Here is a 57,671-nt window from a genome sequence, read left to right as displayed (position 1 = left end):
TCTAATATCCGCTCGTTGCCTTAAATAACCGACACCCACCTCTAGAACCCAACTAGGATCCCGGGAAGTGCAGGGAGAAGTTTTATCCGAGTAGGCTAGGCGGGCGTAAATCTAAAAAGGTAACGCCTTTTTAGATTTTGGGCAGGAGGAAAAACTTTTCTCCCGCGCACTAAGACGATTTCAGATTAGGGTCGCGGCCGGTAAAAGATACGAGAGGGACACGCAATCCGCCACTACCTTTTTTAGTCGGAAACAGAGCTTTTTAGCCTCCGGTATCAACTTCCTATCCTCGCTGAAGCGAGGAAAGCGGGGCCCCGGAGTGTTTTTACCGAGCCAGACCCGGATTTTGCAATCGGATTTAACCTGTCACCCGAGGCGGGTGCTGTTTTGCTTGGCACCAATGTCGTAAATAGCGATGCGCGCCGGATGCGCTTTTGCCCCTTGGCGCTCACCCTCGGCAGGCTCTAACATCACCATGCGCGAGCCGACCGGAACCCCCAGGAACTGCGGGGTAGTCTGCACAGTGGAGGGAGTAGAAACCATTTTGCCGCTGGGCCACGAACTGGACACCTTTGACCATTTACCTTGCTCGAAGGTGGCGGCAGTCAAATGCACCCCGGGGAAATCATCTGGCTCCAGATTCGATCCTTTGCCTTGATACAGCATTATTACCTGTTTCGTTTTCGGGGCAGGCAGCGCAGGATCGATAGTTACCTGCGGCTGGGTACCAGGGGATCCGCTAATCTTTAACCCTTTAGGTAATTTGTCAAAAGATTTATCTATTTTCTTGACCTGTTTTAGCGCCGAAACATTACTTAAATCCATGGCACTAATCAAGTCGATCACAAACACCATAGTGGAGTTGGGGGGAATACGTTTCGCGGCTTCACCTTGGAATCCCAGTCGCGGGGGAACTGTGATCTGTATCCGGGAACCGAGCTTCTTGCCGATTAAAGCCTGTTTCCAGCCAGGGATAACCTCACTCATCGCGTATCCTTGGGCGGAGTCACCGACTCGGAAGGTACTCATCACGGTCTTGCCGTCCCACAGGTTACCTAAAGTATCCATGAGTACTTGGTCTTTAGCGGTGACGCTCCGCCCCTCTCCCTCGTATAGTACCCGTACCTGTAAACTGGCTGGTGCTTTCCCCGAACCGGCTTCCATCTGGGGAGCTTGTCCTAACTCCCCCGTTACGGCTGGGAATTTCCCTTTTACCTGGGGAGCCGAGGCGTCGGAAGCGGTAGCTGAGCATCCAGAAAGTAGGGATAGCCCTAAGACAGCGACCAACGCCAGGACTATTATCCGAGCTAACCGCATCCGCATCGGTATGGAGGAAACGCTACTATCGTGCATGGCTCACCTATCCAGTTTTTAGAGGGTGCCCACGATATCCATTACAAACGCTACCGCCTGGCCGTTTTGCATCGAACTTAAAGCTAGACGGGAGCCGACGTTTTTACCAGTTAATTCCTTGTCCAGACCTAACTCTGCCAGAGTTTTTTCGCCCTGCAGCGGCATCGGGGTTTTGCTATCCCAGGTGGATACAGTCTTTCCTTGCTGGTCTAACCAACTTTGATGCACAATTACCACGTCATCGGCTTTTAGCGGGGTTCCGGTTCCGGTAGCAAGCACGCTCACGGCACGGTCTTTGGCGAGCTGATCAGCGTTAACTTTCAATGCTGGTTTCTTCCCCAATTTCCCGTTAACTTCTAGGCCGGTGAGATTCTTTCCGGTCGGTTTGGCGTGCTCCAGCTGCTCTTCGCCTTTCTTCATCTGAGAGGCAGAGAAACATTTCAGAGTATCCACCACGAATACCAGGGTAGATCCAGCGGGAATATCGCCAGTTGCCTGATCCCCGTAACCCAATTCAGGAGGAATCACCAGTAGGGTACGCGATCCCGGTTTGGCTTCTTTAAGTCCCTGTCCCCAGCCGGGAACTACCTGTTTTAACGAGAAAACAGCAGGATTTCCCCGGTCGAAACTGGAATCAAATTTCTTCCCGTCCCACAACTGGCCGTGATAGTTAACCTTCAGCACTGCGTCTGCCCCGCAGGCCTCGCCCTCACCAGCTTTAACGGTGCCAACTTTCAAATCTTTAGGCGCGGTTCCCTCTCCCGCACTAACGGTGGGGGCTTTCCCGTATTCGCCCTCAACTTTTACTCCGAAATCTGAGAAGGAACCGTCGCTACTACAGGCGGTGAGACCCGCACCTAATAACCCACCTAACAGGGCGATAGCAGCAACAGAAGAAGAAAGTCTACGTTTCACAGCCTGATCCTAACTGTTTTTAGTGGAACGATTGGCCGCAGGCGCAAGAACCTACCGCGTTCGGATTATCAATCGTGAAGCCTTGGCGTTCAATCGTGTCGGAAAAATCAATCGAGGCTCCCTCCAGGTAGGGATTGGACATTTTATCTACCACTACCTCTACCCCGGGAGCGAACTCGACCACTGCGTCGCCGTCTAGGAGACGTTCATCGAAATAAAGCTGATAGATCAGTCCCGAGCATCCTCCCGGCTGCACCGCTATCCTCAGACGCAAGTCATCGCGGCCTTCCTGGTCTAGCAGTGATTTCACTTTTTCAGTGGCGGCATCGGTCAAAGTTACTTTGTGGGTAGCTGTCTGTTCAGCCTGTTGTTCACTCATATCTGTTCCTCAAAATTTCCTAGATGAACTAAGTTAGTCCTTAGCCTAGTCCAAGGTAGCCCTAGTGGCTATTGCGACCAGGTACGCGCTAAGCGAAGTCCGGCCGCCTCCATACCGGCAATATCGGTAGGGAATTGGTAGACACCATCTATTCCCCGCTCCGCAACCTCGCCTCTACTAAGATTATTTTCACTGGTAACCACCACTATCGGCACCCCGAAACGGTTAGCGAGATCGCATAAATGTTCCAACGGGGAGGAGGAAAGATTCCAGGGGGATAGCTCTTCAGTATTCGCCACTAGCAAATCTGTGGTTTCTAATACTTGCGGCAGCCTGGTTTGTTCATCCAGGAAGTCTGCTGCAAAGTCCAGACGGGCGCCCAGCCTACCTAATAATTCCCCCAATCCCCAAGCGCATCCTCCTGCGGGCAGAGTCCCTATTTGGGTACCCGGGGCAGATTTAATGCCCGATAAATCAGTGATTCCAAGGTAACGACGGCGACCGTATTTTTCGGCTTCTTTAAGCACGCCCTCCCAGTTTTCTTTAGTTTGTTGCGCGATCTTCGGGCTAATTTTGGCGATCTGAGCTAGCACCCCGGAAGCTGATAGTAACGGTTTCTGGCTGCCGGTGACTACTAGCGTCCCGGCCAGGTCACGCCCTAAAGATTCCCAAACCTGTGGACCCATTTGCCCCGCGCCGTAAGCGGCCGCCACTCCCGCTAAGAATTGGCGAGGAAACTCCGGTAAAACCTCTAGATCCCGGGTAGGCAGCGCCCCCGGTGGCGAATATTCACTTTGCAGGTTTTGTGTCCCGCCGACAGCTGGCAGATAGAGGCCTTTACCCGCTTTAAGCAGCTCCGGTAGACGCTTTCCTGCCTTAACCGGATCGCTGGTTGCCGAGAATAAATCCTCTAGCGGATAGCTAGCGGCCACTTCCGGATACGCCCACGAATAGGGGACAACCTGCAGCTGGTCGCGGCTTTGATGCTTTAACCATCCGGTCTTAAAGGCTTGCCCCCCTTCGCGGGCGCTGGTCGGCGGCGTGCTGGCTGTTGCCAGAAGTATCTGCACTTAAATCTTTCCGCCTAAACGAGCCAGGAACAGCGCCTCGGCGGTAATAGCATTTTTCAGGTCGCCTAAATCCTGGGATTCATTTTCTGAATGCGCGTTAGTGGCGGGGTCTTCCACCCCGGTGATTAAGATGTCGGCCTGCGGGAAAACCTGTGCCAGGTCAGCGGTCATCGGGATCGCTCCCCCGCACCCAATATCTACCGCGTCCTTATCCCAAGCGGCAGATAGAGCCCATTTCATATCTTTTTCGGCCACCGATGATTGGGCTTGATAAGACGGACCGCATTCAAGAATCTCGGTTTCTACTTCCGCTCCGAAGGGGACATTTTCTTTCAGAAATCTGCTTAATGCTTGGGCGCATTCGGCGCTATCGGTTCCCGGAGCAGTGCGTAAGGAAAGCCGCAAACAGGTTTCCGGCACCAGAGCATTAGCGCTTTCGGCGCGGGAACGCTGATCCCAACCGATAACGCAAAGTGCCGGTTGGTTCCAAAGACGCGCGGCCACATCCCCCTTTCCAGCCAGCTTATAGCTATCTACTACCCCGGCATCCGCTTTGAAAAGATCTTCCGGATAATGAACATCAGCACTGGTAGAGCCGCCTAGCCCGGGTACTGCCAAACTGCCGTCTAGATTAAAGCATTTCGCGAGTAAAAGGCTGGCAACCGTGACTGCATCTAACACCGGGCCTCCAAAAGCTCCCGAATGGAGGGCAGTTTCCATTACTTTAACTTTCACATCCATACTGGCAACTCCGCGCAATGTTGCGGTCAGAGCCGGTTCCCCCACCCGCCAGTTATCGGAGTCGCAAACAATAATGGCGTCAGCAGCTAAGTCTTCCCGATATTTTTCAATAAAATTCCGGAACGAGGGCGAGCCGATTTCTTCCTCGCCCTCAATAAAGCAAGTTACGTTAACCGGGCAGTTATCCGCCAAAGCTAGGAGCGTGCCGTAATGCACCATGACTCCCGCCCCATCATCTGAGGTACCGCGCCCATACAGGCGACCATTCTTTTCGGTAGCCACAAAGGGCTCGGTATTCCAGCGCTCGACCGGGCCGGCCGGTTGTACATCATGGTGAGCATAAAGCAAGACTGTTTTAGCTTGCGGATCTACTATTTTGCGGGCAATAACTGCCGGCATTCCTTCCTCGCCAGTGGGGGTGGGCGCGGTTTTTACTTCCGTTTCCATCCCCAGGTTTGAAAATAACTGCGCCAGGTGACCGGCAGATTTTTCTACTTCCGCGCAGGATGTAGAAGAAACTGACGGAATCGCTACCAGTTTGCTTAGCTCGTTTTTAACTTCATCAAAAATACGGTTAGTAGCCGCTTTATATTCCGAAATATCACTCATGCTTGCCAGGTTACCCCGATACGCCCGCCTTAGGGAAAGGATAGTCGCTACCGGCAAACTAGCCCCGTACGCTAGGACAGATTTCCCCTGCCCGTCCTCGGCCGATAACCTGGACAGGTGAAACTTTTTGGACGTAACAAAGATGAAGAGATTGAGGCTCCGCTCAATAAGGGAGAGGGCAAAGGCCGTCCTACCCCAAAACGTAAAGATGCGGAGGCAAAGAATCGCCGACCCCTGATTGTAGACAAGAAAGAAGCCCGCAAGCGTCGCCGCGAGCAGCGCGATAAGCTCTACAAGAAACAGCAGGCCGCCTTGGATGGCAAGGGAGATGAACGTTACCTTCCCTATAATGACCAAGGCCCGGTGCGCCGTTATATTCGCGATTTTGTAGATTCCCGTTTTGCTATCGGCGAGCTATTCATGCCGATAGTGCTAGCCTTCCTAATCCTTTCGATCGCGTTTTCTCGCAACCAACAGTTGAACGCGATTTTGCTCTTTTCGATGTGGGCCTTACTGCTATTGGCGATTATCGAAGCCGTGATCACCACCATGATTATTAATCGGGCACTCCTTGGGGTTACCGAGGGGGATAAACGGGTAAAGAAAGGAAACGGGCGTTATATTCTGATGCGCCTGGCAAGTCCGCGCAGAATGCGCCGGCCGCGCCCTTCTGGCCCGCGCGGTCCGCGTCCCGATATTAGTGAATACGCTGGTGATATTCGCGCCTATATGCGTTCTCGTATCTAACGGGTTTTCCGCAGCGGCAGCGCGGGAAGCTCTCCAGAAAGCTGTTTATTAAGCTTGCCAGCAAAGGAGGGTCCTTGATAGATCATGGCGGTAAACGCCTCTAGTAAGTCAGCTCCCGCGTCCAGGAACTGACGGGCACTGGCCTCGTCCTCAATTCCACCGCACCCGATAATCAGGTAGTTATCTCCCAGTTCCTGGCGCAATAAACGCACCACTTCCAGGGCACGTTCTTTTAAGGGTGGGCCTGAGAGCCCGCCCTCCCCAAAGTCGTGATTGATAGTGGTGTTAGTGGCAATCACGCCCGCCAGTCCCACTTCTTTAACGATTTTCGCTAGTTCTTTTAACTGATCATCCCCTAAATCAGGAGCCAGCTTTACCAGCACCGGAACTTCTCTGCCAGCACTTTGCCGTCCCGCAGCAATTACAGCTTGCCCGATCTGCCGTAGCTGCTCGCTGGCCTGCAGGCTACGAAGCCCCGGCGTATTGGGAGAAGAAACGTTAATCACTAGATAGTCCGCATATTTTGCCAGTTGCCGCGCACTGAAACGGTAATCTTCGGCTGCATCAGTCAGATCGGTAGTCTTATTCTTCCCTAGATTTACCCCCAAAATGAGGGATCTACCTGCCGCGCTACTTCTGAGCTTCTGCAGGCGATGCGCCGTTTCCCGGGCGCCCTGATTATTGAAACCCATCCGGTTCCGCACTGCCCGCAGCGGTAATATCCTCCACAGGCGCGGCTTATCGTTTCCGGGTTGGGGACGCGGAGTTACTGTCCCTACCTCAACGAATGCGAATCCGAACGCTCCAAACTGCAGCGGAGCTAAGGCATCTTTGTCCATTCCCGCTGCTAGCCCCAAATATCCGGGAACGGGTCTGGCTAGGGATTTCAATCCCCGCTCATCGCCTACCCAACCGCCTTTCAAGGTTCCTACTGATCCGGAGAAAAATATCCTGATCAACCCGGTTAGACCGGGAACCCGAGAGATGAGATACAGGGCTTTCATTGTGGCGTTATGACATTTTTCGGCATCGAAGCGCGTAATCAAGTGTTTGTATAAAAATCGGTACAGCACGCTTTCAATTGTACTGAAAAGCTGACGCCTCTACTTTCGGGTAGCCGGGCTAGTTGCTTTCCCTTTGCTTACTTTGACGGTTTTGAGGACTAGTCCCACCACAGGCACCAGCCAGGATGAGCCCACCGTGGATCCGCGCTATAGAGTTCATCGGGAGCACAAGCTTTCCCTAAAGCTAGTTTTTTCTGGTAGGTTTGCCAGATTTTTCGCTTCTGCTGGCAAGCCGGCTCGCTCGCTCCTTCGGCTAAAGCTTCAACTACAAACATGGTGTCGACACTAACGCGCTCGTCCCAGCGAGAAGAGCCGATCATATATCCTGAAAGATAAACCCGCCCCGGATTGGCAATGCAGGCATTCAAGAAAGCTAGCAAAGTAGGGGCATCGTTTTGCCTATCGGCTAACGCGACTCGAGGAAGTGCTGATCGTAACTTACTTGCGCCCTCGGCATCTAAACCGTGAAAACGCTGGTAGTCTCCGATTCCCTGCCCGGTAGCTAAATAGTTTTTTAGGATTTCTGGAATCTTGGTTTCAGCTAACCAACCGAGTGGGCCGTAGAGGCCGGAGGGCAGATCGGGGTCGTCATCCAACATGTCTAGGAGAATCTTGTCACCGTCCTCTCCCAAGAATTCCGGGGTAGACAGGGCGAAAAAATCGGATCCTTTCAAGCGTTCCCCCAGAACCGTTTTTTCGGATTTTCGGGTCGGTGACGAGGTGGTGGTCATGGTTACTCCTTGCTAGTTGGTTACTGAAAACAACTTTGGCGCGAACCTTAATACGGATGTAAATAAGACATAACCAGACCAGGAAAACTTATCGGGCTGACAAAATGTGGAAATCTTTCTGACGGATTCAAGGCTCTAAACTAGTAGCGTGTTGATTCCGCTTGCAGATTTATCAGATCCTCGGATACGTGATTTTACCCAGTTGAAAGATGTGAACCTGCGCAAGAGTTTAGAGGCCAAACACGGCCTGTATTTAGCAGAAAGCTTCTCAGTGATTTCCCGGGCGCTTGCTGCCGGACATCGGCCTCGCTCGGTACTAATCGGTGAGCAGTGGTTGGATCGCTTGCAGGAGACCTTGGGAGATCGCGCTAGCGACATCCCTATTTTTGTGGCTGAAGATAAGCAGATAGTCCGCCTTACTGGCTTCAGTATGCATCGCGGTGCTATTGCCGCCATGGAGCGTCCTGCTCTACCGGAGCTGGGAACGGTATTGGAGGGGGCGCGAGCTGTGTTGATCTTGGAAAATCTGGTAGACCATACTAATGTCGGCGCCGCGATTCGCTCGGCCGCCGCGATGGGGTTTGACGCTATTTTGACCAGTCCTCATTGCGCTGACCCGCTCTATCGGAGAGCAGTGAGGGTTTCCATGGGAACTGTGTTTTCGCTACCTTGGACCCGGATTGATGAATGGCCCGATACTTCTGCCCTGAAACAACGCGGATTTACTATAGCGGGACTAGCGTTATCTGACCAGGCGATTTCCCTGCCCGATTTTTGCGCTTCCTTGCAGGGTGAGGTCGCGCAAGGACTGAAACCGAAAGTAGCGTTAGTACTGGGTACGGAGGGGCCGGGCATGAGCACGCCGGCGCTGAACCAGTGTGACCAGCTAGTGAAAATTCCGCTTAGTCATGGAGTAGATTCTTTGAATGTGGCCGCCGCGGGGGCGGTTGCTTGTTACGCAGTCAGCCAGGCATTAGCGGCAATACCTGATAGGGCTACTTCTCCCAGCAGCGTTAGCTAATTCGCTGCCTGCACATTCCGATGTCCGCGGGGAAGCCCACCGGGTAAACCGCCGGTCTATCAGCAAATATCTTTATCCCAATAGCCGGCGGGTATGCCATAAAAATCCGTATTTGTAGCACCAGTTTTGAAACGCCGCGGTGCTCAGAAAATGAATGGGGGCGCAGGTGAGCTAGCCTCACCTGCGCCCCCATGGGGACCAAACCCCAAGTGAAATGGTGTTTACTATCCTTCGCTGGCCTGCCCGGCCTCCGCGGTCTCTTTCACTTCCTTTTCTACAAAGTCAGCTTCGGTAAGACCCGGATGGGGGTGAAAGTTAGTTTCCGAGTAGTTTTCTCCTTTTTGAAAAGGCGGATCCATACGGCGTAGTGCCACCACGGATCCCACTAGGCCACCCCAGATAACCAAGATGGCGACCAGCATCATCAGTATTGCTTCCCCGGTCATAGCTAGTCTTCCTCCTTGTTCCAATCCACATTTTCTAAATCAAATGAAGGCGATATCTCGGCGCTCTTATGCCACTTCAAACGAGGCATTATCAGTGAGAACACCAAGAGAATCCCCAGCATTCCCCAACCGAAGGTATTAGTCCACCAGCGCGGATAATCACCATAACCGTGGGAAATCAGATCTATCAGATTAGGTACCAGCATAAAGACCAATAGCACCGGGATTACGAACCCGATGAGTCCCTCCCACCATTTACCGGCTTTCACCGCGGAGGTAACGTTCAGGTGAATCCGCAGGGTTCGCAGCGAAGGAGTAATTACCGTGACGATCACGCAGAGCGAGAGCGCCGCCCCCACCACTCCGATGGTGTTGATGTAGTTATCAACCGTATCCAAGGCAGCGAGCCCGGTGGTAGTTCCAAAGAAGAACACCGAAACCACCGCCAGGACAACCCCGATAATCAACGAGGCTCGTTTTGAAGTCCACCCAATCTTGTCTTGGAATGCCCCGGCTACCACCTGTACTAGGGAAACCATCGAGGTAATCCCGGCCAGCACTAGCGAGGCAAAGAAAAGTGCCCCAAAGATACCGCCTCCAGGCATTTCGTTGATGATTTGCGGGAAAGTAATAAAGGACAGCGATACTCCGGAAATATTTTCCAGTTTGTCTACTGAAGTTCCCTGTAGATGCGCCATATATCCCAAGGTGGCGAACACTCCAATCCCGGCCAGTACCTCAAAAGAGGAGTTAGCGAAACCGGCAACTAGACCGGTGCCGGTAAGGTTGGAGCGTTTCTTCAGGTAAGAGGCATAGGTCATCATAATCCCGAACCCTACTGACAGAGAGTAGAAAATTTGGGCAACTGCGGCAATCCACACTTTCCCATTCCACAGAGAGCTCCAATCGGGAGTAAAGAATTTATTCAAACCGTCGGTTGCCCCCGGTAAGGTTAGCGCTTTGATGACCATGGCTATAAACAGCACCACCAGTAGAGGAATACAGATTTTGGTGATCCATTCGATACCGCGGGAAACCCCAAGAGCTATCAGGATAATGGCGACCACCCAAACCAAAATCAAAGGCAAGGCAATGCCCCATACGGGAGTGATCGAAATAGAAGTGGTGTCTTGCGCCTGCAAAAACTTGTCTGAAAAGAATCCCGCCGGATCATTTCCCCAAGCGCGAGTAAAGGAAAACACGGTATAGCGCAGCGCCCAGGCAATAATAGCCGCATAGTAGACGACGATAAAGAAACATACACCGACTTGCCACCAACCTACTGCTTCGGTGCGCCGGTTAACCCGGGCTAGCGCCAGTGGCGGGGAACCGCGAAACTTATGTCCGATGGCGTAATCCAGCATTAACATCGGCAGCCCGATAGCCACTAGGGCGATCAGATAGGGAACTATGAACGCACCGCCGCCATTTTGATAGGCAACACCGGGGAAACGCCAAATATTTCCCAACCCGATCGCAGAACCAATCGCCGCAATCAGGAATCCGTATTGTGTCCCCCATGACTGTCGGCTGGTCTTATTAGACGCAGTAGGCTGCGAAACCTTTTCAGACATCTCAACTCCTTATAGATGGGACAAAACAATTGTTTAATCGCAATTGCTTAGAGCCAAAGTAATCCCATCTGCCACCTGTCGGACGAAAACATTCACATCGTGAGACTATCTATAGATGCGAAGCCACGATAAAATTATTTTTCTCCCGCTAACCGCGCAGGTCAACGGGAGAAAAACCGGAATACTATGCGATATTTAGGCAGTTACTGCGGCATGACGTCTCGGGGGCTGCTCGCCTTGCCCCTCATCAGAATCTGTTTTCTTTTCCCAGGTGGGATTACTCGCCCCTAACTGTTCTAAACTAACGCTCTTGGCAGCGCCAGCACTAGGAATCGTCATCACTGCTGCCTCGGAAGCAGGGGTAACCGTGCCGGAGGTGGCTGCTGCTCGAGCTTGCCCATTGACGCCCTGTTCGTCCTTATTGTTTACCTTTTTGGCGGTAGCTGTCTTTGAGGGAGCTTTGGCTGCCGGATTCTCATCTGCGGACAAGTCCTTTTTATCGCGCTCTCTAGGAGCTTTCACCGCGTCCTGCTGGTTTGAAGGTTCTTTAGCTTCGCTTTCACCTAGATTCTGAGAATCACCCTTGTGAGCTGGGGAAGCTGTCTGTTCTTCCTTTTCCGAGCGCTCTATACCTGGTTGCTCCTGGTGAGCCTTACTGGCAGCCGCCGCTACTTTAGCCATAGAGGCGCGGTTCTTCGAATCTGTTTTTGACCGTTTCTCGTCCTTGCGCTCGCGTTTCTGCCCCTGAGCACGCAGATTCTCATCGCTATTTGCCCCGTTTTCTACCGGGTGACTGTGCACAATAAACCCGCGGCCTTCACAATGCTCACAAGGAGTCGAAAAGGCTTCTACCAGTCCTTCTCCTACCCGTTTGCGGGTCATTTGCACCAACCCCAGGGAAGTAACTTCAGTAACCTGGTGACGAGTGCGATCTCGCCCCAGACATTCCACTAGGCGGCGCAGCACCAGATCCCGGTTAGATTCCAGCACCATATCCACAAAGTCAATAACTACGATTCCCCCGATATCGCGCAATCGCAGCTGCCGCACGATTTCCTCAGCAGATTCTAAGTTATTGCGGGTAACGGTCTCCTCTAAAGTCCCCCCAGAACCAGTGTATTTACCGGTGTTAACGTCAATAACCGTCATTGCTTCAGTACGGTCAATAATCAGGTAACCCCCCGAAGGCAGCCAGACTTTACGATCCATACCCTTCGCGAGTTGTTCATCAACGCGGTGAGCCGCGAAAATATCGTCCGCACCCACCCATTGCTCAACGCGATCCCGCAGATCAGGCGCGAACTCTTTCACATAGGAATCAACCTGACCAAAGGTTTCCTTGCCCTGCACAATCAGTTTTTGGAAATCTTCATTGAAAACGTCACGCACTACCCGCAAAGCTAGTTCAGGTTCACCGTGCAGCAGGTAAGGAGCCGATTTTGAGGACGCCGCGTTCTTTTCGATTTTCTCCCACTGTTTCTGCAGGCGCTGCACGTCTTGACGGAGTTGCTCCTCAGTAGCCCCCTCAGCGGCCGTGCGGATAATTACCCCGAAATCTTTGGGGACAATCACCTTCAACAACTTTTTCAGGCGGCGGCGTTCACCCTCGGGGAGTTTACGGGAAATACCGGTCATCGATCCGCCCGGCACCAACACCAGAAAACGACCCGGCAAGGTCACCTGGGAAGTAAGTCGCGCCCCCTTGTGTCCGATCGGATCCTTAGTTACCTGCACGGTAATCGAATCACCGGATTTCAAAGCCTCCTCGATCCGCCGGGGTCGGCCTTTCATTCCCGCAACGTCCCAATTGACCTCCCCGGCATAGAGCACCGCATTACGCCCGCGCCCCAAATCAACGAAGGCCGCCTCCATAGAGGGCAACACGTTTTGCACCTTGCCCCGGTAAACCGACCCCACCATAGTGGTTTGAGTATGCCGAGAAACATAGTGTTCCACCAGCACGTTATCTTCAAGCACGGCTATTTGATTTAGCCCATCCTTAGAGCGGATCAGCATAGTGCGATCAACTGCTTCTCGCCGCGCCAAATACTCCGACTCGGTAATTACTTTGGGCCGCCGTCCTTCTTTGCGTCCCTCCCGGCGCCGCTGTTTCTTGGCCTCTAAACGAGTGGAACCTTTAACCTGTTCGATCTGATCACTAGCCTCTGCTGCCCCGCGGTTACGGCGCCGCCGGCGACGACGGCTGCTACCGTTATCTTCCTCGTCTGTCCCGGCGTGGTTGGTATTGGAGCTAGCTTTCTCCTCCTCCCTCTGCTTCAACTCGGCCTGAGCGGTGCGATTATCTTTGCCTTTGTCTGAGGACGGGGTTTCACTGTCGGGATTGTCGCTCTTACGAGATTTTTTCGTCCCGCGCGCCTTTTTGTCAGCCTTTGAGTTGTTAGACTGAGCGTTTTTCTCCCCTTGGTTATCGGTCTTTTTCTTGCTCTGTCGTTTCGGCTTAGCATCCTTTTCTAGATCCGCTTCTTCTGAGACGCTCGGCTCAAAAGTGGGAGCGGCCGCGAACATGGGAGCGCCAAAAGCCGGAGCCGCGGCAAGCTGAGCGGGAGCTGGCGGAGCGGACTCAATCTTCTTGGGGGCGGAAAAAGTAGGCCCGGAAAAAAGAGCAGCTCCACTATTTTGAAAAGATTCTGTTTCGTTATTATTGGGGTTTTTCACCACTGATCTCACCTGGACGCGCTCGCATCAACGAATCCTCTTTATTACGCCGTCCTCTAGGACGGAAGCCCTTGTTTACGCGAAGATATTCACCCCACGCCAGAGAGTTTTCCTAGGAAAATAGTCCCTCTGGGGTGACTCCCCTCGTGATGCGCCGACAGAAATCAACCAAGATCATTATTCCATATTTCTTAATTCTGTCGTAAAACTGAGCCAATTCTTAGAAAATCCTGGGAAATACTTAGCGACCGCCTGAAAAACAAGCTAATCTAAGTGACAACGTTGTCACTATGGGCTTTGGTATAAGCAAGCTCATATCGGGCAACGACTTCTAAACCGACTAGAAACGGAAAGGCGAGCAGAATGACTATTGCTTCAACAGCATTAGATGCCACTATGTTGGCGCGATGGCAGTTCGGTATTACTACCGTCTACCATTTCATCCTGGTTCCGTTCACCATCGGCATGTCCCTCCTTGTTGCCATTATGCAAACAAAATGGCACAAAACCGGTGAGGAATATTGGCTGAAGGCGACACGGTTCTTTGGGAAACTGTTCCTAATTAACTTTGCACTCGGTGTGGCTACCGGTATCGTGCAAGAATTCCAGTTCGGTATGAACTGGTCTGAGTACTCCCGCTTCGTGGGCGACATCTTCGGTGCGCCGCTAGCGTGTGAGGCTCTTATCTCTTTCTTTATGGAGTCCACCTTCCTGGGATTGTGGATCTTCGGTTGGGGTCGACTATCAAAGAAAGCCCACCTCACCTGTGCCTGGCTAGTGTTCGTAGGGGTAAACACTTCTGCCCTATGGATTATCGGGGCAAACTCCTGGATGCAGCATCCGGTAGGCGCAACTTTCGATCCGGAAACCGGTCGTGCACAGCTGGACGGCCTATCCGGATTCTTCCAGGTATTGCTTAACCCGGTACTATGGGCGGCCTACACTCACGTTCTGACTACCTCCTGGTTGCTGGTCGGTACCTTCGTTGCCGGCATTGCTATCTGGTGGATGGTTCGCTCGGCCAATGCCGGCGCTGAAACCGAGGCTCGTGATATTTGGCGTCCGATTGCTCGCTTCGGCATGGTCGTCATGATCGTTGGCGGGCTGTTAACTGCAGTCACCGGACACATTCAAGGCCAGCTCGTTGCCAAGGATCAGCCTGCAAAGATGGCTGCCGCCGAGGCTCTATGTGAGACTCCGAATGCCGGGCAGGGCGCGCCCTTCACAATTGCTGCTTTTGGGCCACTGGATGCCACCTGTAAGGACATCACCAAGATTGGTGAAGTTCCCGGAGTCTACTCCTTCATGGCTACCAATAGCTTTACCGGAAAGGTAGAGGGTCTGGACACCTTGAACCAGAAGTACGGATCCATGTTCTCTGAGATCCTCAGCCAGCGCGGATACGATATGCAGTCGCAACCGGTTGACTTCAGCCCGAACATTATCTTCAGCTTCTGGAGCTTCCGTTTGATGATGCTATTCGGCATCTTCTCGGCGATCCTGGCAATCTGGGGTCTAATCGCCACCAAGGGCGGCAAGATTTCCAAGTCCACCGGATTGGGCAAGTTTGCTATCTGGTGTTTGCCGATGCCTTATCTAGCCACCACCTTCGGCTGGCTATTTACCGAATGGGGTCGTCAGCCCTTTATCGTGCATCCAGTCGATATGGAAATCGATGGATCCTCGGTATTTATGCTTACCGAACATGGGCTCTCGTTCGCAGTTCCCGCATGGCAGGTACTGGTTACCCTGCTGGGCTTCACGCTTATCTACCTGGCACTAGGCATCGTCTGGTTCCTGTTGATTAAGCGTTACGTTAAGGAAGGTGTCCACGTCACTGCCAATGAAAAAGCAGTACATGGCGAGGACGCCGGCAAGAACCTCAGCTTCGCTTACTAAGTCAGATAGGAGATCAAAGAGATGACTATTCTTCAAGTTATTTGGTTCATCCTGATCGCCGTCCTATGGACTGGCTATCTGGTATTGGAAGGGTTTGGCGTAGGCGCCGGTATGGTAATGCCGATGGTTGCCAAGACCGACCGGGAACGCACTCAAGTACAGAAAACCTTCGGCCCAGTTTGGGATGGTAACGAGGTTTGGTTGTTGACCGCTGGAGGCGCGACTTTCGCGGCGTTCCCGGAATGGTACGCCACCATGTTCTCTGGCATGTACCTGGCTCTGTTCCTCATCCTGTTCTGCTTGATCGTCCGTATTTGTGCGATTGAGTGGCGCACTAAGGTGTCTTCGGCTGCCTGGCGTGGCCGCTGGGATAGCTGGCAGTCCATAGTGGCCTGGCTAGTTCCGATTCTGTTCGGGGTGGCATTTGCCAACCTGGTGCAGGGGATGAATATTGCGGTCACCCAGTTCAACACCCCGGGTGAAGCCGTGGCGGGAGCTACTGACCTCAGCAAGCACGTACATAACTTCACTTCCCAGGGCGCTCCCCTCGGTAGCGTATTCCTTTCGCTGCTCACCCCCTACACCATTGCGGGTGGGGTCATGCTAGCGTTGGTCTTCGCCACTCAGGGCTTGGCTTTCTTGGCGCTGCGCACTACCGGTGAAGTTCAGAATCGCGCTAAGAACCTGCTCGGAAAGTTCGCGATCGCGGACACCGCGCTGGTAGCGATTGCCGCGCTTTGGGGACAGTTCCTATACGCCTCCCAGGCGATGGCTTGGATCCCGTTAATCATTGCGGCTCTGGCTTTCATCGTCACCGTTCTAATGGCGCTTCGTGGCTCCGAATGGGGTACTTTGCTCGCCCACTCCGTCGGGATCGCGGGAGCGGTAGCGTGGATCTTTACCGCGATGGCGCCCAATGCGATGAAGTCTTCCATTAAGCCGGAGTTCTCTCTGACTATTTGGGATGCTTCCTCCTCGCAGTCCACTTTGGCTATCATGCTCGTGATTGCACTGGTGGTTGTGCCCATCGTTTTGGGTTACACCTACTGGAGCTACACTCGGATGCCGCTGAAAGTGACCCTTGAGGATCTCGATGAAAACCCGGGCTTACCTTGGGACAAGATTCGTCAGGGTGCTTCTTTCCTCGCGGAAAGCTAAGCAAATAATCGGCACTTGACAGATAACTTCCTGCCAACTGTCGATTAATCAAAACTGAATAAATAGTGCTGGTCTTGGCTAAATAGCCAAGACCAGCACTATTTTTACTCCCGCGACTATTGACCTCATAGAAGGCTGGGCGGAAAGTGGTCGGAACGAGGGTATGAGGGCTAGATTTTTCCTCCCGCCCAAGAATTCAGAAAACGTAGCGACGTTTTCTGAATTCTTATGCCCACCGCACCCACTCGGATAAAACCTAGCCCCCCCCAACCCCGGGGTAACCGGGCTGGGGTAGAAAAAGATGCGAGAGGGGGCTTGAGCCGAGCGAAGCAAGGCTCACCGGGGTCCCCCGAGTACTTTTTCTACCCCAGTCCCCGCGCGTAAGCAACGACTACTCGATGAACTAGGTTTAGAGTTTTCAGGTTCGTGTGGGAAAATAGTCCCATTAATTGCATGGAGGATACTTGCTTTGAAACCACTTGATCCGAAACTGCTGAAATATGCCCGGTCGGCGCGTCTAGCTATCGCCATCACCGCAGTCACCGGCATTATCCAAGCAGGACTAGTTATCGCCCAATGCTTCCTAATTTCTGCCTTAATTTCTCCGGTAATATCTTTACGCCAGTCTTGGGATCAGGTTGCTCACTTCGCTTTTTGGCTGGCGATTGTTTCCCTGGCACGGGTAGGACTCACCTATTTTCGCTCCAATCATCAACATAGAGCTGCTAAGAAAGCGATTCGCGAACTGCGATCTCAAGTACTTGCCCACTGCCTGAAACTGGGACCGCGTTGGCTGGCACGTAAAGGTACCGACACGGTAACGCTAGCTACCCGCGGCCTAGAAAAACTGGGGCCATATTTTGTCGACTATATTCCGCAATTGATTTTGGCGGTTACGGTCACTCCCCTGGTTTTAGTGGTGATGGCGGTGATGGATTTTTGGTCAGCACTGGTGGCAATGATTACTATCCCTTTGATACCGGTGTTTATGGTGATCATCGGGCTGATGACGCAGACTGCTTCTGATCGCCGTCTGGCAACTATGCAACATTTAGGGCGGCAGCTCCTGGATCTGATTGCCGGCCTTGCCACTTTGAAGAGTCTGGGCAGGCACCGCGGACCAGAAAAACAGATTTCCTCCATTGGCAAAACCTATACCCAAACTACGATGGCAACTCTACGCATCGCGTTCTTGTCAGGAGCAGTGCTGGAGTTTATTTCTATCCTTTCAGTAGCAATTGTGGCAGTTACCGTAGGACTGCGGATGGTAAGTGGCGGTCTTGACCTTTACACCGGATTAATCGCGATTATGTTGGCTCCCGAGGTATATGCGCCGGTACGCGAAGTTGGTAAATTCTTCCACGCTTCAGCTGATGGGCTGGCAGCTTCCCAATCGGCTTTTGAAATTTTGGAAACTCCCCCGGCTACTGGGGGTGACCAGCCGGCTCCTAACTTAAAAGAAACTACTATTACCTTGAGTGATCTGGGGATGCGAGCGCGGGGTGCCTGGGCACCTAATGCCGTGAACTTGGTGATTGAACCGGCTACCATCACCGCCTTGGTGGGTAAATCCGGGGAAGGTAAAACCACTACCGTGATGGCGTTATTAAAACAGCTCTCTACCGATCGCGGCCAGATTACCTTGACCACTTCTTCAGGTAAAACCATGGATCTAGCTGAAGTCTCTGCGGATTCTTGGTGGGAGCAAACTTCTTGGCTTCCCCAGATGCCGCTGCTATTGCCAGGTACTCTGGCTCAAAACGTTGCGGAGAGCCCCGCCCACCTGAAGGAACTGTTCCCAAATGGGGAACCAGGTGAACAGGTGCGCCGCGCCGCTAGTCTTGCCGGCTTTGCAGAGGTAGTAGCAAAACTACCTGCAGGCTGGAACACGTTCTTGCGCGCGGGCGGGGAAGGCCTTTCGGTAGGACAACGTCAGCGCCTAGCTTTGGTGCGCGCCTTGCTGTCCACCAAGCAGTTAATCGCCCTCGATGAGCCTTCTGCCCACTTAGATGCCCACTTGGTTGCCCAGGTGGCACAAGTAGTAGAGCAGTTAAAAGATGCGGGTAAAACCGTGGTTTTAATTGCCCACCGCAAAGAATTAGCCCAGATAGCAGACCAGGTAGTACGGATATCCTCGGCGGCCTTTACCGCTGCGGAGGTGGACAAGTATCGGGATAGCGAGCCGCAGGCAGCGCGTGCCAGTGAAGCGGAGATTCCTGAATTCTTAGGATCGACCCGGGGGTTGGAATAAATGAAGACTTGGTTTATTACTACCGAAGAACGCCAAGCACTCAAACGGGCAATAAAACTACTGGAACTTAAACCGGGAACTTTGTTCCTCGCCTGTTTTTTGGGTGCCGCAGGACTGGGTGCCTCGATCGCCCTGGGCGCTACCGCCGCCTGGTTGATTGCGCGTGCCTCGCAGATGCCTCCCGTCCTCTACCTAGAGGTAGCAGTAGTATCGGTGCGTTTCTTTGGGATTTCTAAAGCAGTCTTCCGCTATTTAGAGCGCCTGGCCTCCCACCAGTTGGGGGTCTCGGGGATGACGACTTTGCGCACTAATCTATATAAGACCCTGTCACACTCTGACACTGCCCGGATCGCAAGTTTACGGCGCGGAGATATTCTTGACCGGATGGGAACCGATGTTGATAATATCGGCGATTTCGTGGTCAAAAGTTTACTGCCTGCAATGGTAGCCACTATCGTGGGGATAATTACGGTAGTGGGGATTTCTCTAGTGGATTGGCGTGCCGGCCTATTTTTGGCTCTGGGGCTGTTGCTTTCGGGAGTGGTCGGCCCGTTATTTACTATTCGTTCTACCCGGATTGCCCAGCGCCGAGAAACTGAAAGCCGCTCCCGTATCTCCGAAGTGGCAATGACTGTTGTTGATGGTGCCGCTCAAATCACGGTTGATGGGCAAACCCAGCAGGTACTTTCGGGATTATCCGAGCTTGAAGATCAGCTTTATGACGCTAAAGACGCTACCGCGAAACCAGCAGCTTGGGCGGCAGCTATAGATGTGTTTGGGATGCTCATGGCAGTGATCATGGCCGCCTATTTCGGGATTTTTGCGGTCAATCAGCAAGCGATCCCCGAAGTAATGTTGGCGGTGCTGGCGCTTACTCCCCTTTCTGCTTTCGAGGGAACCGCCCAGTTAGGACCGGCTGCTCAGCAGCTAGTTATCTCTGCAACTTCGGCGGTGAGAATCATGAATATGCTGCCGGCGGAAGCAGAAATAAAGGCGGAACGAGAGGAAGAAGAAAATGCTAATACCACCCGCGATCCCAGTGCAGCGAGCATTTTAGAGGCTAAGGATCTTGCTATCGGCTGGCCGGGCGGCCCGGTGGTGGCTACTGATATCAATCTGCGTTTGGCTCCCGGGGATCACTTGGCAATTGTCGGCCAGTCGGGCATTGGGAAAACTACTTTGCTTTATACCCTGGCTGGCCTGCTGAAACCAGTTTCTGGCACCGTAAAAATTGATGGGGCTGATGTTTTCTCGCTGCCACGTCTGCAAGCTGCCGCAAGTTTCGTGATCACCCCTGAGGATGCCCATATTTTCGAGACCACCATTTTGGAGAATCTGCGGGTAGCCAATGGGGAGCTTACTCCTGCCGAGGCCGAAGAATTGTTGAAAGAAGCAGGTTTGGCGGAATGGCTAGCTTCTCTACCGGCGGGTATAGAAACCGAGTTAGGATCCGGAGCCACTACCATTTCAGGTGGAGAACGCCGCCGTATTCTCTTGGCTCGCGCTTTGGCAGCGAAAGCACCGCTATTGGCGCTTGATGAGCCCGGAGAACACTTGGATCCCGAAACCGCTGATGCGCTGCTGCGAGATTTACTTACTGCCGGTAGTAAGGAGCATAAACGCGGAGTCATCCTGGTAACCCATAGGCTAACCCCGCTCGACCAAGCGGATCAGGTTTTTATCATGGACAAGCCACATGGGCGTCTAGAGGAACCGGCAACTTTCGTAGCTCAGGGAACGCACCGGGAGCTGGCTGAAAACCACCCCGGATATGCTTGGAGCCTACGTCAGGAGCAAGTAGATGTCTTCTAAGCAGTCTTCTTTCCCGGTTCCCCCCTTAGAGACGGAAGCAAGGGAGACACTTTCGTCTTCACAGCCAGATTCTTCTACTGGAAAAAACCTTGATCTGGCACATCGCTCTCCCCTACCGGAAGATAGCACCCGTCTAATTTCCTCCGTGCTGCAATTGATGGGCAACCTGGAGCAAGACAAAGTCTTGCAGTCTTTTGTAGACCAAGCTTGTGAAGTCACTTCCTCTCCCTACGGAGCATTGTCGATTCTGGATTCTCGAGGCGAAACTAGTGATTTCTATACCCATGGGGTCAGTAAGCAGCAGCGAAAATCTCTTGGCGATCCTCCGGTAGGTCGCGGGATCATCGGGGATATTCCTCTGGATAACGGCATTATTTCCAATGATTTACACTCCAATCCCCATTTTACTGGTTACCCGCCCAAGCACCCGGAGATGACCAATTTTTTGGGAGTACCTCTGCGGATCCATGAACAGGTATATGGACGCCTATATTTATGTAACCGTCCGGGCGGCTATAGCCAGCAGGACTTAGCTTATGTGTCGGGATTAGCGATCTTAGCAGCGGTAGCAGTAGAGAATTCGCGTCTCTATGAAGTCTCGCGATCCCGCGAACGCTGGACCCGGGTTTCTCAGCAGCTCACCACGATCCTATTAGAGGGAACCGAGGAAGAGGACGCACTCCAGTTCATTGCGAAATCTGTCCGGGAAGTTGCGGAAGCCGATACCGCGTTACTGATACTCCCTTCAGTGGGAGATTCCTGGGTGTGCGAAATCGCGTCTGGATATGGATCTGCAGACCTAATTGGGGTCACTTTCCCCCCGCATGGGCGTGCTCGCACGGTACTAGCAGAGGGTCAAGGTTTGATTGTCGATTCCTTGGCGCGAGCCACCACTCTACGGGTCAAGGAGTTATCTCGTTTTGGGGCAGCGCTATATGCTCCCCTCCTGGCGGGTTCCCATGCGATTGGCGTTTTGTTGCTGCTGCGTCTGCCGGATAAACCTGAGTTCGATCCGGCGGTATTAGAAATGGCGGAGCAGGTTGCGACGCAGGCAGCTCTAGCTTTGGAGATCGCGGGCGCCAAGCACGCTGCCAATATTGCCACTTTGTTAGATGAACGCGCCAAGATTGGTGAAGATCTTCATGACCTGGCAATTCAACAGCTTTTTGCAACTGGGATGCAACTGGAACGGATCCGAGCAGACTTAGCTAGCGGAGCTGATCTGGATGCGGCGCGCGCTGAATCTTTGATGCAAGATGCTTTAGCTAGCGTTGACGACTCGGTTAGACAGATCCGCGCAATTGTCCACAACCTGAGAGAACCTGATGCGGCAGTTGATTTAGTGGAGCGGTTGCGCCGCGAAGCATCCTTGGCTCGTCGCCTGTTGGGGTTCGCGCCCTCTTTCGTTTTAGATATTGATGGCGAGATTCTCTCTGCCTCTGATCCTTCTCATGAAGAACTCTTGATTGCAGAGGCCGACCAGCGAGTGGGACACGATATTTCTGATGACGTGGTGGCGGTGGTTCGCGAAACTTTATCTAATACCGCCCGCCATGCGGGCGCGTCCTCGGCGCAAGTAGTGGTGAGCATTAATGGTATGGGCACCAACGGTTCTGTACGAGTGGTGGTGACCGATGATGGACACGGCCTAGATCCGGCAGTTACCAGACGCTCTGGCCTTGATAACTTGAAAAGTCGTGCCCGCCGCCATGGGGGCATCTGTTTTACCCAGCCGGCGTCTCCACATGGCTTACAGGTAGTCTGGGAAGTGCCCCTAGGTTAGGGACACTTCCCGCAAGCTGACTGCTTCTAGAGTCCTACGGTCTTAGCGACTTCTGAGAGTTTTTCGGCGCTGCGGGTCAGCGCATCGCGTTCGTCGAGGGTGATGGGCGGATCCAGTACGCGCCCTACCCCGGAACGCCCCACCAGAGTGGGAGCTGCCATACATACTCCAGAAATCCCATTCCAGTTGTCAAGCAGTGACGATACCGTCAGTACCCGATCCTCATCGCGCATAACTGCAGAAATAATATTGGTGACTGCCAGACCAATCGCGAAGTTAGTTACCCCTTTACCATCGATAATCCGATAGGCCGATTCCACGACGTCTTTGGAGATCCGTTTACGCAACTTATCATCGAAAATTCCGCCGTTGATTGTGGCTCCCCAACGCGACAGCGGCACGTTACCAATCTCGGCGCTAGACCACAAAGGTACCTCTGAGTCACCATGTTCACCGGCGATATAGGCGTGTATATTTTGAACCGCCACTCCCGTTTCTTGGGAGATCAGGTAGCGCATCCGGGAGGTATCGAGCACGGTGCCGGAACCAAATACCTGGTGCGAGGGTAAACCGCTCATCTTTAAGGCCATATAGGTGGCGATGTCTACCGGGTTGGAAACCAGAATATAGATGGCATCGGGTGCCACGTTTAACACTTTCGGCAGGATCGAGTGCATGATGTTTGCCATCGCTTGCACCATATCCAGGCGGGATTGCCCGGGTTTTTGCTGGGGACCGGCAGTAATCACGATGACATCGGAGTCGCGGAGTACTTCCACGTCATCGGATCCGGAGATTGAAGCTGCGGGGGTAAATTGAATCCCGTGGGCAAGGTCTAGTGCCTCCGCCTCTACTTTGGCTTTATTAATATCAAAGAGCGCGATTTCGCGCGCCGCGCCCTTGATTTGGCAGGCGTAAGCCAGTGCGGTTCCTACGAATCCGGCACCTACAATCCCGACTTTCGAGCGGCGAGTAAGCATCGACGCGGGATAGAGGGAATTGGCACGTTCTTTGGACATTTTTTCTCCTTGGGGCGAATTAACTCTCACCTCTTATTTTATCTTCGATCCACCGCTACCGTCGCCATACAACGTCCTGGTAGCGAGGTGATATTGCATTCATTTCTCTCGCCAGGCATTTCCTAGATAGTTTAACTATTCCTTTTCTGTCAGGCGTTTTAGCGCTCCGATAACTGTCTGGTGATCAGTGGTTCGCCAAAACGCAGGCAAAGATTTGAGTAGATAGCCCGCATAGCGGGCAGTAGTTAGACGCTGATCGAGCACGGCAACCACGCCTTTATCGGTGCTAGTGCGAATTAGTCTGCCTGCTCCTTGCGCCAATAGTAAAGCTGCGTGCGAGAGGGATACCTCTGCAAATCCGCTGCGTCCAGCGGCCTCAGCCGCCCGAGTGCGGGCAGAAATATAGGGGTCATTGGGGCGAGGGAAGGGAATTCGATCAATGAGGACGAGTCGGCATTTATCGCCAGGTAAATCTACTCCCTGCCACAGGGAAAGGGTACCGAAAAGACAGGATTTTTTACTGGCTGCAAAGTCGGATATTAGCTGATTTATCGGCGCTTCTCCCTGCAGAAAAACTTGTAAATCACTTTCTTGGGCGAAATACTCCGCCGCTTGCTCGGCAGCTTTAAGTGAAGAAAAGAGCCCCAAAACCCCACCACCGGTGGCTTCAGCCAGTTCTAGGGCTCTTTCCAGTGCGTCTTCGCCGATCCCGGAGCGCCCTGGTCGCGGCAGATCTGAGGCCACATATAGAATTCCTTGCTGGCGATAGTTAAAGGGACTTCCCAGGTCGCTTCCTTGCCAAACGTTCTGGTCTCGCAACCCTAGACGCGCCGCGATTGCCTCGAAAGATCCCCCTAGTTGCATGGTGGCTGAGGTGAGCACACATGAATGTCCCTTAAATAGGTGGGCATAAAGATCCCCGCCCACATCCAACGGTCCGCTATAAAGGCGGCGACTTCCAGATTTTTCTTCCGTAACCCAGGCGGCCGATTTTTCCGGGTCAAAGGCGGCAATAATCTCGCAAGCATCTAAGGCTTCTTCAATCTGCGCGAGGACGATGCGCTGTTTTACTCGTTTTTCATCTTCCTCGGCGCTGCTGGTTACTTCCGCGGAAATATCGGATAGCTCTATTTGCAGAGCGGTCAAGGTAGTTTCTAGTTCCTTTGGTAATTCGCTTAGTTCGCCCTCGTCAAGTCCCTCTATGATTTTCGTAAAATCGTGTGTCACCTGTTCCAGAGCAGTTACCGGCAGCTGGAAATGTTTACTGACTCCGCGCGCTACTTTTTCTATGGTGCTACCCGCGAGGCTTACGCAGGCTTGGGAGCGGGCGCGGGAGGGAAGCTCGTGGGCTTCATCTACAATCAAGAGGTCGAACTCTGGCAGTAGCTCCGCGCGGGTCAGCGCCTCGATGGACAGCAATGCATGGTTGGTGATGATGATATCGGCGTCTTGGGCTTTCAAGCGGGCGTCGCGGGGGAAACAATCCGTATAGAAACGGCAGGTTTTCCCTTGACATTGGTTCGGGGAAATCGAGGCTTGCTGCCAGGCCGCTAAAGATACTCCCCGCTGAAGTTCATCACGGTCACCGCTGTCGGTTTCTTCTGCCCATTCCCGCAGCCGCTGCAGCTGTTTACCGATATTGCTGGGTGAATATTCGGCGGCCTCATAACTGGGAAACAACCCTTCGATTTCCTCGGGAGCCGCTAATTTCCAGCGGCAAATATAGTTTGACCAGCCCTTTAATACCGCAACTGTAGGGGGAGGATAACCGAGTTCGCGGCAAGCACCCACGACGGTGGGAATATCGCAGGTAAGCAACTGCCGCTGCAAAGCCAGGGTGGCAGTAGAGATTACTACCCTGTCCCCGTGTTCGATTGCCCGTTGAAAGGCAGCCGCCAAATAGGCGAGAGATTTTCCGGTACCGGTTCCTGCCCCCACCAATTGGCTGCCAGGCAGAGAAAACGAGCGGGCAACCAGGTTACACATCTGTACCTGTTCTGCCCGTTCACTGCCACCAATCTGGTTAATACAAGTGCTGAGGATTCGCCGCGCCGCCTGGGCATCTTTACCGCCGCCACCTTTGCCTCTATCGGCGGTGGCTACTAGCGGGGAGGCTCCGGGACTATCCATCTAATTCGCCGCCTCTAGGATGGCTTGGGCGAGGGCGGGACCGGCGCGACCTACCACGTGAGTACCGTTTTCTAAGTATTCCACTTTGTCTACGATACCTTCCTCGTGTAGCCTGGCCACCAGCGCTGATTGGTCATAGGGGATCACATAATCGATAGGTTTTTCCGGAGATGGTAACGCGTTAGCGATTGCTTCGCGCAACTGGGCAATTCCCTGCCCGGTGCGAGTAGATAGCGGGATTCCCCCACCAATCGCGGATTGTAGTGCGCGCAGGTGCAGGGCGTCTACCAGGTCGGCTTTATTGAGGACGATAATCTCGGGGATCTGGGAAACTTGAGGTAGATCCGCTAACACTTCATGTACGGTTTCTACCTGTTGGACGGGATTGTGGTGACTGGCATCTACCACATGCACAATCAAATCGGCGTATTCGACTTCTTCCAGAGTGGAGCGGAAGGCCTCTACCAGTTCATGTGGGAGCTCATCGATGAAACCTACGGTGTCGGACAAAGTGTAGGCACGACCATCGGGCGTTTCTGCTTGTCGCACCGTGGGATCCAGGGTGGCAAATAGCGCATCTTGCACCATTACATCCGCATCTACCAGTACGTTTAGCAGGGAAGATTTCCCGGCGTTAGTGTATCCCACGATCACTACCGAGGCCAGGGAGCTACTGAGGCGCCCTTCTCGTTTAGTGTCTCGGGATTTTTTCATCTGTTTGATTTCACGGCGCAGTTTCGCGATTCGTTTAGTGATTCGGCGCCGGTCGGTTTCCAGTTTGGTTTCGCCCGGGCCGCGTGCGCCGATACCCGCACCCCCGGATACGCGCCCGCCAGCTTGGCGCGACATTGACTGTCCCCAGCCACGAAGGCGCGGCAGTAAATATTGCAGCTGCGCCAGTTCCACTTGGGCTTTACCTTCCCGGGAGGAGGCGTGTTGGGCGAAAATATCCAGGATTACCGCCGTACGGTCAATTACTTTCACTTTGACTTGGTCTTCTAGTCCTCGTCGCTGCGAGGGCTGTAACTGCGCATTTACGATCACAGTGTCGGCTTCGAGCGCTGCTACCTGTTCGGCTAACTCTTTGGCTTTCCCGCGCCCTACGAAAGTTGCGGCATCGGGGGCGCTGCGTCGCTGCAGAGCCGCGCCTACCAGTTCGGCGCCTGCGGTTTGGGCAAGCGCCGCCAGTTCTGCTAGGGAATGTTGAGCCTTACGACGATCGGAATCATAAATACCTACCAGAAATACTTTTTCGAGCTGTACTCGGCGATATTCGACTTCCGAAATATCTAGGTCTGAGGCTTGGTTGCGTTGAAATTCTTCGCGTAGCTGCCGGGAGAAATCTCCGCCGTGGGAGCTTTGTTTCGTCAGGGCGGTACTCGCCCAATCCAGCAGCTCTAAGCCCTCTTGGGGAGTGTTTGCGTCTGCATAGTAAGAACGAGAGGGATCTTCCAGGGAATTCTCGAGGGCGGATCCGAGGTCGGAATCAGTGTCACTCCGGTTCAAACTCCGGTTACGCACGCGGCGCACCAGATCGTAGGCTCTATCTAGCTCTTGTTTACTGACTTCCGTTTCCGCAGGTATTTGCGCCGCCTCCCTCGCTGTTCTTGGCTTATCTCATTTTCGCATGACCCCGCGTTAGCTGCAAAAAGACGCGCGGTAAGTGCGGGTGAATGGTATCTTGCAGACTACTGGGATGAGCAGGTTAGATGCAGATCACAGCCTGGGAAATTTGTTTCCTTCGCGCGATTAGGTATTCTTTAACAGGTCTAGGGCCTATAGCTCAGTTGGCTAGAGCGCCACGTTTACACCGTGGATGTCGGGGGTTCGAGTCCCTCTGGGCCCACCACGTAGGCATAATTCCGCCAGGGATTACTAACACTCGTTACGACTTATCTCCATCACATTTTCTTAGGTTAGCAATCATATATCTTCCAGATCGGGCTTAGAAGTCTGGGGTGGGAAAAGATGCGAGAGGGGACAAGCTACTAATCATTACCCTGCTCATCGGGTACGTTCCCTTTAGATAGATCCCATTTTGCCCTTGTCTTAATTCTTTCGAGGCTCACCGGGGTCCCCCGAGCGCTTTTCCCGCCTCAGACCCTAGGATGTTAGTGAGGATAATGAAACTGTGTGCGTAGTCCCTGCAGGTATTACTATCACTGTATGTATTACAGGCTGATACCGTTATTTTCTTCGCTGCTACTTACCGGGTTAATCGGCGGATTGTGGTGGTTTGCCTGGGAGTCCACCGCTCCTGCTCCCACTTGGATGCTAGCTAGCGTACTAGTTATCGCTTTCTTGTTTGCAGCTATCGGGATTGTTTTTGCGAGTAAAACAACCGCTTCGATGGGTGCGAAAATTACTTACCTGACCGGGATGATATTTTTCCTTGCGGGATTCGCGTCCTTTTATGTATTTTCCCAGCCTACCACGATAAACATTTTTGGGTTTATAGCGGTTCTGGCAGGTTTAATAGTCGCGAATCTAGCCGCGGGTTACCTTTGCCGGGATGGTTCTCGGCAAAAGTAAATAATTCGCTGTTTAACGGCCGCGGGAGACTATTTGGGTGCCCGCCCACTGGGGGGAAACCACGTCAGAGGTGGTGGGATTCATACCCACCGTTTTCGCGGCCTCTTCGATTAGACGCGGATCAACCGCGCCGGGATCGGAGGCAATCGGGCTGAGCACCCAGATCAATCCGCCTTCATCCATATTGCCCATCGCGTCCATCAACGCATCGGAGAGATCATCGACGCCGCCATCGTCATCGCGCCACCAGATCAGGGCACCATCGGTCATAGCGGTGAAATCTTCATCTTGGAGATCGTCGTCTATCTGATCCATTATGGCTTGGCGAAGATCTTCGTCGACGTCCTCGTCCCAACCAAATTCCTGAATGACTTGTTCTTCTTTAAACCCCATCTCCGATACGGATAGGGAACTTTCGTGCCTTTCGCGTGTGGTTTCCACGCTCTCTAAGTTACATGATTAAAGCGTAAGGGGGAAACACGGACGCCAACATATAGAAAACTGCCCTCTCTTTTAGCAAAGTTTAGTAGTTTTTAGCCTCTTGCGCCCTCGCCCTGTCCCCTGCGCTCGGCTCGAAGGTTTAGCGATCCTGGGAAACTCAGTTGCGCCGGAGCTTGAGGCCTTGAGTAACTGCTGGGAACCCTAGTCTCTAAGGGTTCTTTGCGAGCCGGTTGGCTCCAGTAGCCAAAGCGCGAAAAATAGTTAACAATTGGCAAGTATGGTCTTTTCTGTTGGAGGAGCAACTAAACCTATGAGTGAAAATAAGGCATCCCTGGACTCTGTACACCAGTTAGCTAGCGCCCTGCCAGATCCAGATCCCCAGGAAACCCGGGAATGGCTGGATTCCTTGGATGATCTGATTAAAGAACGTGGTTCGGAGCGTACTCGCGATATCTTGTTGCGGATGCTTTCTCAAGCAGGCGAACAAAACGTGGCGGTGCCTGCCAATTTAAATACGCCTTTCACTAACACGATTAAGCCGCATGATGAACCGACTTTCCCTGGGGATGAACGCATCGAGCGGGACTATCGCCGTTGGATGCGTTGGAATGCCGCAGTGCAGGTTACCCGCGCGCAACGTCAAGGGGTGCATGTGGGGGGTCACATTTCCTCTTATGCTTCTATCTCTACTCTTTACGAGGTGGGTTTTAACCATTTCTTCCGCGGCAAGTCCCATCCGAGCGGCGGAGATCACGTGTTTTTCCAAGGGCACGCCTCCCCCGGTATTTACGCTCGCGCATTTTTAGAGGGGCGGCTTTCTGAGGAGGATATGGATGGTTTCCGTCAAGAACTATCTCAAGCCCCTAACGGTTTGCCTTCTTACCCGCATCCGCGACACCTACCCGAGTTTTGGGAATACCCCACCGTGTCTATGGGGCTGGGGCCAGCCGAGGCGATTACCCAGGCCTGGTTTGATACCTATTTGACTAACCGGGGAATCAAGGACTGTTCTGACCAGCACACTTGGGCTTTCCTTGGTGACGGGGAAATGGATGAACCAGAATCGCGGGGTTTGTTGCAGCTAGCGGGGCAACAAAAGCTCGACAACCTCACGTTTGTGGTGAACTGCAACTTACAGCGTCTGGATGGCCCGGTACGCGGTAACGGACAGATTATCCAGGAACTTGAGGCATTTTTCCGAGGCGCCGGGTGGAACGTTATCAAAGTGATTTGGGGTCGCGGCTGGGATCGGTTATTAGCCAAGGATCATGACCATGCGCTGCTGAAGGTGATGACCGAATGCCTGGATGGCGACTACCAGACGTTCAAGGCTAATGATGGCGCTTACGTGCGTGAACATTTCTTTGGACGGGATAGCCGCACCGCTAAGATGGTGGAGGACTGGACCGATGAGGAGATTTGGGATTTACGCCGGGGCGGACATGATTACCGCAAGGTTTACGCCGCCTATCATGCGGCAATGGCGCATAAGGGACAGCCGACTGTTATCTTGGCGCACACCATTAAGGGATATGTGCTGGGTGAGACTTTCGCGGGACGCAACTCCACTCACCAGATGAAGAAACTGACCTTGAAAGATTTGAAGGCGCTACGCGACCGGCTCCATATTCCGATCACGGATGAGGAGCTGGAGAAAGATCCGCAGCTACCTCCCTATTACCGTCCCCCGCAGAATCATCCTTCCCTGCAATATATGTTTGAGCGTCGCGAAAAGCTAGGCGGTTTTTTGCCTTCGCGTCCTAAAGAACGCAACCAGATGCAGATTTCCCTGCCCGACGATTCTGTTTATGACGTCCTCAAAGGCGGTTCCGGGAAGCAGAAAGTTGCCACCACCATGGCGCTAGTGCGTCTAATGAAAGAGTTTTTGAAAGATGAAGAGTTCGGCAAGCGGATTGTGCCGATTGTGCCGGATGAGGCGCGGACTTTCGGGATGGACTCCATGTTCCCCTCCGCAAAAATCTATAACACCCTGGGAATGAATTACACGGCAGTCGATGAAGATCTGATGCTGCATTATTCCGAGGGTAAAGATGGCCAGATTCTGCACCCCGGGATTAATGAGGCGGGAGCAGCAGCCGCTTTCCAGGTGGCCGGCACTTCCTATATGTCTAATGGGGAACCCACGATCCCGTTCTACCTGTTCTATTCGATGTTTGGTTTCCAGAGGACGGGCGACCAGTTCTGGGCGGCCGGAGACCAGTTGGCACGAGGTTTCGTGATTGGTGGAACCGCGGGACGTACCACTTTGACCGGGGAGGGTCTACAACATGCCGACGGTCACTCCCCGATTATTGCCGCCACTAACCCGGCGTTTGTGCAGTACGATCCGGCCTATGCTTACGAGTTGCGCCATATTATTCGTGACGGAATGCAACGGATGTATGGGGATGGCTCCGATGGACGCGACCAGAACGTCATGTACTATTTGACGGTTTATAATGAGGCGATTCACCAGCCCGCAGAACCCGAAGGAGTCGATGTTGAGGGGATTTTGCGCGGCATGTATGCCTTGACTGGTCACTATGAAAATGGCGGGCCGAAGGTTGAACTGTTGGCTTCGGGGATTTCGGTTCCTTGGGCATTGCAGGCGCAAAAACTTTTGATGCAGGATTGGGGGGTGGACGCGGCTGTCTGGTCAGTTACCAGTTGGCATGAGCTGCGCCGGGACGGTATGGAGAGCGATCGTCATAACCTGCTTCATGCGGATGAAGAATATCGCTTGCCCTATGTTACTCAGCGGCTCCGTAACGCCACTGGACCGGTGATTGCAACTTCGGATTATGATCATCTGGTTCCCGATATGATTCGGGGCTGGGTGCCAGGACGCTACAAGGTGCTGGGTGCTTCCGATTTCGGGTATTCCGATACCCGTGCCGCCGCGCGCCGCCACTTCTTGATTGATGCCGAGTCCCTGGTGGTTCAGGCTTTGGAGGCATTAAATGAGGACGGGATTCTGCAGGATCGTTCGGTGGTTACTCAGGCACTGAATCGCTATGACCTGTTAAATCCGAATGCTGGTTCTTCTGGCGAACAGTAATATCTGATACTAATCGCTTCCCGGGGGCGCCCATTTCCCAATGGGCGCCCCCTTTACTTTCTAGAGCTGACACCCTGCTGATTCTGGAGTTACTATTTGCCCTGTTAAAGGGCGCTAGGTCACATCAACCCACTTATTGCGGACACGGATAACGCTGCTTTCTCGGGGTTTGCCAATAGTTGCCGCCGCTACAGCTAGCGATAGATTTCTTTGCGATGCCCGATTGCTAAGGTCTGAATATAGAAGTGGTCATCTTCAATCTCGCAGATGAGGCGATAGTTTCCGATACGGTAACGCCACTGCCCCGCATAGTTTCCGCGCAGCGCTTTACCGTGACTGCAGGGATCGGGGGTTTCGATCAGATTTTTATCAATCCAGTTGCTAATCATGAGCTGGGTATAACGATCGAGTTTACAGAACTGTCGTTTGAACCTGTTGGTCACCCGGAACTGATATTTCACAGGTCGAGCTCTTTCTTGAACTCGTCCCACGAGTAGGATTTCTTTCCGTCCTCTTCCCATTCGCGGTGAGCCTCATCGGCTACTGCCAGGTCGAACTCGTCCTCTATCTTTTCAAAGAGTGCCTGCCTAAAGGCTTCTGCCAATGTAATGGAGTGTAAGTTCGCATAGCTGGTGGCTAGCTCTTTTTCGTCTGCACTCATCCGGATGGAAAATGCCATCTCTCCCCCTCCCCTTTTGTAGTACAAGGTACTACATGCCTGAACGCTGGCCGATAGCTTGCGACAAGTTATAGCATCAGTCGCCACTGGACTAGGTTCGGAATGCAGAACAACCGCAGGTGCGCCCTCCAGAAAGATCTTGAGATAAGCAGCTGCGGGTGAGTTGTGGGAGGATATGGCTATGGAAAAAACTGAAGTTTTTGCGGAGCAAATCGAGCGGGTTTCGCAAATGGAGGCAGCGTTAGTGCGCCTAAATGACGCGATTACAACTGTCGAGGGTGCCCTCGACACCTACGAGCAGATGTGGGACGATTACCGCGCTCTGGATAGCTACTATTCCGGGAAAGCCTGGTGGGAGGATCTAGAAGCCGATAACCGGGGTGTTTTTCCGGATGATTTACCCCGCGGGGTTCTTTCCGAGGACGCAGCCTATGACGCCCTCGGCAACGCTGAAGCCCTCCGCCAGCGCCTAAACGAAATCGCGCAATCAGCGCAGTAAAATACCTAATACTTTTTACCTTGCTCGTCGGTTACGTAAATCTTGGAAAAATCATCTTCTTCTTTGCCGCCTAAAAATACGTTCTTAGAAAGAATCGTGTCCGAGATTTCTACATTAGTTGCCCCGCCCTCTAGCGATTTGAATAGTTAAATACTCTAACATTACTGGTAAGGCTGAAATAATCACGGAACCATCTCCTCTGTAAGTGTCAATTCTTGATTATCTCGCTTGAGCACTAAGACACTCTTTCATACAGGGCAGGATAACCCTCGACAAAAGTAGATTCTCCAGAGATAGCAGTAGTAGTTGTCGTAGCATTATTAGTAACCTCAGGTATCTGCGTGTCGTTCTTGTTTGAATCTTTTTCCATGAGGAAGAGCAAAAGTCCAATGGATAGCACAAGCGCGACCACTGCCGCAAACACAGTGAATGTAAACGATTGCGCTAGACATTTAACCATCTTCCACGAAGTGCGAAGTGTCGCCCTTTTAGAGCAGGTCACCATGGGAGGCTCAGGTTTCTCCGAGCATCCATCGATGCCCATATTAGGTTTCGGGTTCTCTAAGCCGGGGGCAGTGTCCTGCGGAGACATACACGGGCTACCAGAGGTCGGATAACCCTTGTCAAGTTGGAGCGTTAGCCCGGATTCTTTTCGCTGCTTCTTAGCGAATCTACCATTGATATCTCGCGGATGTTTTTTCTCAAAATTTTGATTTTTACTCATACTCACTATTGTTGGCGGGGAGAGTATTTCTCTCGAAAAAGAATGGGGCAAGCGTCAATAGTTTGTAACCATATCCCCAAGACAAGGCAGTATATTTAAGCTATTAAACGACAATTACGCCAGTAATATATGTCAGTTATTCGTTTTTGACCCCCATAACGGCAGGAAACTCCCCCAATATTGCCATTATTTGAACTAAGGATAAGAATGTAGCCCTTTATTAATTAGTCCTTTTATTACTGGATACATACAGGAGCGCCATCTCCCCCAGAGATTTACATTCTGCTATTTCATTATCGGAGCGTTTTTCCTTTAGTACCGCCTCGAGCTGCGCCACTACCGCATATAACGACAGGTCATCGAAATCAAGATCGTCTATCAGTTTGGTCTGCGGTAGCAGCGATTCTTGTTTCTCACCAGTTTCAGCAGATACCGCCGCTAAAAGCGCAGTTACAACTTCTAAATCACTTGGGAAACTTTCCCAGGCAGGCGGAATACTCTCCGAGGACGTATCCGCGTTACTAGCGCTATCATCTTCAGCAGCCACCCCGAATTCCGGAGCAGCCGCAGACTTGTCCTCTCCCCCGCTATCGCCCTCAGGGTCGCCGGGCAAATTCTTTCCGAAATCGGCAAGCGCCGCTAAGGCATCAGCGTCTAGCGACATCTCAGCCTACTCGGTGTAGCCAGCGCACCGGCGCTCCCGCTCCCGCGTAGCGGAAAGGCTCGAGTTCCTCATCCCAGGCAGTGCCTAGCGCCAAATCCAGCAGGCGCCGCAACTCCTCTTGACTACCTTGAGAAAGGGCAACGCGCACCCGATCTTCTGGGATCACCACATTACCCACCACATCGGTTTGTGCATGAAAAATCCCCAGGTCTGGGGTATATGACCAGCGTCCCCCATTGTTATTTATGGAGGCGTCCTCGGTAACCTCGAAACGCAAATGTTCCCATCCGCGCAGTGCGGAGGCTAGTTTAGCGCCAGTCCCAGCCCTGCCGACCCAGGAAAGCTCCGAGCGGAACATCCCGGGTTGAGCCGGTTGTTCTGTCCACTCTAGGTTGACGCGTTGATCTAGAACTGCGCCAACCGCCCATTCCACGTGACTAGACAGCGCACGAGGGCATGAGTGTACGAAAAGTACACCGCGGGTGTAATCCTTGTTCATCGCTACTCCTTTAGTGTTCGCAAGGTTCGTCTTCCCCAACGGCCTGTGCGCACTACAGAGTGATGACACGCGGTGTCTCAGTTTCTATTTTGCCCTCGATAGCGTTTTTCAACAACCCCAAAAGCCTCTGACCGGCATTTTTGTGACTACTGAGGCCAATGTGACACCTGTGGTTCATTGCTCGAGAAAAGATGCGAGAGGGACTTAAGCAGACACGCGGGACTAGAGCATAACCGTGGAGGCGGATTTATGCCGAGGGGTAGGCTCCGGGCATTAAATCTGTGAAAATGCCAAAGCATTTTCCGGATTTCGGGGCGCGAGGCAAAATCCGCCTTCGCGCCTACATACAACCGCCGGCCTCTTAGTACAGGTCGAGGTCGGGGAAAGATACTAGAGGGACTTGGGTAGACTCGCGACAGCTTGAGCAATAGCGCGGGAGCTATATTTGTCCGATACGGCTAGGCGGGCGTAAAACTCGAAAAATGCCTACGGCTTTTTCGAGTTTTTGGGCAGGAGGATAAATATAGCCCCCGTGCTTGGGTGTGGTTTTACGCGCGGAGGCTGGGTTTGGCAGACTCTCCATCGAAAGCTTCAACTTCGGATACCTAGCTGAAAAAAGAAACTCACCAGGTCTGGGCATAAATCGGCGATCAATCCGCTAAGTTTTCCGAGTTTCTTGGGCGGGAGGACAAACCCAGATTTCGCGCTAACTAACAACTACCAGGCTCATAGCACGGGTCGAGGTCGGGAAAAGATACGAGAGGGCACTTAAGTAGACGCGCAGAGACGGATTTATGCCAGGGATTGAATCCGGAGTTGAATGTAACCTACGTGAGGCTCGAACAAAAGCGCGGGGACTGGGTTTGACCCGAGTAGGTGCGGTGGGCATAAGAATTTGGAAAACGGCGCTACGTTTTCCAAATTCTTGGGCGGGAGGACAAACCCAGCCCTCGCGCCCAGGCGCAGCTACAGGCCTTTTTCGCGAATCTCTTTAAAGGCCTTGCGACGAGTTAACCGATCCAGGCGATCAAGATAAAGATGTCCATCCAAGTGGTCACATTCGTGCTGGATACAGCGCCCCATCAGCTCTTCGCCCTCCACCACTTTCGCCTTGCCATCCAGGTCAATCCCTTCAGCACGCGCATACCAGGCACGCTGACAAGGGAAGAAAAGACCCGGCACTGATAGACAGCCTTCATCGCCGTCTTGGTATTCATCCTTTGAAACTTCTACCAAACGTGGGTTCAAAATATAGTCGACTTCCCCGTCAATGTTCCAGGAGAAAGCCCGCAGCCCCACGCCTATCTGATTAGCGGCCAGCCCGGCACGCCCATCGGCATCTACCGTTTCTAGTAAGTCTTCTACCAGCTGTTTTATATGTTCATCGATTTCGCCCACCGGTTCACAGGGGGTGCGCAAAATCGGATCTCCGATTACTCTGATTTCTCGAAATGCCATTGTTTATTCCTCCTCGCTGCCCGCTGCCGCCGCAGCTGCCGGAACGATTTTTCTGCCCGCGCATAGGCTTCCTCAAGATCCCGATGCACCTGGTCGTTTACATACTTGAAGGCATCCGCAACTGCGATTTCGCGGCGCTCGCCAGTGGCGCGGCAACGCACTTCCACGGTTCCTTCTTTCAGTCCGCGCCCAATCACTACCAGCCAGGGCATTCCAAGCAGTTCCGCATCCTTGAATTTAACCCCGGCAGATACTTTCTTGCGGTCATCAATCAAAGTATCAATCCCGGCGGCGGTGAGTTGCTCCCCCAGCAGCTTTGCAGCCTCGAAAAGGTCTGCCCCTTTGCCGGTCACCAGTACATGTACTTGGAAGGGTGCCACATTGGTTGGCCATTTCAGCCCAACCTCGTCATGGTATTCTTCGGCGATAGCGGCCATAACCCGGGAAACTCCGATCCCGTAGGAACCCATTGTTACTACCTGGGATTTCCCGTTTTGATCGAGCACGTTTAGCCCTAGCGCCTCGGAATATTTTGTTCCGAGGGCGAAGATATGCCCGATTTCGATTCCGCGGGCGGTCTGCAAGGGGCCAGAACCATCGGGAGCCGGATCCCCATCCCGCACCTCTGCAGCTTCAATAAAGCCGTCAGCGCGGAAATCTCTGCCCGCCACCAGGTGATAAAGGTGGGTGTCTTCTTTGCCAGCTCCTGCGATCCATTCGGTACCTTCCACTACCCGCGGATCTAGGAGGCAGCGGGGGCTGCCAGAGATATTTCCGTCCTCATCAACTTGGCGATCCGGATGGTCAGGCCCGGCGCAGGTGGGGCCAGTAAAGCCCGGCACGATATTGGGGTAAGCGGCCATATCTTCCGGGGTGGCCATTTCTACGTCTGCCCCTAGAGAGGCTTCCAAGCGGCGCATATCAATTTCGCGATCCCCGGGTACGCCCAGGAGCAGCACTTCCCGTTTACCATCGGCATAGGTCGCGGCAACCATGAAGGCTTTCAAAGTGTCAGCTTTAGTCCACGCCCTGCCATCTTCGCGTGGGAAATGCTCGTTCGAGTAATCCACCAATGCTTCTATAGTGTGTGCACCGGGGGTTTTACGTTCAATCGCGGCGGGAAGTTGCGAATAATCTTTCGACTCGGGGGCAATAGTGGTCACGGCCTCCACATTGGCGGCATACCCGCCCTCGGAGCGCACAAAAGTATCTTCCCCAATAGCACAGGGGAAAATGAACTCTTCAGAGCGCGATCCTCCCATAGCGCCCGCCATCGCGGAACAAATCACGAAATCTAGCCCTAACCGCGAGTAAATCCGCTGGTATGCTCGGCGTTGCTGCTGATAGGAGGCTTCTAGCCCTTCATCATCGATATTGAAGGAGTACGCGTCCTTCATAATGAATTCGCGGCCGCGAATCAGTCCTGCCCGCGGGCGTGCCTCGTCCCGATATTTTTCTTTGATCTGGTAGAGGACGACCGGCAGATCCTTGTAGGACGAATAAAAGTCTTTCACCAGCAGGGTGAACATTTCTTCGTGAGTGGGCGCCAACAGATAGTCAGCACCTTTGCGGTCTTGCAGCTTAAACAGGGATGGTCCGAACTCTTCCCAGCGGTTCGTCGCTTCATAGGGTTCGCGGGGCAATAGCGCGGGGAAGGCCACCTCGAGGGCGCCGATGCGATCCATTTCTTCCCGTACTACCTGCTCTACGCGCCGAATCGTGCGCAGCCCCAGCGGGGTCCACGTATAGATTCCGGGTGCGGCGCGGCGAATATAACCGGCGCGTACCAGTAGTTTATGGGAATCCACTTCGGCATCTACCGGATCTTCCCGCAAAGTCCTGACAAAATAAGTCGACATATTGTAAGCCACGTTCGCCAGTTTAGTAGATGATCCAAAGGAACCTAAACCGCGCCGTTCCGGCAGTAATCATGTGAAAGCCTTCTGTACTAGGTACGTGGAAGCCATCTGGTAGATCCGCGCGAGCGACAAGTTTTTCCTTCCGCCCAAAAACTCGCAGATACCCGCGGGCATCTGCGAGTTTTACGCCGACCTAGCCTGGTCGGATAAAAATTCTCTCTCGCTCGGGGTTACGGTCTTAGGCAGGGACTCTACGCCCAGCTTGAAGTGTCAATGCTGAATTTATTAAGACCATATCTTCCTGCAGGAAGTGACGCGGGGAAACAAAATAAAAGACACTCGGCTTAAAAACGAAAAGCGCCGTTAGACTATTGAACTTTTTGGGCAGGAGTGGGAAAAGATGCGAGAGGGGGCTTGAGCTGAGCGTAGCGAGGCTCACCGGGGTCCCCCGAGCGCTTTTCCCACTCCTGCCTAACGAAACTAGGCGATTACCTCGACTTCGCCGGAGCCTTCTTCTAGACCAAGGAGCTCAGCTTGACGATGCGCCTCCGCAATCAGGGTGGGCACGATTTCCTCTTCGGGAACCGTCTTTATCACTTCACCTTTAATAAAGATTTTTCCTTTGCCATTACCGCTGGCTACCCCGAGGTCGGCCTCCCGCGCCTCCCCTGGCCCGTTCACGATACACCCCATAACCGCGACTCGCAGCGGCACTTTAATTTCATCCTTCAGCGCATCGGTGACTGCGTTTGCCAAAGTGTATACGTCTACTTGGGCGCGTCCGCAGGAAGGACAGGAAACAATCTCCAGGGTGCGTTCTTTTAGCCCCATAGATTGCAGGATTTCGATCCCGACTTTTATTTCCTCTACTGGATCAGCAGATAGCGACACCCTGATAGTATCTCCGATACCTTGACGCAGCAGTGCCCCGAAAGCAGTAGCCGATTTGATAGTTCCTTGGAAAGCCGGACCTGCCTCGGTTACCCCCAGGTGCAGCGGCCAATCCCCCATTTCACTAAGCAATTCGTAGGCGCGAATCATAGTCACCGGGTCGTGGTGTTTAACCGAGATCGCAAAATCATGAAAATCGTATTGCTCGAACAGGCGTGCCTCATTAACCGCGGATTCTGCCAAAGCCTCCGAGGTAGCTTTTCCGTGGCGCGCCATTACCCGTGGATCGAGGGAACCGGCGTTTATCCCAATCCGCAGGGCGGTGCCGTGTTTGCGGGCACATTTGGTGATTTCTTCTATTTGGTCATCGAATTTGCGGATATTACCGGGGTTAACCCGCACTCCCGCGCAGCCGCCCTCAATCGCGGCAAACACATATTTGGGTTGGAAATGAATGTCAGCGACTACCGGAATCGTAGATTTTTGGGCGATTACCGGCAGAGCCTCCGCATCATCGGCACTGGGGCAGGCTACCCGCACAATATCGCACCCGGCGGCGGTTAACGCCGCTATCTGCTGCAAGGTGGCACCAATATCAGTGGTTTTGGTGGTGCACATGGACTGTACGCTAATCGGGGCATCTCCCCCAATTTCTACGTTTCCGCAACGAATCTTACGAGTTTTCTTGCGCGGGAAACCCGCGGGCTTAACTTCCGGAATTCCTAGTTCAACGCTCACGTTCCTATTATGACGCTTTCAGACGCCAAAGCCCTAGTTTCTAAAAATAATAAAGCTTTTACCTCCGCTATTCCCTGGGCTTTATTAGCAGTAATCACTGAGGGCGAAAGACCGCCAGTATTAAACGATGTCCGCTCCCCATAACTAACTCAATAACTAAGGTAAGCGAATGGGGTCAACAATATCCGCCACCATCAGTAGCACTGTCATAACTATCAACAGTCCTGCCACCACGTAGGTCAATGGCACAGCTTTCGCGGCATCAATGGGGCCAGGAGCCGGACGCGAACGGAGCCGTGCATAGGTGTTCTTAATTCCTTGCCAACAAGCACCGGCAATATGTCCCCCATCTAGCGGCGGCAGCGGAATCAGGTTGAATACAAACAGCGCCATATTTAGAGAGGCTAGCAAAGAGAGCAAGCCCCCAGCGCGATCCGCCAGGGTCACCTGGGTTGAGGGCGCAGAACCGATCTCTCCCGCGATTCTGCCTACTCCCAAGACTGACATGATTCCGGAGCTATCGCGCGGGGTATCGGTGAAGACCGCAACTCCCACGTCCCACACAGCTACCGGGAGTTTTAATACTACTGCCCCGGTTTGGTAGAACATTTGCCACATAGTTTGCCCATAGGTGGCAAGTCCCGTGCTTTGACGCACCGAACGCGCATACAGCCCTGCTTTCCCATCTACCCCGGATAGGTGCAGGTCGATAACTTCTCCGCCGCGCTGGACTGATACAGTGGCATCCCCCTCGGTAGCTTTAGCATGTTTTCGCAGGTCTTCCCAGGTGTTAATTTTCTGGCCATCCCAAGCGAGTAACTTATCTCCCGGTTTGATCCCGGCTTTGGCTGCCGGGGAAGGCTGGGCGCCCTCCTGAGCACAATCAACCACTTGTCCTGCTTTTAAGCAGACGGCTTTATCGACAGTGGTGGTGGGGGTGGCAATCCCAATCCCCAGCATTGCTATCCCCATCAGCACGAACGCTAAAAATAAGTTCATCACTGGCCCGCCGAACATTACCACTAGGCGCCGAGATACCGGCAGGTTATAAAAGCCACGGTGGCGCTGAGCTATGGGAATCTCAGACAGCGAGGCGTCACGGGCTTCTTGCGACCAGGTAGGAACCAAGTTTTCAGCTTCCTCCGGATCCAGGGCGCGTGCCTGGCGCACCGAAAGTTTCTTACCATCCAGCTTATAGGCGAATTGATCCGGGTCACCCGGTCCGTACATTCCCAGGATGCGGCAATAACCCCCTAGGAGGAAGGCTTTAACTCCGTACTCGGTTTCCCCGCGTTTGCGTGAAAACAGGGTGGGCCCAAAACCAATCATGAACTGGGGAACTAGCGCCCCAAATTTTTTAGCCGGCAGCAGGTGCCCACATTCATGCAGACCAATCGAGATAATCAGTCCGATAACAAGAATTATTATTCCCAGCAAAAAAGCCATGGGGATAGCCTATCTAGCGTTCATGACAATTTCCTGAGCCTTGGATTTCGCCCAGGCTTGCGCCTGTATGATTTGCGCTAAATCCGGATTATCAATGCCGGTATGTTCGGCTAGTACTTGCGCTAACGAATCCACTATTTGCAGGTAGGGCAAGTCTCCATCTATGAAGGCATCGACGAATACTTCGTTGGCGGCGTTATAAACCGCCGGGTGTGAAGCTGAGGTCGCCACTGCCTGCCGGGCAAGTTTTATCGCCGGGAAAGTTTCATGATCTACCGGTTCGAATTGCCACTGCTGAGCGCTAGTGAAATCCAGAGGGGGAACTGTTTTTTCTAGGCGGCTCGGCCAATCTAACCCCAAGGCGATCGGAAGGCGCATATCGGGCGGGGAGGCCTGCAAAATAGTGGCGCCATCAATCCAAGTTACCCCGGAGTGAATAATCGATTGGGGATGAATCACCGGCACAATATCTTCGGGCGTAACCTCAAATAAAAGGTGAGCTTCTATCAGTTCCAAACCCTTGTTTACCAGGGTAGAAGAGTTGATAGTCACCACCGGCCCCATCGACCAAGTGGGGTGATTAAGCGCTTGCTGCGTGTTAACCTGAGCTAAATCCGCACGTTTCTTTCCCCGGAAAGGACCGCCAGAGGCAGTAAGAATAATCTGGCTAACTTCACTGCAACCATCCTGGTTTACGCTGGTTAGCCCCTTATGGTGGACACCACTAGCTAAGGTTTGAGCGATCGCCGAATGCTCGGAATCTACCGGTACGATTTGGCCAGGGCGCTGGCAGGCAGCTTTAACTAAGGCGCCACCCACAATCAAAGATTCTTTATTTGCCAGCGCTAAGGTAGCCCCACTTTCCAAGGCGGCCAAAGTAGGAGCCAGCCCCACCCCGCCGGTAATCCCATTGAGGACTACTGCTTGCCGGCTGGCTCTGCCCGCCGCTCGGGCACTAGCATCCTCTCCCATCAAAATCTCGGGTTGATATTCTTCGCCCCCGGGAAGTTCCGCAGCTAGCGCAGTCGCGAATTCCTCGCCCCTAGCTAAAGAAATCGCCACTATTTCTGGGCGGAAACGGGCAGCTTGGCGCGCCAATAAAGCAAGGTTAGCCCCGCCAGCGCTAAGAGCGCGCACACAAAACCGCCCCGGATTCTGAGCGATTACCTCCAGTGCTTGCGTACCAATCGATCCCGTGGATCCCAAAATGAAAACGTCGCGCACTGCCCCTCCCCGATCGTGAAAATATTTTGTCGGTTACTACCCGAACTCAAACAGTTATTCCACCGCCAGCAGTACTTCTACCGCCCGCGAGAGATAGGCATCAACTACGCCCTCTTTATACGCCTTTTCATTTTTTGCAGTCTTAAAAGTGGCACTACGAATCTCGGCGGAGGTGATTCCCTTATCCGAGTCAAAATATTGTGCCAGCCGGTCAAGTAGTTCATCCACCTGGGTGGCGTCATAGCCTTTACCGTCCGGGTGAGCGAAACGTTTGCCCCGCGGACGTAGCATCCGCGGATAAAGGGTAGTTGCCCGCTGCGCCACCCTTTCCATCCAGGCTTGCGAACCATTAACTGCCACATTATCTGCGCGGTCACGCCGCACGAAAGCGGCTTCCAGACGATCCATAGCCTGGTCAATCGCGGCAGTTTGATATCCGCGACGCACTAGGTCAAAATGGGCACCCCGCACTTGGGCGGCCGAGAATTTTTCGGCCGGTACCCCGCCCTCATAGGCTTTGCGAGCATCTGCAAAAAACTCGTCCACCTGGGAGGGTTCGTATCCCCGCGTAAAAAAACCGGCCCTAGGAAAGTTGTTCTCGCTCATTTGCCAGTCCTCTCCTTCCGAGATTTAGTTGCCAATTGACCACACGCTCCATCAATATCTTGTCCCCGAGTATCGCGGATAGTGGTAGTGATACCTTTACGTTCCAGAGTATCCACAAATTCTGCTTGAGCGTGGGATTCACTCGCCGTCCAGATAGATCCGGGGGTGGGATTTAACGGAATCGGGTTCACATGTGCCCAGCCATGCCCGCGAGCATTCAATAAATCTGCGAGTAGTCCCGCCCTCCAAGCTTGATCATTCATCTTCTTGATCAGGGCGTATTCGATGGAGACCCGCCGGCCAGTAGCTTTAAAATAGTCGTAAGCCGCGTCTAACAGTTCGCTAACCTGGAATCGAGAATTAATAGGAACTAGCTCATCCCGGAGCTCGTCATCGGGAGCGTGCAGCGAAATCGCCAAGGTGACCGGAATTTTTTCTTCCGTCAACTTTTTGATCCCGGGTACCAGTCCCACAGTAGAAACCGTGATTCCCCGCGCGGACATTCCGAATCCTTCCGGCGGATCTGCGATCAAGCGGCGAATCGCGCCCACCACTGCCCGATAGTTAACCAGGGGCTCGCCCATCCCCATGAACACGACGTTGGAGAGATTGCAGGGATCTCCGCCTAGTTCGCCCTCCTGACAAACCTTACGTGCCAGACGCACCTGTTCCACGATTTCAGCGGTAGAAAGGTTACGGGTCAACCCCATTTGTCCGGTGGCGCAAAATGGGCAAGCCATTCCACATCCCACTTCGCAAGAAATACATAGGGTAGCGCGGGAGGGATAGCGCATTAGCACCGACTCTACTTCGGCTCCATCAAATAGCCGCCACAGGTATTTGCGAGTCATTCCCTGATCACCGCTGCGTTGAACCACTTGCTGAACTAGTGACGGAAATGCCAGCTCCGTGAGTTCTTCCCGTCCTTGAGCGGACAGGTCGGACATCTGGCGCGGATCGGTAGTTAAGTGAGTGAAATAGTGACGGGATAATTGGTCGGCTCTAAAGGGCGGAAAACCGGCCTCTTTTAGCATTTCTTTGCGTCCCGCCAGGTCAAAATCTGCCAAATGCTCCGGGGGTTTCGCACGTCTAGTTGCGTGAAAACGCAGCACGGGACGCGCATCCGGGCTGTTAGCTCCCTCAGGGGCTTGGTCGGTGGGCATTACTTGGGAGGGATCATGCCGCGGTTTGGCTCGGCGCATCAACTCTTTATCACTGGTGGAGCCGTTAGCCTTACCAGCGAAGCCGGATTCCTGCAAAGATGCCCGGGATCCGTCCTTTTGCCGCTTTTCAGCCGATCCTGGTTGCGCTAGCTTTGCCATTTAGAGTTTCCCATCCTTTAAAAGATCCACAAGGACACCAGGAAAAAGAGGGGTACGGTAATCAGCAGCGAGTCCAGGCGATCCATCACTCCGCCATGACCAGGTAGTAAATTACCCATGTCTTTAAGTTGTAAATCCCGCTTTATTAGGGATTCCCCTAAATCTCCACAGGTAGCAACAATGGGAGTCAGGATCCCCAGCACTGCGATTGCCCAGAGCTGAGTTCCGGTCGCCCAAACCGCAACGGCTGCGGCAAGTGTGCACATCACTACGGAACCGGCGAACCCTTCCCAAGATTTGGCAGGCGAAACTGCCGGAGCCATCGGGTGCTTACCTTTAAGCACCCCCGCCGCGTATCCGCCAATGTCATTACATATGGTGATCACGATCCACACTATTATTGGGGCGGGATGATGGGGATTATGCAGCATAATAACCACAAAGGATGCCAAGAAGGGCAAATAGATGGCAACAAAACAGGTCACTAGCAGGTCGCGAGTCGCGAACTTGGAAGGGCCACTACTCAACCGCCAGATAGCACAAGCTATCAAAGTAGCCAGTAGCGCCGCCCATACCCCCTCCGGACCTAACAGATAGGCGCAGATCAGCATCCCGATACTGCCCACCACCAGGGGTGGCAAACACAGTTTTACCCTAATCCGGGATACCGCCCTCGCCATCTCAACTTCGGCCATCACTGCCACCACCATGATGAATACCAAGAAACATACCGGTGGCGCCAGAAGCAACGCTAACACCAAGGCACCCAGGCCTACCCCCACGGCAATCGAGGCCGGTAGGTTACGTCCTGCCCGCGACTTTTTCGCTTTTGCGGGCGTATTCTTGGTAGGTTCTGGGGTCATCAAAGACGCAGATCCCTCGCCTTGGACGGGGGGACGGTGGTTCAACTACATCTCCATTAGTTCTTTTTCTTTGGCTTCTAACAGGGCATCCATCGTGTCCACCTGTTTCTTAGTCAAAGCCTCGATTTCTTTTTCTGCACGCGTTACTTCGTCCTCGCCGGCATCGCCATCCTTCTTTAGCTTGCCCAGCTGATCCAGGGCTTTGCGGCGAATACCGCGAATAGATACGCGTCCTTCCTCTGCCTTTTGGCCGGCAAGTTTTACGTAGTCGCGGCGGCGCTCCTCGGTGAGTTCTGGCAGGGTAACCCGAATATGGTTGCCCTCATCAGTGGGGTTAACTCCCAGGTCGCTGTCCCGTACCGCCTTGATGACATCGTTCGTGGAGGACTTGTCATAGGGGGAAATCAGCACGGTGCGTGGCTCCGGGATATTAATGGTAGCTAGTTGCTGCAAAGGCGTGGGCGCCCCATAGTACTCCACCATAATCGGGTTAAACATGGCAGCATTGGCACGCCCGGTGCGAATCGCAGTGAATTCTTCCCGGGAGAACTCAATGGCTTTTTCCATCTTCTCCTCAGCTTCGAGCAGAATATCGTCAATCACTTGGTTACTCCTTGTCAGCAGAAACTAATGTACCGATTGTCTCACCTAGCAGCGCCGAAGTAACGTTGCCAGGCTCAGACATTCCAAATACCCGAGTATTTAGTTTGTTATCCATACAGAGACTGAAAGCAGTGGCATCCATAACCTTCAGTTCCTTCTGTAGAGCTTCTTGATAAGTTAGATGATCAAATCGGGTGGCGGTGGGATCCGTCTTCGGGTCTGCGCTATAAACCCCATCAACACCGTTCTTACCTACCAACAGCTCTTGGCAATGGGTTTCGAGGGCACGCTGGGCACTTACCGTGTCGGTGGAGAAGAACGGCAAGCCAGATCCGGCACCGAAGATCACTACCCGACCTTTCTCCATATGGCGTACCGCTTTTAAGGGAATATAGGGTTCGGCAATTTGTCCCATAGTGATGGCGGTTTGCACCCGGGTAGTTACCCCTGCCTGTTCCAAAAGATCCTGCAACGCCAGGGAATTCATTACCGTTCCTAGCATTCCCATATAGTCGGCGCGCGCCCGATCGAGGCCGCGCTGGGAAAGTTCGGCACCTCGGAAAAAGTTTCCGCCCCCAACTACCACTGCGACTTGGACTCCTTGTTCAACGGCCGCTCCAATCTGGTGTGCTACCGAATTGATTACGTCTAGATCCATGCCAACTTGGCCGCCCCCAAAGACTTCGCCGGACACTTTCAGCATCACTCTGCGTTGTTTATTTCCGACTTTTTGGTTCACCCTTATCCCCTTAATATTGTTGTCCCTTGAGGGCAATATGCCTGTTACTACTTTAACCCGAAGCACTAAAGCTGGAGTACTTCTGCCTCGCGATCTTGTTATTTACTGGAGGAAAATCCCCAATTAACTGTCTGGATATAAAGATGTGGCCTCAGGATTTTCCTGAGGCCACATCATTATTTGTTTAAGAACCTACGTGGAAGCGGGCGAAAGCAGTAACTTTCCCACCCGAGGCTTTCACGATCTGTCCTACCGACTTCTTCGGATCCTTCGCAAAATCCTGGTCTAGCAGGCAGTTGTCTTTGTAGAAGGATCCCATCCGGCCTTCCACGATCTTGTCAACGATCTTTTCCGGCTTGCCCTCTTTCAGGGTCATTTCCCGCAGGGTTTCACGTTCTTTGTCCAGTTCCGCCTGGGGAACTTCGTCGCGATCAATGAAACGGGGGTTATAAGCGGCGATGTGCAGCGCAATATCGTGCGCCACGTCTGCGCCCGCCTTATCGGTGGCAACCAGTACCCCCACCTGTGCCGGCAGATCTGCCGAAGAATAGTGCAGATAGCTGGTCACGGCCTCGCCCTCGATCCGGGTTACCTTCCCCAAAACAATATTTTCAGAGAAGAGGGCGCCGATTTCCTCGACCTTTTCTTTCACGGTGCCTTCGCCGCATTTTGCTTCCAGCAGTTGCTCGCGAGTGCTTACCCCGCTGTCAACCAGTGCCTGCATGATTTCTTCGGCGGCCTCCACGAACTTGGGGGACTTGCCCACGAAGTCAGTTTCCGAATTCAGCTCTACCATTACGCCGGCCTGTCCGTCTGCGGTGTCCAGGACTTTCGCCATCACCAGACCGTTCGCAGTAGAACGATCTTCCCGCTTAGCCAGGGATTTCTTACCCGCTAACCGGATCGCCTTTACCGCTGCGTCCTTATCGCCGTTTGCCTCTTCCAGTGCCTTCTTAACTTCCATCAGACCTGCGCCGGTCAATTCGCGTAGTTCCTTAATGTCTTGCATCGAAATAGCCATCAGTATGTTCCTCTCGTTAACGATCCTTAGCGGATTATTCAGACTGTTCTGCTTCGGTGGGGGATTTTTCCTCTTCCGCGGAAGCTGCGGGCTCTTCGGTTTTCTTTTCTTCGCCCTCGTCGCTATTGGCGCTACCTTCTAGCAGTTCCCGCTCCCAATCAGCCAAAGGTTCATCACTGGCCGGAGCAGCTTCTTTGCTGGAGGAAGCCTCTTCTTCGCTAGCGTCTTTCTTAGCTGCCGCCTTTTGCGAGCGCGCAATTAAGCCATCGGCGCAGGCATCAGCAATAATCCGAGTGAGCAGCGCTACCGAGCGGATTGCGTCGTCATTGCCGGGAATACCGAACTCGATTTCATCCGGATCGCAGTTGGTATCCAGAATCGCCACGATCGGGATGTTCAGCTTGTTGGCTTCTGCCACTGCCAAGTGTTCTTTATTGGTGTCAACGATCCAGACAGCGGAGGGGATACGCGCCATATCGCGGATACCACCTAGAGTGCGGGAAAGCTTGTCTTTCTCGCGGCTCATCATCAACAGTTCTTTCTTAGTGCGCCCCGAACCGGCTACATCGTCGAAATCGATTTGTTCAAGTTCTTTTAGACGCTGCAAACGCTTGTGCACAGTCCCAAAGTTGGTAAGCATTCCGCCCAACCAGCGTTGGTTAACATAGGGCATCCCTACCCGCTCGGCTTGCTCAGCAATGGAGTCTTGGGCTTGCTTCTTGGTGCCGACAAAGAGGATGTTTCCCCCGCGCAGCACGGTTTGCCGCACGAAATCGTAGGCGCGATTAATGCCATCGAGAGACTGCGCCAAATCGATTACATAAATACCGTTGCGATCAGTCAAGATGAAGGGTTTCATCTTGGGGTTCCAACGCCGGGTTTGATGTCCAAAGTGTACGCCGCTCTTAAGCAGCTCAGACATGGTTACTACCGCCATGACTTCCTTTCAGTGCGCTATGGCGCACATATTTTGGGGCTATACGCCCCGCTTACGGTTTCCATTCGGTTCCTGGCACGACGTCCACTGACACCTGTTTCAACCAGTAGAAATCACTTTCGGGTTGCCCCAAAGGAATCCCACCAAAAACAGGACCGAAGTCAGCGTGACCCAGCTGGGCTGGTAGTCGCACGCGAAGTCACCTGGCAAGCCAGGTGCTAAGAGCTAGCTTAGCGGGAAATCACGGCCTACCCCAAGCTGAAAGAGGCACTGAACAGTGTTAACCTGCTGACAGTTTCCCAGATTGTACCGGTAGGATTACTTTTTCCAGTTATCCCCACTGGCGAATAGCTATCGCTTTTGCTTACCAACTTATTTAGGAGTTTCCCCCCCAGGGCTTACCGCGTTCAAGGTGTAAGGCATGAAGCGATCTTCTCCCCCACCACTGCTACTCTTAGCGGCGCTATCCGCCATTTGTCTCCTGGCAGCCGCTCCTGCTCCGCCAGCTCCGACTACCGGTCACCCCGCGGGTAACGCCCAGCTGGTAGATCTGCGACAACTATCCGGCGAAATTGGGTTCTACCATTGGCCTAGTCGCTCTCCCGTTAAAATTCTACGTCCCTTCAATCCCCCGGCGTCCCCCTGGGGAAGCGGGCACCGCGGAGTTGATCTAAACATTCCGACAGGCAGTGAGGTTTATAGCGCGCGCGGAGGAACCGTATTTTTTGTGGGAACCATCGCGGGCAGTCCCAGCATCTCGATTAAACATTCAGCGCTGATACGAACCACCTATACCCCGGTCAAAAGTGATTTAACTGTGGGGACGGCAGTGGTAGCCGGCCAAAAAATTGGAACCCTTCAGGCGGGGCACCCGGGTCTGCATTTTGGAGCCAAGATTGATGACCATCACTATCTAAATCCCCTACTGTTAATCTTTGGACCTATCCGACTCCTGCCCGATCCCTAGAATCAGGGGCTAGTATCTGCCCGGTTTTCCGCGGATTACTGTCCTGGTATTTGCAGCTACCCAAACACCGTCTGCAGCTGCCCAGTCACAAACTTCTCCGACGGAAAACCGGCAATAACTGCCCATAATACCGGTACCGAAAAGCACTTTTTAGGTAGTTTAGGCCCGAGGAAAAGCCTGCTGGTAAGCACCAATTATGCGATGCGCATCTACATGGGTATAGCGCTGAGTTGTAGACAGCGCAGAGTGTCCTAACATTTCCTGGATTACCCGCAGGTCCGCTCCGCCCTCCAACATATGGGAAGCCATTGAGTGGCGCAGGCCATGCGGCCCTAAATCGGGTACTCCTGCTAAGGCACAGGCGCGGTGCAAATGTCCCCGCACGATCCTTTCCGAAACTGCTCCCCCTTGCGCCCCCAAAAAGAGGGCGTTAGCAGGCGGCGACTTTTGGAGCTCACCCCGCGCCCTCTGCAAGTAAAAGCGGAGAGCTTTCGCGGCCTTATGGCTGAAGGGGACTATTCGCTCTTTTGATCCTTTGCCCCACAGGCGTACGGTGCCGGCTTCGAAATCAATATCTGCTGGAAGTAGAGCACATATTTCTCCCACCCGCGCCCCGGTTGCATAAATCAATTCGAAAATCGCCCAATCACGAGCCATGACCGCATCATTATCTGCTTGGCTTTCGCACCAGGTAAGCAATTGTTTTGCTTGGTCAACTGACAGCAAGTGCGGCAGGTTTTTCGCAGTCTTGGGGGTATGAAGTTGTTTCGCAAAATCCGTTTCCACCACTTGATTTTGTTTTGCCCATTTAGAGAAGGCACGCAGCGCAGCTATCTTTCGCGCAATGGTGGTATTCGATTGTCCTTCAGCACGCAAGTGCGCTAACCAGTTACGCGCCGCCGGTAAGGAACAGGCAGGCAGAATCGATTGTTCTTCTTTGATGTGGCAATGTTCCAGCCATCCACGCAGATCTGCCAGATATGCTTTTATTGAGGCTTCAGAAAATGCTTTCGCATATTTCAGGTAGTGGCGATAATCTTCGAGTACTTCCCCCCGTTTGACTGCTCGCATTCTTAGACCCCCGTCTTTTTCCATTTACCGGCTACCTGAATCACTCGCCCCTCCATTTCCAGGTTACCCATTGCCGCGACAACTTCCTCGATAGCTGCCCCGCTGGCACGGGCAATTGCCTCTATATTGGCGGGGCTACGCATCGGAGTAGCATCCAAAATCCTCCCGCTCAAAGGATCCAAACCGTCGAGATAACCGCTTACCACTCGGCCTCTTTCATTATTTACCGTCCCCAGAGGGGCAATCATTTCTAAAACGTCCTCTGCACCGCTAATTAAAGTAGCGCCGTCTCTAATTAGTTGGTTGGAACCTGCCCATTCGGGTTGATTAATCGGCCCGGGCACTGCCCCGACCTGGCGGCCTAGTTCTACCGCATGGCGGGCAGTGTTGAGCGCTCCCGACCGAAAACCCGCCTGGATCACTACGGTTGCAGCTGATAGTGCCGCGATCAGGCGATTGCGATCTAAGAATCGCCAGCGCGTGGGACGCGACCCGGGCGGGTATTGACTGAGCAACAGACCGCTGCGAGAAATCTGTTTAAACAAGTCACTATTTGCAGCCGGATAAGGACGATCCAGCCCTCCGGCAAGTAGAGCGATCGTGGGAGCCGAGGCACGCAAACACGCCTGATGAATCAAACAATCCACCCCGTAAGCACCCCCGGATACCAGGCTGATCCCTTCGCTAGCGCACCGCCAAGCAAGTTCGGTGGCGACATCATGTCCGAGGGCGGAAACTGCGCGCGCCCCCACCATCGCTACGGTTTTGCTGCTGTCCCGGTTCAGTAGAGAGGTATCTCCGATCGCCCACAGAGCCCAGGGGGCATTGCTGAGGTTATTAAACGTTGTTGGCCAATCAGAATCCCGGCGAGTAACTAACTTAAAGTGCCCCTTCGCTAATAACTTTTCTAGCGCTGGTAAGTCCAGTACTTCTAGGCGGGTGCGCCACCGGGCAAAACTCTTATCCCATTTATCGGTGCCGGTGCGCCGCAAAAGTTCTACTGGAAGATAAGTGTGCCAGCGCTGCGGATCATCACTGGCGGCGCGCCGGGCAATTTGTAACGCCGCAACCGGACCGAGTTCATTAAGGAGCAAATCGGCTGCCGGATCACCCGCCTCAGTAAGCCGGGACCAACTGGCACAGGCCAGACGGTACTGGTAGTTATCATCCATATTTACCTCTCTTTCCACGATTCGACCCCGTTAATTGGGGCGTTGTGAATTCTTAAGTGAATAGGCCAAACCAAAATCTTCCCGATTGGGTTTGTCGCGTCCCTGTAAATCAGCAACCGTCCAGGCTACCCGGGAAATCCGGTCAGCTCCCCGCATAGAGATCCGTCCCGACCCCACCAGCCGATCCAGACGTGCTTTCATGTCCGCATCGAGCGTGTGCTTCAAAACCCGGCTCGGAACCCGCGCATTGAGGGCTACTCCTTGCTCTTTCCAGCGCCATTGCGCGCGCCTACGGGCAGCTAATACCCGCTCGCGGACTGTCTTGCTGCTTTCTGGAACCTCGCTAGTGGTTAAATCGGTAATTTTAGGGCGCTCTACCCGGCACTGTAGGTCGATGCGATCCATCAGGGGACCAGAAAGCTTGGCTAAATAGCGTACTCGCTGATAAGGAGTACATTTGCACTCTTGTCCCAATTGACCCCACATTCCGCAAGGACACGGATTTGCCGCAATCACCAACTGGAATGCAGCAGGAAAACTGGTTACCGCTCGGGAACGATGCACCGTGATCTTTGCAGTTTCAAGAGGTTGCCGTAAAGCATCCAAACTGCGGGATTGAAACTCGGGAGCTTCGTCAAGAAAGAGGACGCCGCGATGCGCTAAGGAAATCGCGCCAGGGGCGGCTATGCCGCTACCTCCTCCGATTAACGCTGGTAGCGTAGCAGAGTGATGCGGCGCTATAAAGGGAGGACAACGCATAAGTCCCTGAGCAGGTATGAAAGTACCCGCTAAGGAGTGAATAGAAGTTACCTCTAGAGCTTCTTCATCATCAAGCGGCGGTAGAATCCCCGGTAGGCAACGCGCCAACATAGTTTTTCCAGCCCCGGGAACCCCAATAAAACTCAGGTGGTGACCTCCGGCGGCCGCAATCTCTAATGCTTTTCGAGCAAGAAAAGCTCCCCGTACCTCCTGTAAATCTGGGGGATCATCTGGGATAGACTCCGGATGCAGATTCGGCCGCGCTGGCGCTGTCGTGGCTCTAAGTTCTGCGACCCGCGCCTTCATTTTTCGCATCCCCAAATAATGTAGCGCCTCTACCAGGTGCGATACCCCGATGACCTCTATTCCTTCAATAAGTGATGCCTCTGCAACTGCCTCGGAGGCCACCATTACTTTCTTGAAGCCCGCGCGGCGCGCCGCCAAAACCTGTGGCAAGATTCCTTTTACTCGATAGACCCGTCCATCCAGGCCTAGTTCCCCGCAAAACACCATTCCGGCTGCGCGTTTTTGTACCCCGGCATAGCGCGAAGCCACTACTGCCAGTGCAATCGGCAAATCAAAACCGGAGCCCGTCTTGGGTAATTCCGCGGGTGAAAGATTAACCGTTAACCGGGTGGGCTCGAAGCGGAGACCTGTAGAAGCGATCGCGGCCTCCACCCGTGACCGGGATTCTCTAAGTGAAGCATCCGGCAATCCCACCAGTGCAAACGCCGGTAAACCTTGGGTGTGGTGTGCCTCTACTTTAATCAGGTGGCCACTTAACCCCACCATGCCTAGGGCAAAACAAGTTCCGATTTGTGGCATTTTAGATCCCCCGACAGTGGGTAACCACCGGCACTTTTCCCTCGGAAGCATCGATAGCAATCATATCGATGCGCACTCCGCCTCTGAGCCGCGCCTGGGGATGGCAGCTGAGCCACAAGCTAACTAATTGACGTAAGCGGCTATATTTTTCGCGCCCTATTCCCCGCTTTGCACCCCCATATTGCCGGGTGCTTCGGGTTTTTACCTCCGCAAAAACTAGACCTGTCGAATGGGGATCCCGGCAGATAATATCGAGTTCCCCATAGCGACACCGCCAGTTGCGCTCGATTATTTGATATCCGCTGTCTTTAAGCATGCGGGCGGCAAGTTCTTCCCCGGCCGCACCGATTTCGCGGTTTTTCGTTCCCATTCCTTAAGGATTACCTGCTGCAATCGGGAACTAAACTTTTTATTTAGCGGTCAAGGAAAACCAACAACTAGCTTCCCTGTGGACAAGCAAAATCGCCGGGTCAGTCTCTAGCACCCCCAATCAGGTGCGCGGGTACTCGCCTTCTAGAATCGAATCCTAAACTAGTCTGCTTGTTCCGGACTGCGTATCAGGTAGTCAAAAGCACTCAATGCTGCATTAGCACCGGCTCCCAAGGCAATCACAATCTGTTTATGGGGAGTATTAGTACAATCCCCAGCCGCGAAAATCCCCGGCACCGAAGTCGCACCCCGGTTATCCACCTTGATATAGCCATCTTCCATTTGAACCGTTCCCTGCAACCAATCGGTGTTAGGAATCGATCCGATCTGCACAAAAATGCCATCCAAATGCAATTGCTGTGTCTGGCCTGCGGCGTCACGGTATTCGAGGCCGGTTACGCGATGACCATCCCCCAGCACCCTGGTGGCATTGGCAGAATGGATAACTTTAGTATTGGTTAACCCCTGGAGCCTATCGACCAGTACCTTGTCGGCTTTCAGCCGGTCTGCTAGGTCGATCACGGTAACTTCCCGCGCTAGAGCCGCTAAGTCAATCGCTGCTTCTAGCGCTGAGTTTCCGCCTCCCATCACCGCTACTTTCCGGTCAGCAAATAGCGGGCCATCACAGTGCGGACAGAAGGTGACTCCTCGGTTTAAGTATTGTTCTTCCCCGGGGATGTCTAGGCGTCTGAAGTTGGTTCCTACACTGATCACCACACTGCGAGCCCGAAGCAGAGCCCCGCCCTCGGTAGTGACCGGGATTAAGCCGTCCTCGCCGCGCTCCCCGATTTTTTCTATCCGAATCCCACTGATCTGATCCACCGCGTAATCGCGCAGGTTAGCCTGGAAAGTCCCCGCTAACTCTTCCGGTTGAACCCGCTCGAGAGTAATCAGGTTCTCAATCTGTCCGCTCTCCAGGACTTGCCCACCGATACGGTCGGCTACCATCCCGACTCGCAACTGTTTTCTAGCAGCATAAACTGCGGCGGCAGTTCCCCCAGGTCCGCCCCCTACAACTAACACATCGAAGGGCTCCAGGGCGTTCAATCGCTTGAGTCGCAGCCCGGTCATGCCCCGCCCTATCTTGGACACAATCTGCTCGAGGGTTACCCTGCCCTGCAGGAATACTTCCCCATCTTTTATCACTGTGGGCACTGACTGTAGATGGTGATGTTCGAATTCTTCCCAGAAAGTCCCGCCATCTACGGTGGTGTGTTTAATCAGCGGATTAAGCACCGCCATCGCATTTAAGGCCTGTACCACATCTGGACAGTTCATACAGGAAAGCGAAACATAGGTGATGAACTCGGTGGGCTCGTCAATCTCTTTGATCGCGGCAATAATATCCGCATCTGCTTTTACCGGATGTCCGCCTACCTGCAGCAGCGCCAACACAAAGCTGTTGAACTCGGTTCCGGTCGGTACCCCCGCGAACCGTACGCTGATATCAGAATCCACGCGCCGGATAGCAAAGGAAGGTTTGCGGGGATTTTCTTCCCATTTGACCTGGATTAAGTCCGATAATCCCGCAATCTGGTGCAAAATTTCTGAAGTCTGCTTGGATTGTTCACTGTAGTCCAAGGACGTAGCCAGTTCAATCGGGTATTTAATCAACCCGATAACTTGTTTTACCTGATCAAGTATCTTTTCTTCTAACATGTTTATAGCTTCCCGGACAGATCAAAAGTCGGGGTGATCGTGCTTTCACCCAGATCCCAATTCGCGGGGCATACTTCATCGGGGTGATCGTAAATATACTGCGCTGCCCGCACTTTTCGCAGTAGTTCTCCCGCGCTACGTCCGACTGCATCGGAAGTGGTTTCAACGTATTGAATAATCCCGCTGGGGTCAATCAGAAAAGTACAACGATAGGCACACCCGGACTCTTCATCTAAAGCTCCAAAACCCCGAGAAATCTTGCCGGTAGGATCCGCCACCATGGGAAAAGAAATCTTTTGAATCCTTTTTGAGCTGTTATGCCAGGCTTTATGGGAATGATGTTTATCGGTAGAAACCGAGTAGACCTCCACCCCCATCCGCTGTAGCTGGGCGTAATTGTCAGCTAGATCCTCTAGTTCGGTGGGGCATACATAGGAAAAATCTGCCGGGTAGAAAAAAACAATCGCCCATTTATCGCGGTAATCTTCACTGGAAACATCGACAAAGGAGTCATTGTAGAACGCTATCCCGGACCAGTCCGGCGCTACAGTATTAATTTTGGACACTGTCAGCCTCTTTCGCCTTTTTACAATCGTTAGCTGTCTAGTAGTTCTCTTATATGGTAACAGCCACTTGCTACCCCGGTTAGGTAAATGCCGAAAGCGGACCCGGATTTTAGATAGTTATTTCCGATTCTGGCAGCTTTTCGACATTTATATCTTTGAAAGAGTAGACCTTCACCCGATTTACAAAGCGGGAAGGACGATAAATATCCCACACCCAGGCATCTTGCAAAGTTACTTCGAAGAAAACATCCCCACCATTGTTGTGCATTTGCACATCTACCTGGTTAGCCAGGTAGAAGCGACGATCGGTTTCCACTACGTATTTGAAAATGGAAACCACGTCACGGTATTCGCGAAACAGGGCAAGTTCCTGATGATTCTCGTACGCCTCTAGATCTTCAATGCCCAATGTCATCCTTTCTGCGTGCTGAAAACTATCGGAGGCTGCACCCGTTTTTCCCGGCGAACCTGCCAGGCTCTAGCTAAAGATGCAGAGGACACCCCCTGCAAATTCCAACTGAGACGATGAGACGAATCTAGCCCCAATTGCGCAATTGCCTGCAGATGTTGCGCGGACGCATAGCCTTTGTTTTTTGCCCAACCATATCCGGGATCGGATAGGTTGCTCATTAGTCTATCTCGAGTAACTTTTGCTAGCACGGAGGCGGCGGCGATAACTACCGATTTGCCATCCCCTTTTACCACGGTGGTAACTTCCCGCGGGATTTGCATTTGCGAGGACGCGCTCGTCGCCGGTGCCGGCTGGTCCGCACTAGCGTCCGCAAATAAATCTGTGGGAGCGGACAGATAGTCAAAACTGCCATCTAAAAGCAGCAGTCGCGGAGAAAAGCCCTGTTCTCCCAGGACTTTAAAGGCGCGGAAGGCGGCGATCCGCAAAGCGGGAGTTAGTCCTTCTTTGTCGATTTCCTCGGCGCTGGCCATTCCTACCGCCCAGGCTGCTGGCCAGGCAGAAAGCTCGTCAAACATGGCTTCTCGCCGCCGGGGCGTTAACTGTTTTGAGTCGGTTAAACCGGCGGGCGGCTCTCCTTCGGTGCCATCGATGACCGCTACCCCTACCGCGAGCGGGCCGGCGATTGCCCCGCGGCCGACCTCGTCAATACCGCCCACGCAGCACATTTGTAAGGTAGGGACTTTAGCAGCAGAAACTGGTAGAACTGAGCCCGCCCCATAGCGGTCTTGGGTGCGTTTGAGGAGAGATAGTTCCAGTTCACGGGAAGGTATGGTTGCCATTTTAGGGAGCAGGCGGTACCGCCGCGAAAGCATCGGTATTTTTGATCGTCGATAGGCGGTTTATCGGCCACATAATGGCGAATGCCCGTCCGGTGACTTGATCCAGGGAAACGAACCCCCGGGATGGCTCTTTCATATGGAAACGCGAATCCTCTGAATTGGAACGGTTATCGCCCATCACCCAAAGTTTTCCAGCCGGCACAGTAACATCAAATTTGATTAAGGAGGGAGCGCTTCCAGGGTTGATATACCCGCTTTCGTCTACGCTTACTCCGTTAACTTTCAGCCTGCCATTGGTGTCGCAGCATTGCACTCGATCTCCTGGCAGCCCTATGATCCGTTTCACCAGGTGATTCTGGGAATCGTCGGGGCGCAGACCTACCCAAATCAGTAATTTTCCTGGCAGGGAGGGACGCGGGGTATCCGCATTACGTTTCAGCCAGTTATCGTCATCTTGAAAAACGATGACGTCCCCGCGGTTAAGTTGGCGGTAGTCAGGTACTAGTTTGGAAACGATAATGCGATCGTTGATTTGCAGAGTTTGTTCCATCGAGGAGGACGGAATCTGGAAGGCTTGCAGTAAGAAAGCTTTGATTATCGCGGAGATAGCTAATGCCACGAACACCATCATTAGGGTCTCTCGCAGCATCAACCACCATTTGGAGGGGGTTTTACGCGCGCGCCGGCCACTATTTCGGGCGGAGGAACCTGTCCCCGGCAGCCCTAAATCGTTTGACTCTCGCGCATCTTTCATACGTTTATCTCCCGCCATCAATCAACATTTCCATCAT

The 57,671-nt window shown here is 53.2% G+C and carries 51 protein-coding genes and 1 tRNA gene; 12 read left to right on the top strand and 40 right to left on the bottom strand.

What is annotated here, in order from left to right; translation table 11 throughout:
- Window positions 1-366: 366 nt before the first annotated feature.
- The 5 genes from RDM26_RS03375 to RDM26_RS03355 form a co-directional block, all read right to left on the bottom strand.
- Complete coding sequence (locus RDM26_RS03375) at window positions 367-1,353, bottom strand: FKBP-type peptidyl-prolyl cis-trans isomerase (protein WP_307737626.1); 987 nt, start codon at window positions 1,351-1,353, stop codon at window positions 367-369.
- A gap of 18 nt (window positions 1,354-1,371) precedes the next feature.
- Complete coding sequence (locus tag RDM26_RS03370; RefSeq protein WP_307737625.1) at window positions 1,372-2,268, bottom strand: FKBP-type peptidyl-prolyl cis-trans isomerase; 897 nt, start codon at window positions 2,266-2,268, stop codon at window positions 1,372-1,374.
- A gap of 19 nt (window positions 2,269-2,287) precedes the next feature.
- A complete protein-coding gene (erpA, locus tag RDM26_RS03365; RefSeq protein WP_307737624.1) occupies window positions 2,288-2,647 on the bottom strand; it encodes an iron-sulfur cluster insertion protein ErpA in 360 nt (119 codons plus the stop codon).
- 68 nt (window positions 2,648-2,715) lie between these two features.
- Complete coding sequence (locus RDM26_RS03360; RefSeq protein ID WP_307737623.1) at window positions 2,716-3,717, bottom strand: hypothetical protein; 1,002 nt, start codon at window positions 3,715-3,717, stop codon at window positions 2,716-2,718.
- A complete protein-coding gene (locus tag RDM26_RS03355) occupies window positions 3,718-5,067 on the bottom strand; it encodes a M20/M25/M40 family metallo-hydrolase (protein WP_307737622.1) in 1,350 nt (449 codons plus the stop codon).
- 117 nt (window positions 5,068-5,184) lie between these two features.
- Here RDM26_RS03355 and RDM26_RS03350 point away from each other — a divergent pair, with 117 nt between their 5' ends.
- Window positions 5,185-5,814, top strand: a complete 630-nt coding sequence (locus tag RDM26_RS03350; protein WP_307737621.1) for a DUF3043 domain-containing protein — start codon at window positions 5,185-5,187, stop codon at window positions 5,812-5,814.
- Here the strand turns inward: RDM26_RS03350 and RDM26_RS03345 are convergent.
- Both RDM26_RS03345 and RDM26_RS03340 read right to left on the bottom strand, forming a co-directional pair.
- Entirely contained in the window at window positions 5,811-6,887 is a 1,077-nt protein-coding gene (locus RDM26_RS03345; RefSeq protein ID WP_307737620.1) for a quinone-dependent dihydroorotate dehydrogenase, read from the bottom strand. The two genes, RDM26_RS03350 and RDM26_RS03345, sit on opposite strands and share 4 nt — an antisense overlap.
- 89 nt (window positions 6,888-6,976) lie before the next feature.
- Window positions 6,977-7,609 carry a hypothetical protein gene (locus tag RDM26_RS03340; protein WP_307737619.1) on the bottom strand — a complete coding sequence of 211 codons (633 nt, stop codon included), beginning with the start codon at window positions 7,607-7,609 and terminating at the stop codon, window positions 6,977-6,979.
- A 148-nt stretch (window positions 7,610-7,757) separates the two neighbouring features.
- On the opposite strand from RDM26_RS03340, the gene RDM26_RS03335 reads away from it, so the two are divergent.
- Entirely contained in the window at window positions 7,758-8,630 is an 873-nt protein-coding gene (locus RDM26_RS03335; RefSeq protein ID WP_307737618.1) for a TrmH family RNA methyltransferase, read from the top strand.
- Between the two features lie 224 nt (window positions 8,631-8,854).
- On the opposite strand, the gene RDM26_RS03330 is transcribed toward RDM26_RS03335, so the two are convergent.
- The 3 genes from RDM26_RS03330 to RDM26_RS03320 form a co-directional block, all read right to left on the bottom strand.
- Complete coding sequence (locus RDM26_RS03330; protein WP_307737617.1) at window positions 8,855-9,076, bottom strand: methionine/alanine import family NSS transporter small subunit; 222 nt, start codon at window positions 9,074-9,076, stop codon at window positions 8,855-8,857.
- A gap of 2 nt (window positions 9,077-9,078) precedes the next feature.
- Window positions 9,079-10,650, bottom strand: coding sequence for a sodium-dependent transporter (locus RDM26_RS03325; protein ID WP_307737616.1), 1,572 nt, complete (start codon window positions 10,648-10,650; stop codon window positions 9,079-9,081).
- Window positions 10,651-10,845: 195 nt separating this feature from the next.
- Window positions 10,846-13,176: an Rne/Rng family ribonuclease gene (locus tag RDM26_RS03320; RefSeq protein WP_307737634.1), complete on the bottom strand. Its 2,331-nt coding sequence runs from the start codon at window positions 13,174-13,176 to the stop codon at window positions 10,846-10,848.
- 513 nt (window positions 13,177-13,689) lie between these two features.
- On the opposite strand from RDM26_RS03320, the gene RDM26_RS03315 reads away from it, so the two are divergent.
- The 5 genes from RDM26_RS03315 (at window position 13,690) to RDM26_RS03295 (ending at window position 22,229) form a co-directional block, all read left to right on the top strand.
- The gene (locus tag RDM26_RS03315; protein ID WP_307737615.1) at window positions 13,690-15,225 is read left to right on the top strand and encodes a cytochrome ubiquinol oxidase subunit I; all 1,536 of its coding nucleotides are present in this window, start codon (window positions 13,690-13,692) and stop codon (window positions 15,223-15,225) included.
- A gap of 21 nt (window positions 15,226-15,246) precedes the next feature.
- Entirely contained in the window at window positions 15,247-16,383 is a 1,137-nt protein-coding gene (gene cydB / locus RDM26_RS03310) for a cytochrome d ubiquinol oxidase subunit II (protein ID WP_307737614.1), read from the top strand.
- 469 nt (window positions 16,384-16,852) lie between these two features.
- Window positions 16,853-18,634, top strand: a complete 1,782-nt coding sequence (gene cydD / locus RDM26_RS03305) for a thiol reductant ABC exporter subunit CydD (RefSeq protein WP_307737613.1) — start codon at window positions 16,853-16,855, stop codon at window positions 18,632-18,634.
- A complete protein-coding gene (cydC, locus tag RDM26_RS03300; protein ID WP_307737612.1) occupies window positions 18,635-20,446 on the top strand; it encodes a thiol reductant ABC exporter subunit CydC in 1,812 nt (603 codons plus the stop codon).
- Complete coding sequence (locus tag RDM26_RS03295) at window positions 20,436-22,229, top strand: GAF domain-containing protein (protein ID WP_307737611.1); 1,794 nt, start codon at window positions 20,436-20,438, stop codon at window positions 22,227-22,229. The genes cydC and RDM26_RS03295 overlap by 11 nt, the downstream gene beginning before the upstream one ends.
- Before the next feature lie 26 nt (window positions 22,230-22,255).
- On the opposite strand, the gene RDM26_RS03290 is transcribed toward RDM26_RS03295, so the two are convergent.
- The 3 genes from RDM26_RS03290 to hflX all read right to left on the bottom strand — a co-directional run bounded on the left by RDM26_RS03290 (window position 22,256) and on the right by hflX (window position 26,899).
- The gene (locus RDM26_RS03290; protein WP_307737610.1) at window positions 22,256-23,248 is read right to left on the bottom strand and encodes an L-lactate dehydrogenase; all 993 of its coding nucleotides are present in this window, start codon (window positions 23,246-23,248) and stop codon (window positions 22,256-22,258) included.
- Window positions 23,249-23,383: 135 nt separating this feature from the next.
- Entirely contained in the window at window positions 23,384-25,378 is a 1,995-nt protein-coding gene (locus RDM26_RS03285) for a helicase C-terminal domain-containing protein (protein ID WP_307737609.1), read from the bottom strand.
- The gene (gene hflX, locus RDM26_RS03280; RefSeq protein ID WP_307737608.1) at window positions 25,379-26,899 is read right to left on the bottom strand and encodes a GTPase HflX; all 1,521 of its coding nucleotides are present in this window, start codon (window positions 26,897-26,899) and stop codon (window positions 25,379-25,381) included. It lies immediately after the preceding gene.
- A 251-nt stretch (window positions 26,900-27,150) separates the two neighbouring features.
- On the opposite strand from hflX, the gene RDM26_RS03275 reads away from it, so the two are divergent.
- Both RDM26_RS03275 and RDM26_RS03270 read left to right on the top strand, forming a co-directional pair.
- A tRNA-Val gene (locus RDM26_RS03275) sits at window positions 27,151-27,227 on the top strand.
- Between the two features lie 284 nt (window positions 27,228-27,511).
- Window positions 27,512-27,910, top strand: a complete 399-nt coding sequence (locus tag RDM26_RS03270; protein WP_307737607.1) for a hypothetical protein — start codon at window positions 27,512-27,514, stop codon at window positions 27,908-27,910.
- A 12-nt stretch (window positions 27,911-27,922) separates the two neighbouring features.
- On the opposite strand, the gene RDM26_RS03265 is transcribed toward RDM26_RS03270, so the two are convergent.
- Window positions 27,923-28,351 carry a DUF3052 family protein gene (locus RDM26_RS03265; protein ID WP_307737606.1) on the bottom strand — a complete coding sequence of 143 codons (429 nt, stop codon included), beginning with the start codon at window positions 28,349-28,351 and terminating at the stop codon, window positions 27,923-27,925.
- 310 nt (window positions 28,352-28,661) lie between these two features.
- Between RDM26_RS03265 and aceE the strand changes: the two genes are divergently transcribed.
- The gene (gene aceE / locus RDM26_RS03260) at window positions 28,662-31,409 is read left to right on the top strand and encodes a pyruvate dehydrogenase (acetyl-transferring), homodimeric type (RefSeq protein WP_307737605.1); all 2,748 of its coding nucleotides are present in this window, start codon (window positions 28,662-28,664) and stop codon (window positions 31,407-31,409) included.
- A gap of 194 nt (window positions 31,410-31,603) precedes the next feature.
- Here aceE and RDM26_RS03255 read toward each other — a convergent pair whose 3' ends face one another.
- Entirely contained in the window at window positions 31,604-31,870 is a 267-nt protein-coding gene (locus RDM26_RS03255) for a type II toxin-antitoxin system mRNA interferase toxin, RelE/StbE family (protein WP_307737604.1), read from the bottom strand.
- Window positions 31,867-32,088 (bottom strand): type II toxin-antitoxin system RelB family antitoxin, encoded by a 222-nt coding sequence (gene relB / locus RDM26_RS03250; protein WP_307737603.1) that lies wholly within the window; start codon window positions 32,086-32,088, stop codon window positions 31,867-31,869. The genes RDM26_RS03255 and relB overlap by 4 nt, the downstream gene beginning before the upstream one ends.
- A gap of 181 nt (window positions 32,089-32,269) precedes the next feature.
- Here relB and RDM26_RS03245 point away from each other — a divergent pair, with 181 nt between their 5' ends.
- On the top strand, window positions 32,270-32,587 hold the full coding sequence (locus RDM26_RS03245; RefSeq protein WP_307737602.1) for a DUF4298 domain-containing protein: 318 nt from the start codon (window positions 32,270-32,272) through the stop codon (window positions 32,585-32,587).
- A gap of 944 nt (window positions 32,588-33,531) precedes the next feature.
- Here RDM26_RS03245 and RDM26_RS03240 read toward each other — a convergent pair.
- The 15 genes from RDM26_RS03240 to RDM26_RS03170 all read right to left on the bottom strand — a co-directional run bounded on the left by RDM26_RS03240 (window position 33,532) and on the right by RDM26_RS03170 (window position 48,374).
- Window positions 33,532-33,975 (bottom strand): phosphopantetheine-binding protein, encoded by a 444-nt coding sequence (locus tag RDM26_RS03240; protein ID WP_307737601.1) that lies wholly within the window; start codon window positions 33,973-33,975, stop codon window positions 33,532-33,534.
- A 1-nt stretch (window position 33,976) separates the two neighbouring features.
- The gene (locus RDM26_RS03235; RefSeq protein ID WP_307737600.1) at window positions 33,977-34,474 is read right to left on the bottom strand and encodes a DUF3145 family protein; all 498 of its coding nucleotides are present in this window, start codon (window positions 34,472-34,474) and stop codon (window positions 33,977-33,979) included.
- Between the two features lie 966 nt (window positions 34,475-35,440).
- A complete protein-coding gene (gene def, locus RDM26_RS03230; protein ID WP_307737599.1) occupies window positions 35,441-35,932 on the bottom strand; it encodes a peptide deformylase in 492 nt (163 codons plus the stop codon).
- On the bottom strand, window positions 35,908-37,791 hold the full coding sequence (locus RDM26_RS03225; protein ID WP_374041810.1) for a proline--tRNA ligase: 1,884 nt from the start codon (window positions 37,789-37,791) through the stop codon (window positions 35,908-35,910). The genes def and RDM26_RS03225 overlap by 25 nt, the downstream gene beginning before the upstream one ends.
- Window positions 37,792-38,271: 480 nt before the next feature.
- Window positions 38,272-39,420 carry a flavodoxin-dependent (E)-4-hydroxy-3-methylbut-2-enyl-diphosphate synthase gene (gene ispG / locus RDM26_RS03220; RefSeq protein ID WP_307737597.1) on the bottom strand — a complete coding sequence of 383 codons (1,149 nt, stop codon included), beginning with the start codon at window positions 39,418-39,420 and terminating at the stop codon, window positions 38,272-38,274.
- Window positions 39,421-39,576: 156 nt separating this feature from the next.
- A complete protein-coding gene (locus tag RDM26_RS03215) occupies window positions 39,577-40,866 on the bottom strand; it encodes a site-2 protease family protein (RefSeq protein ID WP_307737596.1) in 1,290 nt (429 codons plus the stop codon).
- A 9-nt stretch (window positions 40,867-40,875) separates the two neighbouring features.
- Window positions 40,876-42,090: a 1-deoxy-D-xylulose-5-phosphate reductoisomerase gene (gene dxr / locus RDM26_RS03210; protein WP_307737595.1), complete on the bottom strand. Its 1,215-nt coding sequence runs from the start codon at window positions 42,088-42,090 to the stop codon at window positions 40,876-40,878.
- 54 nt (window positions 42,091-42,144) lie between these two features.
- Complete coding sequence (locus RDM26_RS03205; RefSeq protein WP_307737594.1) at window positions 42,145-42,696, bottom strand: DivIVA domain-containing protein; 552 nt, start codon at window positions 42,694-42,696, stop codon at window positions 42,145-42,147.
- A complete protein-coding gene (rlmN, locus tag RDM26_RS03200; RefSeq protein ID WP_307737633.1) occupies window positions 42,693-43,898 on the bottom strand; it encodes a 23S rRNA (adenine(2503)-C(2))-methyltransferase RlmN in 1,206 nt (401 codons plus the stop codon). Before rlmN ends, RDM26_RS03205 begins: the two co-directional genes overlap by 4 nt.
- Before the next feature lie 137 nt (window positions 43,899-44,035).
- A complete protein-coding gene (locus RDM26_RS03195; protein WP_307737593.1) occupies window positions 44,036-44,926 on the bottom strand; it encodes a phosphatidate cytidylyltransferase in 891 nt (296 codons plus the stop codon).
- Window positions 44,927-45,484 carry a ribosome recycling factor gene (gene frr / locus RDM26_RS03190; RefSeq protein ID WP_278605849.1) on the bottom strand — a complete coding sequence of 186 codons (558 nt, stop codon included), beginning with the start codon at window positions 45,482-45,484 and terminating at the stop codon, window positions 44,927-44,929. It abuts the gene before it with no gap.
- Between the two features lie 4 nt (window positions 45,485-45,488).
- A complete protein-coding gene (gene pyrH, locus RDM26_RS03185) occupies window positions 45,489-46,187 on the bottom strand; it encodes a UMP kinase (protein ID WP_238128060.1) in 699 nt (232 codons plus the stop codon).
- Window positions 46,188-46,407: 220 nt separating this feature from the next.
- Window positions 46,408-47,247: a translation elongation factor Ts gene (gene tsf, locus RDM26_RS03180; protein ID WP_374041811.1), complete on the bottom strand. Its 840-nt coding sequence runs from the start codon at window positions 47,245-47,247 to the stop codon at window positions 46,408-46,410.
- A gap of 31 nt (window positions 47,248-47,278) precedes the next feature.
- The gene (gene rpsB / locus RDM26_RS03175) at window positions 47,279-48,181 is read right to left on the bottom strand and encodes a 30S ribosomal protein S2 (RefSeq protein ID WP_307737591.1); all 903 of its coding nucleotides are present in this window, start codon (window positions 48,179-48,181) and stop codon (window positions 47,279-47,281) included.
- Between the two features lie 52 nt (window positions 48,182-48,233).
- Window positions 48,234-48,374 carry a hypothetical protein gene (locus tag RDM26_RS03170; RefSeq protein ID WP_307737590.1) on the bottom strand — a complete coding sequence of 47 codons (141 nt, stop codon included), beginning with the start codon at window positions 48,372-48,374 and terminating at the stop codon, window positions 48,234-48,236.
- A gap of 228 nt (window positions 48,375-48,602) precedes the next feature.
- Between RDM26_RS03170 and RDM26_RS03165 the strand changes: the two genes are divergently transcribed.
- A complete protein-coding gene (locus RDM26_RS03165; protein ID WP_307737589.1) occupies window positions 48,603-49,148 on the top strand; it encodes a peptidoglycan DD-metalloendopeptidase family protein in 546 nt (181 codons plus the stop codon).
- A 159-nt stretch (window positions 49,149-49,307) separates the two neighbouring features.
- Here the strand turns inward: RDM26_RS03165 and RDM26_RS03160 are convergent, their stop codons facing one another.
- The 9 genes from RDM26_RS03160 to lepB all read right to left on the bottom strand — a co-directional run bounded on the left by RDM26_RS03160 (window position 49,308) and on the right by lepB (window position 57,652).
- A complete protein-coding gene (locus tag RDM26_RS03160; protein WP_307737588.1) occupies window positions 49,308-50,243 on the bottom strand; it encodes a tyrosine-type recombinase/integrase in 936 nt (311 codons plus the stop codon).
- Window positions 50,222-51,391, bottom strand: a complete 1,170-nt coding sequence (gene dprA, locus RDM26_RS03155; protein ID WP_307737587.1) for a DNA-processing protein DprA — start codon at window positions 51,389-51,391, stop codon at window positions 50,222-50,224. Before dprA ends, RDM26_RS03160 begins: the two co-directional genes overlap by 22 nt.
- A 30-nt stretch (window positions 51,392-51,421) precedes the next feature.
- Window positions 51,422-52,975, bottom strand: a complete 1,554-nt coding sequence (locus RDM26_RS03150) for a YifB family Mg chelatase-like AAA ATPase (RefSeq protein ID WP_307737586.1) — start codon at window positions 52,973-52,975, stop codon at window positions 51,422-51,424.
- 1 nt (window position 52,976) lies between these two features.
- Complete coding sequence (locus RDM26_RS03145) at window positions 52,977-53,345, bottom strand: YraN family protein (protein WP_307737585.1); 369 nt, start codon at window positions 53,343-53,345, stop codon at window positions 52,977-52,979.
- Between the two features lie 161 nt (window positions 53,346-53,506).
- Complete coding sequence (ahpF, locus tag RDM26_RS03140; protein WP_307737584.1) at window positions 53,507-55,063, bottom strand: alkyl hydroperoxide reductase subunit F; 1,557 nt, start codon at window positions 55,061-55,063, stop codon at window positions 53,507-53,509.
- 2 nt (window positions 55,064-55,065) lie between these two features.
- Window positions 55,066-55,629 (bottom strand): redoxin domain-containing protein, encoded by a 564-nt coding sequence (locus RDM26_RS03135; RefSeq protein ID WP_288291942.1) that lies wholly within the window; start codon window positions 55,627-55,629, stop codon window positions 55,066-55,068.
- A 109-nt stretch (window positions 55,630-55,738) separates the two neighbouring features.
- On the bottom strand, window positions 55,739-56,044 hold the full coding sequence (locus RDM26_RS03130) for a DUF2469 domain-containing protein (RefSeq protein WP_022864068.1): 306 nt from the start codon (window positions 56,042-56,044) through the stop codon (window positions 55,739-55,741).
- Window positions 56,041-56,880, bottom strand: a complete 840-nt coding sequence (locus tag RDM26_RS03125; RefSeq protein WP_307737583.1) for a ribonuclease HII — start codon at window positions 56,878-56,880, stop codon at window positions 56,041-56,043. The genes RDM26_RS03130 and RDM26_RS03125 overlap by 4 nt, the downstream gene beginning before the upstream one ends.
- A 1-nt stretch (window position 56,881) precedes the next feature.
- On the bottom strand, window positions 56,882-57,652 hold the full coding sequence (lepB, locus tag RDM26_RS03120) for a signal peptidase I (RefSeq protein ID WP_307737582.1): 771 nt from the start codon (window positions 57,650-57,652) through the stop codon (window positions 56,882-56,884).
- Between the last annotated feature and the right edge of the window lie 19 nt (window positions 57,653-57,671).

Origin of the sequence: uncultured Varibaculum sp., from assembly GCF_902489465.1 — a bacterium.
In the GTDB taxonomy this organism is placed as follows: Bacteria; Actinomycetota; Actinomycetes; order Actinomycetales; family Actinomycetaceae; genus Varibaculum.
The sequence above is the reverse complement of the archived record's forward strand: the minus strand, read 5'-3'. Positions and strand labels throughout refer to the sequence as shown.

Coding starts and splice junctions, on each gene's coding strand:
- lepB (WP_307737582.1), bottom strand. CDS start 57,652: ATGGCGGGAGATAAACGTATGAAAGATGCGCGAGAGTCAAACGATTTA.
- pyrH (WP_238128060.1), bottom strand. CDS start 46,187: ATGCTGAAAGTGTCCGGCGAAGTCTTTGGGGGCGGCCAAGTTGGCATG.
- RDM26_RS03125 (WP_307737583.1), bottom strand. CDS start 56,880: ATGGCAACCATACCTTCCCGTGAACTGGAACTATCTCTCCTCAAACGC.
- RDM26_RS03285 (WP_307737609.1), bottom strand. CDS start 25,378: ATGGATAGTCCCGGAGCCTCCCCGCTAGTAGCCACCGCCGATAGAGGC.
- cydB (WP_307737614.1), top strand. CDS start 15,247: ATGACTATTCTTCAAGTTATTTGGTTCATCCTGATCGCCGTCCTATGG.
- RDM26_RS03295 (WP_307737611.1), top strand. CDS start 20,436: ATGTCTTCTAAGCAGTCTTCTTTCCCGGTTCCCCCCTTAGAGACGGAA.
- RDM26_RS03320 (WP_307737634.1), bottom strand. CDS start 13,176: ATGTTCGCGGCCGCTCCCACTTTTGAGCCGAGCGTCTCAGAAGAAGCG.
- RDM26_RS03150 (WP_307737586.1), bottom strand. CDS start 52,975: ATGCCACAAATCGGAACTTGTTTTGCCCTAGGCATGGTGGGGTTAAGT.
- RDM26_RS03325 (WP_307737616.1), bottom strand. CDS start 10,650: ATGTCTGAAAAGGTTTCGCAGCCTACTGCGTCTAATAAGACCAGCCGA.
- RDM26_RS03240 (WP_307737601.1), bottom strand. CDS start 33,975: ATGTCGCTAGACGCTGATGCCTTAGCGGCGCTTGCCGATTTCGGAAAG.
- RDM26_RS03160 (WP_307737588.1), bottom strand. CDS start 50,243: ATGGAAAAAGACGGGGGTCTAAGAATGCGAGCAGTCAAACGGGGGGAA.
- erpA (WP_307737624.1), bottom strand. CDS start 2,647: ATGAGTGAACAACAGGCTGAACAGACAGCTACCCACAAAGTAACTTTG.
- def (WP_307737599.1), bottom strand. CDS start 35,932: ATGGCATTTCGAGAAATCAGAGTAATCGGAGATCCGATTTTGCGCACC.
- aceE (WP_307737605.1), top strand. CDS start 28,662: ATGAGTGAAAATAAGGCATCCCTGGACTCTGTACACCAGTTAGCTAGC.
- RDM26_RS03330 (WP_307737617.1), bottom strand. CDS start 9,076: ATGACCGGGGAAGCAATACTGATGATGCTGGTCGCCATCTTGGTTATC.
- RDM26_RS03235 (WP_307737600.1), bottom strand. CDS start 34,474: ATGAACAAGGATTACACCCGCGGTGTACTTTTCGTACACTCATGCCCT.
- rlmN (WP_307737633.1), bottom strand. CDS start 43,898: ATGCGCCGAGCCAAACCGCGGCATGATCCCTCCCAAGTAATGCCCACC.
- RDM26_RS03315 (WP_307737615.1), top strand. CDS start 13,690: ATGACTATTGCTTCAACAGCATTAGATGCCACTATGTTGGCGCGATGG.
- RDM26_RS03205 (WP_307737594.1), bottom strand. CDS start 42,696: ATGAGCGAGAACAACTTTCCTAGGGCCGGTTTTTTTACGCGGGGATAC.
- RDM26_RS03145 (WP_307737585.1), bottom strand. CDS start 53,345: ATGGGAACGAAAAACCGCGAAATCGGTGCGGCCGGGGAAGAACTTGCC.
- RDM26_RS03355 (WP_307737622.1), bottom strand. CDS start 5,067: ATGAGTGATATTTCGGAATATAAAGCGGCTACTAACCGTATTTTTGAT.
- RDM26_RS03225 (WP_374041810.1), bottom strand. CDS start 37,791: ATGTCGACTTATTTTGTCAGGACTTTGCGGGAAGATCCGGTAGATGCC.
- dprA (WP_307737587.1), bottom strand. CDS start 51,391: ATGGATGATAACTACCAGTACCGTCTGGCCTGTGCCAGTTGGTCCCGG.
- RDM26_RS03340 (WP_307737619.1), bottom strand. CDS start 7,609: ATGACCACCACCTCGTCACCGACCCGAAAATCCGAAAAAACGGTTCTG.
- RDM26_RS03245 (WP_307737602.1), top strand. CDS start 32,270: ATGGAAAAAACTGAAGTTTTTGCGGAGCAAATCGAGCGGGTTTCGCAA.
- RDM26_RS03375 (WP_307737626.1), bottom strand. CDS start 1,353: ATGCACGATAGTAGCGTTTCCTCCATACCGATGCGGATGCGGTTAGCT.
- relB (WP_307737603.1), bottom strand. CDS start 32,088: ATGGCATTTTCCATCCGGATGAGTGCAGACGAAAAAGAGCTAGCCACC.
- RDM26_RS03130 (WP_022864068.1), bottom strand. CDS start 56,044: ATGACATTGGGCATTGAAGATCTAGAGGCGTACGAGAATCATCAGGAA.
- ahpF (WP_307737584.1), bottom strand. CDS start 55,063: ATGTTAGAAGAAAAGATACTTGATCAGGTAAAACAAGTTATCGGGTTG.
- RDM26_RS03290 (WP_307737610.1), bottom strand. CDS start 23,248: ATGTCCAAAGAACGTGCCAATTCCCTCTATCCCGCGTCGATGCTTACT.
- RDM26_RS03215 (WP_307737596.1), bottom strand. CDS start 40,866: ATGGCTTTTTTGCTGGGAATAATAATTCTTGTTATCGGACTGATTATC.
- RDM26_RS03165 (WP_307737589.1), top strand. CDS start 48,603: ATGAAGCGATCTTCTCCCCCACCACTGCTACTCTTAGCGGCGCTATCC.
- cydC (WP_307737612.1), top strand. CDS start 18,635: ATGAAGACTTGGTTTATTACTACCGAAGAACGCCAAGCACTCAAACGG.
- rpsB (WP_307737591.1), bottom strand. CDS start 48,181: ATGGCGGTAGTAACCATGTCTGAGCTGCTTAAGAGCGGCGTACACTTT.